Source organism: Bdellovibrio sp., from assembly GCF_036384735.1.
In the GTDB taxonomy this organism is placed as follows: Bacteria; Bdellovibrionota; Bdellovibrionia; order Bdellovibrionales; family Bdellovibrionaceae; genus Bdellovibrio.
Genome location: NZ_DASVLT010000038.1, coordinates 1 through 57671, shown reverse-complemented (window position 1 = coordinate 57671; position 57671 = coordinate 1). Strand labels below are relative to the sequence as shown.

The 57671-nt window shown below is 44.7% G+C and carries 55 protein-coding genes (1 of these 55 running past the window's edge); 34 read left to right on the top strand and 21 right to left on the bottom strand.

The window, feature by feature from the left end; translation table 11 throughout:
• Window positions 1-336, top strand: the 3' portion of a protein-coding gene (locus VF412_RS11305) for a peptidylprolyl isomerase (protein ID WP_331339350.1). The gene continues 378 nt to the left of window position 1, outside the view; the window shows 336 of its 714 coding nt (coding positions 379-714); its start codon lies off the left edge, out of view; the stop codon is at window positions 334-336.
• 56 nt (window positions 337-392) lie between these two features.
• Here VF412_RS11305 and trxA read toward each other — a convergent pair whose 3' ends face one another.
• Window positions 393-746, bottom strand: a complete 354-nt coding sequence (gene trxA, locus VF412_RS11300; protein WP_331339349.1) for a thioredoxin — start codon at window positions 744-746, stop codon at window positions 393-395.
• 62 nt (window positions 747-808) lie between these two features.
• Here trxA and VF412_RS11295 point away from each other — a divergent pair, with 62 nt between their 5' ends.
• The 5 genes from VF412_RS11295 to VF412_RS11275 all read left to right on the top strand — a co-directional run bounded on the left by VF412_RS11295 (window position 809) and on the right by VF412_RS11275 (window position 8589).
• Window positions 809-1285 (top strand): DUF3015 family protein, encoded by a 477-nt coding sequence (locus VF412_RS11295; protein ID WP_331339348.1) that lies wholly within the window; start codon window positions 809-811, stop codon window positions 1283-1285.
• Window positions 1275-3080: a DUF4105 domain-containing protein gene (locus VF412_RS11290; RefSeq protein ID WP_331339347.1), complete on the top strand. Its 1806-nt coding sequence runs from the start codon at window positions 1275-1277 to the stop codon at window positions 3078-3080. The genes VF412_RS11295 and VF412_RS11290 overlap by 11 nt, the downstream gene beginning before the upstream one ends.
• 125 nt (window positions 3081-3205) lie before the next feature.
• A complete protein-coding gene (locus VF412_RS11285) occupies window positions 3206-6055 on the top strand; it encodes a hypothetical protein (protein WP_331339346.1) in 2850 nt (949 codons plus the stop codon).
• 113 nt (window positions 6056-6168) lie between these two features.
• The gene (locus tag VF412_RS11280) at window positions 6169-7665 is read left to right on the top strand and encodes a DUF1254 domain-containing protein (RefSeq protein WP_331339345.1); all 1497 of its coding nucleotides are present in this window, start codon (window positions 6169-6171) and stop codon (window positions 7663-7665) included.
• Window positions 7666-7887: 222 nt separating this feature from the next.
• A complete protein-coding gene (locus VF412_RS11275) occupies window positions 7888-8589 on the top strand; it encodes a hypothetical protein (RefSeq protein ID WP_331339344.1) in 702 nt (233 codons plus the stop codon).
• Between the two features lie 54 nt (window positions 8590-8643).
• On the opposite strand, the gene VF412_RS11270 is transcribed toward VF412_RS11275, so the two are convergent.
• Together VF412_RS11270 and VF412_RS11265 are read right to left on the bottom strand one after the other, a co-directional pair.
• Window positions 8644-9396 (bottom strand): OmpA family protein, encoded by a 753-nt coding sequence (locus VF412_RS11270; RefSeq protein ID WP_331339343.1) that lies wholly within the window; start codon window positions 9394-9396, stop codon window positions 8644-8646.
• Window position 9397: 1 nt separating this feature from the next.
• Window positions 9398-10186 (bottom strand): flagellar motor protein, encoded by a 789-nt coding sequence (locus VF412_RS11265; protein WP_331339342.1) that lies wholly within the window; start codon window positions 10184-10186, stop codon window positions 9398-9400.
• A gap of 59 nt (window positions 10187-10245) precedes the next feature.
• Between VF412_RS11265 and VF412_RS11260 the strand changes: the two genes are divergently transcribed.
• The 5 genes from VF412_RS11260 (at window position 10246) to VF412_RS11240 (ending at window position 13759) form a co-directional block, all read left to right on the top strand.
• Window positions 10246-10827, top strand: coding sequence for a phosphatase PAP2 family protein (locus tag VF412_RS11260; protein WP_331339341.1), 582 nt, complete (start codon window positions 10246-10248; stop codon window positions 10825-10827).
• On the top strand, window positions 10824-11810 hold the full coding sequence (locus VF412_RS11255; RefSeq protein WP_331339340.1) for an NAD-dependent epimerase/dehydratase family protein: 987 nt from the start codon (window positions 10824-10826) through the stop codon (window positions 11808-11810). The genes VF412_RS11260 and VF412_RS11255 overlap by 4 nt, the downstream gene beginning before the upstream one ends.
• 1 nt (window position 11811) lies before the next feature.
• Window positions 11812-12645 (top strand): monofunctional biosynthetic peptidoglycan transglycosylase, encoded by an 834-nt coding sequence (gene mtgA, locus VF412_RS11250; protein WP_331339339.1) that lies wholly within the window; start codon window positions 11812-11814, stop codon window positions 12643-12645.
• A 107-nt stretch (window positions 12646-12752) separates the two neighbouring features.
• Window positions 12753-13436, top strand: coding sequence for a protein-glutamine glutaminase family protein (locus VF412_RS11245; protein ID WP_331339338.1), 684 nt, complete (start codon window positions 12753-12755; stop codon window positions 13434-13436).
• Complete coding sequence (locus VF412_RS11240) at window positions 13436-13759, top strand: hypothetical protein (RefSeq protein WP_331339337.1); 324 nt, start codon at window positions 13436-13438, stop codon at window positions 13757-13759. Before VF412_RS11245 ends, VF412_RS11240 begins: the two co-directional genes overlap by 1 nt.
• 1 nt (window position 13760) lies before the next feature.
• Here VF412_RS11240 and VF412_RS11235 read toward each other — a convergent pair whose 3' ends face one another.
• The 6 genes from VF412_RS11235 to lysC all read right to left on the bottom strand — a co-directional run bounded on the left by VF412_RS11235 (window position 13761) and on the right by lysC (window position 20481).
• Complete coding sequence (locus VF412_RS11235; protein ID WP_331339336.1) at window positions 13761-14558, bottom strand: ABC transporter permease; 798 nt, start codon at window positions 14556-14558, stop codon at window positions 13761-13763.
• Window positions 14551-15477 carry an ABC transporter ATP-binding protein gene (locus VF412_RS11230; RefSeq protein WP_331339335.1) on the bottom strand — a complete coding sequence of 309 codons (927 nt, stop codon included), beginning with the start codon at window positions 15475-15477 and terminating at the stop codon, window positions 14551-14553. The genes VF412_RS11235 and VF412_RS11230 overlap by 8 nt, the downstream gene beginning before the upstream one ends.
• Window positions 15477-17291 carry a translational GTPase TypA gene (typA, locus tag VF412_RS11225; RefSeq protein ID WP_331339334.1) on the bottom strand — a complete coding sequence of 605 codons (1815 nt, stop codon included), beginning with the start codon at window positions 17289-17291 and terminating at the stop codon, window positions 15477-15479. The genes VF412_RS11230 and typA overlap by 1 nt, the downstream gene beginning before the upstream one ends.
• Window positions 17292-17383: 92 nt before the next feature.
• The gene (dusB, locus tag VF412_RS11220) at window positions 17384-18397 is read right to left on the bottom strand and encodes a tRNA dihydrouridine synthase DusB (protein WP_331339333.1); all 1014 of its coding nucleotides are present in this window, start codon (window positions 18395-18397) and stop codon (window positions 17384-17386) included.
• A gap of 119 nt (window positions 18398-18516) precedes the next feature.
• Window positions 18517-19116 carry a nitroreductase family protein gene (locus VF412_RS11215; protein WP_331339332.1) on the bottom strand — a complete coding sequence of 200 codons (600 nt, stop codon included), beginning with the start codon at window positions 19114-19116 and terminating at the stop codon, window positions 18517-18519.
• A complete protein-coding gene (gene lysC, locus VF412_RS11210; protein WP_331339331.1) occupies window positions 19117-20481 on the bottom strand; it encodes a lysine-sensitive aspartokinase 3 in 1365 nt (454 codons plus the stop codon).
• A gap of 75 nt (window positions 20482-20556) precedes the next feature.
• Between lysC and VF412_RS11205 the strand changes: the two genes are divergently transcribed.
• Window positions 20557-21045 (top strand): hypothetical protein, encoded by a 489-nt coding sequence (locus VF412_RS11205; protein ID WP_331339330.1) that lies wholly within the window; start codon window positions 20557-20559, stop codon window positions 21043-21045.
• A 38-nt stretch (window positions 21046-21083) separates the two neighbouring features.
• On the opposite strand, the gene mltG is transcribed toward VF412_RS11205, so the two are convergent.
• From mltG to VF412_RS11180, 5 genes are read right to left on the bottom strand one after another with little or no spacing between them, the layout of a single operon-like run.
• On the bottom strand, window positions 21084-22172 hold the full coding sequence (gene mltG, locus VF412_RS11200; protein WP_331339329.1) for an endolytic transglycosylase MltG: 1089 nt from the start codon (window positions 22170-22172) through the stop codon (window positions 21084-21086).
• On the bottom strand, window positions 22172-23689 hold the full coding sequence (locus VF412_RS11195; RefSeq protein WP_331339328.1) for a succinylglutamate-semialdehyde dehydrogenase: 1518 nt from the start codon (window positions 23687-23689) through the stop codon (window positions 22172-22174). Before VF412_RS11195 ends, mltG begins: the two co-directional genes overlap by 1 nt.
• Before the next feature lie 5 nt (window positions 23690-23694).
• On the bottom strand, window positions 23695-24723 hold the full coding sequence (locus VF412_RS11190; protein WP_331339327.1) for an arginine N-succinyltransferase: 1029 nt from the start codon (window positions 24721-24723) through the stop codon (window positions 23695-23697).
• Window positions 24720-26063: a M20 family metallopeptidase gene (locus tag VF412_RS11185; protein ID WP_331339326.1), complete on the bottom strand. Its 1344-nt coding sequence runs from the start codon at window positions 26061-26063 to the stop codon at window positions 24720-24722. Before VF412_RS11185 ends, VF412_RS11190 begins: the two co-directional genes overlap by 4 nt.
• Entirely contained in the window at window positions 26064-27440 is a 1377-nt protein-coding gene (locus tag VF412_RS11180) for an aminotransferase class III-fold pyridoxal phosphate-dependent enzyme (RefSeq protein WP_331339325.1), read from the bottom strand.
• A gap of 139 nt (window positions 27441-27579) precedes the next feature.
• On the opposite strand from VF412_RS11180, the gene VF412_RS11175 reads away from it, so the two are divergent.
• The 17 genes from VF412_RS11175 (at window position 27580) to VF412_RS11095 (ending at window position 41358) form a co-directional block, all read left to right on the top strand.
• Complete coding sequence (locus VF412_RS11175; protein ID WP_331339324.1) at window positions 27580-28365, top strand: tetratricopeptide repeat protein; 786 nt, start codon at window positions 27580-27582, stop codon at window positions 28363-28365.
• 209 nt (window positions 28366-28574) lie between these two features.
• Window positions 28575-29294, top strand: coding sequence for an outer membrane protein assembly factor BamD (locus tag VF412_RS11170; protein WP_331339323.1), 720 nt, complete (start codon window positions 28575-28577; stop codon window positions 29292-29294).
• On the top strand, window positions 29294-30016 hold the full coding sequence (locus VF412_RS11165) for a tetratricopeptide repeat protein (RefSeq protein ID WP_331339322.1): 723 nt from the start codon (window positions 29294-29296) through the stop codon (window positions 30014-30016). The genes VF412_RS11170 and VF412_RS11165 overlap by 1 nt, the downstream gene beginning before the upstream one ends.
• A gap of 16 nt (window positions 30017-30032) precedes the next feature.
• Entirely contained in the window at window positions 30033-30551 is a 519-nt protein-coding gene (gene hpt, locus VF412_RS11160; protein WP_331339321.1) for a hypoxanthine phosphoribosyltransferase, read from the top strand.
• 479 nt (window positions 30552-31030) lie between these two features.
• Window positions 31031-31216 carry a Flp1 family type IVb pilin gene (locus tag VF412_RS11155; RefSeq protein WP_331339320.1) on the top strand — a complete coding sequence of 62 codons (186 nt, stop codon included), beginning with the start codon at window positions 31031-31033 and terminating at the stop codon, window positions 31214-31216.
• Between the two features lie 32 nt (window positions 31217-31248).
• Window positions 31249-31434, top strand: coding sequence for a hypothetical protein (locus VF412_RS11150; protein ID WP_331339319.1), 186 nt, complete (start codon window positions 31249-31251; stop codon window positions 31432-31434).
• Window positions 31431-31685: a hypothetical protein gene (locus tag VF412_RS11145; protein ID WP_331339318.1), complete on the top strand. Its 255-nt coding sequence runs from the start codon at window positions 31431-31433 to the stop codon at window positions 31683-31685. Before VF412_RS11150 ends, VF412_RS11145 begins: the two co-directional genes overlap by 4 nt.
• Window positions 31686-31694: 9 nt before the next feature.
• Entirely contained in the window at window positions 31695-32363 is a 669-nt protein-coding gene (locus tag VF412_RS11140; protein WP_331339317.1) for a hypothetical protein, read from the top strand.
• Window positions 32357-32869, top strand: a complete 513-nt coding sequence (locus VF412_RS11135; RefSeq protein WP_331339316.1) for a hypothetical protein — start codon at window positions 32357-32359, stop codon at window positions 32867-32869. The genes VF412_RS11140 and VF412_RS11135 overlap by 7 nt, the downstream gene beginning before the upstream one ends.
• Before the next feature lie 8 nt (window positions 32870-32877).
• On the top strand, window positions 32878-33798 hold the full coding sequence (gene cpaB, locus VF412_RS11130) for a Flp pilus assembly protein CpaB (protein WP_331339315.1): 921 nt from the start codon (window positions 32878-32880) through the stop codon (window positions 33796-33798).
• A 41-nt stretch (window positions 33799-33839) separates the two neighbouring features.
• Window positions 33840-35372, top strand: coding sequence for a type II secretion system protein GspD (locus VF412_RS11125; protein WP_331339314.1), 1533 nt, complete (start codon window positions 33840-33842; stop codon window positions 35370-35372).
• 102 nt (window positions 35373-35474) lie between these two features.
• Window positions 35475-37691 (top strand): ATPase, T2SS/T4P/T4SS family, encoded by a 2217-nt coding sequence (locus VF412_RS11120; protein ID WP_331339313.1) that lies wholly within the window; start codon window positions 35475-35477, stop codon window positions 37689-37691.
• A 3-nt stretch (window positions 37692-37694) separates the two neighbouring features.
• Window positions 37695-38570: a type II secretion system F family protein gene (locus tag VF412_RS11115; protein ID WP_331339312.1), complete on the top strand. Its 876-nt coding sequence runs from the start codon at window positions 37695-37697 to the stop codon at window positions 38568-38570.
• Window positions 38571-38601: 31 nt separating this feature from the next.
• Window positions 38602-40254, top strand: coding sequence for a DUF6531 domain-containing protein (locus VF412_RS11110; RefSeq protein ID WP_331339311.1), 1653 nt, complete (start codon window positions 38602-38604; stop codon window positions 40252-40254).
• A gap of 13 nt (window positions 40255-40267) precedes the next feature.
• Window positions 40268-40546: a hypothetical protein gene (locus VF412_RS11105; RefSeq protein WP_331339310.1), complete on the top strand. Its 279-nt coding sequence runs from the start codon at window positions 40268-40270 to the stop codon at window positions 40544-40546.
• Window positions 40547-40735: 189 nt separating this feature from the next.
• Complete coding sequence (locus VF412_RS11100) at window positions 40736-40921, top strand: hypothetical protein (protein WP_331339309.1); 186 nt, start codon at window positions 40736-40738, stop codon at window positions 40919-40921.
• Window positions 40922-41109: 188 nt separating this feature from the next.
• The gene (locus VF412_RS11095) at window positions 41110-41358 is read left to right on the top strand and encodes a hypothetical protein (RefSeq protein ID WP_331339308.1); all 249 of its coding nucleotides are present in this window, start codon (window positions 41110-41112) and stop codon (window positions 41356-41358) included.
• Between the two features lie 3 nt (window positions 41359-41361).
• Here VF412_RS11095 and VF412_RS11090 read toward each other — a convergent pair whose 3' ends face one another.
• The 3 genes from VF412_RS11090 to VF412_RS11080 are packed head-to-tail and all read right to left on the bottom strand — an operon-like array spanning window position 41362 to window position 43263.
• Window positions 41362-41622: a hypothetical protein gene (locus VF412_RS11090; RefSeq protein WP_331339307.1), complete on the bottom strand. Its 261-nt coding sequence runs from the start codon at window positions 41620-41622 to the stop codon at window positions 41362-41364.
• The gene (locus VF412_RS11085) at window positions 41609-42001 is read right to left on the bottom strand and encodes a response regulator (RefSeq protein ID WP_331339306.1); all 393 of its coding nucleotides are present in this window, start codon (window positions 41999-42001) and stop codon (window positions 41609-41611) included. Before VF412_RS11085 ends, VF412_RS11090 begins: the two co-directional genes overlap by 14 nt.
• Window positions 42002-42045: 44 nt before the next feature.
• Window positions 42046-43263, bottom strand: coding sequence for a hypothetical protein (locus VF412_RS11080; protein ID WP_331339305.1), 1218 nt, complete (start codon window positions 43261-43263; stop codon window positions 42046-42048).
• A gap of 77 nt (window positions 43264-43340) precedes the next feature.
• On the opposite strand from VF412_RS11080, the gene VF412_RS11075 reads away from it, so the two are divergent.
• On the top strand, window positions 43341-44939 hold the full coding sequence (locus VF412_RS11075) for a hypothetical protein (RefSeq protein ID WP_331339304.1): 1599 nt from the start codon (window positions 43341-43343) through the stop codon (window positions 44937-44939).
• A 102-nt stretch (window positions 44940-45041) separates the two neighbouring features.
• Here the strand turns inward: VF412_RS11075 and groL are convergent, their stop codons facing one another.
• The 4 genes from groL to VF412_RS11055 form a co-directional block, all read right to left on the bottom strand.
• The gene (groL, locus tag VF412_RS11070; RefSeq protein ID WP_331339303.1) at window positions 45042-46688 is read right to left on the bottom strand and encodes a chaperonin GroEL; all 1647 of its coding nucleotides are present in this window, start codon (window positions 46686-46688) and stop codon (window positions 45042-45044) included.
• Window positions 46689-46731: 43 nt separating this feature from the next.
• Window positions 46732-47019 (bottom strand): co-chaperone GroES, encoded by a 288-nt coding sequence (gene groES, locus VF412_RS11065; RefSeq protein WP_331339357.1) that lies wholly within the window; start codon window positions 47017-47019, stop codon window positions 46732-46734.
• A gap of 160 nt (window positions 47020-47179) precedes the next feature.
• Entirely contained in the window at window positions 47180-47737 is a 558-nt protein-coding gene (locus VF412_RS11060; protein WP_331339302.1) for a hypothetical protein, read from the bottom strand.
• A 117-nt stretch (window positions 47738-47854) separates the two neighbouring features.
• Window positions 47855-48433 carry a hypothetical protein gene (locus VF412_RS11055; protein ID WP_331339301.1) on the bottom strand — a complete coding sequence of 193 codons (579 nt, stop codon included), beginning with the start codon at window positions 48431-48433 and terminating at the stop codon, window positions 47855-47857.
• Between the two features lie 309 nt (window positions 48434-48742).
• Between VF412_RS11055 and VF412_RS11050 the strand changes: the two genes are divergently transcribed.
• From VF412_RS11050 to VF412_RS11035, 4 genes are all read left to right on the top strand, one after another.
• Entirely contained in the window at window positions 48743-49993 is a 1251-nt protein-coding gene (locus tag VF412_RS11050; RefSeq protein WP_331339300.1) for an efflux RND transporter periplasmic adaptor subunit, read from the top strand.
• A gap of 2 nt (window positions 49994-49995) precedes the next feature.
• Complete coding sequence (locus VF412_RS11045) at window positions 49996-53400, top strand: efflux RND transporter permease subunit (RefSeq protein WP_331339299.1); 3405 nt, start codon at window positions 49996-49998, stop codon at window positions 53398-53400.
• On the top strand, window positions 53397-56504 hold the full coding sequence (locus VF412_RS11040; protein WP_331339298.1) for an efflux RND transporter permease subunit: 3108 nt from the start codon (window positions 53397-53399) through the stop codon (window positions 56502-56504). Before VF412_RS11045 ends, VF412_RS11040 begins: the two co-directional genes overlap by 4 nt.
• The coding region (locus VF412_RS11035; protein ID WP_331339297.1) for an efflux transporter outer membrane subunit at window positions 56491-57671 on the top strand (1181 nt) is incomplete at its 3' end. The genes VF412_RS11040 and VF412_RS11035, both read left to right, overlap by 14 nt.

Here is a 57671-nt window from a genome sequence, read left to right as displayed (position 1 = left end):
CACCGCGTGATCAAAAACTTCATGATCCAAGGTGGTTGCCCACTTGGAACTGGAACTGGTGGCCCGGGTTACCGTTTCGAAGATGAATTCCCAGCTGGTGCTCCTAAGCACGACAAACCAGGCATCTTGTCTATGGCAAATGCGGGTCCTAACACGAACGGTTCGCAGTTCTTCGTAACGACAGTTCCAACTCCTTGGTTGGATGGTCGTCACACTGTGTTCGGTGAAGTTGTAGAAGGAATGGATGTTGTTCATTCTATCGAAAATTCTAAAACAGGTCCAATGGATCGCCCGGTTGAGCCGGTAGTTATCAAGCACATCGAAATCGTAAGATAATTTCTTTCGAGATGTGAAAACGAAAAACCCGCTCTTAGCAGCGGGTTTTTTTGTATCTAGCGTGGATTATCTTTACGAACTTGTTCCATATCAAGATCACGAGCTTTCTGAACAACCTCTTCCAAAACCTCTTCTGGGAAAGCACCCGGTTGTACAAAGACGATGTCCTGTTCTTTAATAACAGCGATTGTTGGAATCGAACGAACTTCAAACATTGCAGCAAGTTCTTGTTCGATATCAGTGTTGACCTTCACAAATTTGATGTCTGCGTGTTTGGCCGCAACGGACTCAAAGATCGGTGAAAATCTTTTGCATGGCCCGCACCACTCTGCCCAGAAATCGACGATCACAATTTGATTATTTTCGACCACTTCTTTCATTGTTTGTCGATTGACGTCCTGGACTGCCATGAACTCTCCTTGATGTTCATTTAGTCTTAAGCAAGCATTGAATAAATACAAGGAGGTTTCTCGTGAAAAAGGTTCTATGTGTATTGGTAGTTTTGTTCTCTGCTCAAGCTTTCGCCGGTGATGCTGGTTGCGGTCTTGGTAGCATGATCATCACTAAAAACTCTAAGCTTTTGCAATTGTTCGCTATGACTACGAACGGTACATTCCTAACTCAAGCATTTGGTATCACTTCCGGTACTTCAAACTGCTCTGCAAGCGGTATCGTTATGAATGACAAAGAAATCCAATACTTTGTTGAAGTAAATCAAGAAGAGCTTTCTCGTGAAATGGCTCAGGGCCATGGCGAAAAACTTTATACTTTGGCACAAATGAAAGGCTGCTGGGACGAGTCTGCTCAACAAGCTTTTGGTTCATTCGCACAAGGTTCATATTCTAAAATCTTGCCAGCAGCGAACACGTCTGCAGCTGACATGGTTAAAAACTTGAACTCTGAAATGGCGACACAAAAGGATCTAGCACAACAGTGCCATGGTTCTTAAGCTTCTAGGTTTTTTCATTCTGATAGCCCCACATCTTGCGTGGGGCTTTTCCTTAGCACGTACCGAGGACTATAAGAAACAAGCTCTGAAACAAGATCTTGCTCACTCGGCTCAATGGTTGCGCCTCGGGCATTACCGCAAAGGCGTTATACGTTCTTATTACTCTCCAATCCGTGGGAATTTTTTTATTTCTTCGGAAGGCGCAAAAGATCCTCAAGCGGAACTCAATGCGACGATTGATTTATTATTCTCTGCTGATGGCAAAGCCCAATGTCGGTATCTTGCTCGAACCGCTTGGTTAAAAAAAGTAGTCAATATCGCCACTGAAGATTTGATCGCCTGCCCCGAGCGTGACAAGTGGAAAGCAGATCTCGGCGCCAAAGAAGTTTATTTGATCTTTGCAGCAAGTGACCTCAGCAGTGCTGCATCTAGCTTTGGTCACACATTCTTGCGCTTTCACAATCCTAAAAACACCGGTCGTCTTGATTTGCTCGATTACGGCGTGAATTATGCCGCCGTCACTGGTGATGATACGGGCGCATTGTATGCACTGAAGGGTCTTTTCGGATCTTATCCTGGCGCTTACTCTATGCAGCCTTACCATCAGAAAATTCGCGAATACACAAACCTCGAAGGACGGGACCTTTGGGAATACAAAATGAATTTAAAACCCGAAGAGGTTGAATTCATGATTGATCATCTTCTAGAAATTGAAGGTGGCTATGCGCCCTATTATTTCGCAGACGAAAACTGTTCCGCTCAAATTCTTGAATTGATCGAAGTTGCGAAGCCTGATTTGGATTTAACATCCGAATTTCATGATATTGTCATTCCCCTTGATACCGTAAAGGTGATGGATCGCAAGTGGCTTCTTGACGGAGAAAAAGTCCGAAGTTCATTGCAAGCCGAGTGGCACGCTCGTTATTCTCATCTAAATTTTTCTCAGCGCAGTGCTTTAAAGGAAATCATCAAGGACAAATCTTTGAATGAGCCCACTTATCAGTCCCTAAATAAGAAAGAAAAAGCGACAAGCCTTGAAGCCGCATTAAGCTATTTGGCATTAACCGAATATCGAGAGCAAAAAGAAAAAAAGGACGAGAAATATCAGCTTTCTGTCGCTCGCGCTCAGTTGGGAAATATCACTGAACCAGTCAAGATTCCTCAGCCAAAGTCTCCTCTATCAAGTCCTGACACCTCCGCCGTTTATTGGGCTTATGGACAGGATGATAAAGTCGATTTTTATTCTTTCAAATGGCGACGCGGATTTCATGATTTGCTTTCCGATGACAGCGGTCTTGCGCCATTTTCACAATTGGATTTCTTTAGTTTTGATTTTCGTTATCGTCCAACAGAGCAAAATTTAGATCTTCATCAGTTTACATTCTTAAATATTATCACAACGTATCCCTGGACTGAATTTGAACATCCATTGAGCTGGAAAGTCGATGTTGGAACCGAGCCAAAACTTGCGCCTTACTTTAACGGCGGCATAGGTGCGGGCTTGGACTTGCCAATTCCGCAGGCTGCACGCTGGAATATGTTTTTGATCACAGAAAACAGCCATCTATTTGAAGAGGCAAGACCTCACTTCGGAGTAGAAGGCTTACTTGTAAATAAATGGACCGATCACTTCCGCACTCTGCTTGATGCGAAATATTTGTATTCGACTTCAGAAGGCAGATCCCTTGGGGATTTCTCTGCGGGAATTTCTTATTCCCTCTTCCAAACCGAGCTTCGATTGGAAGGGGAAATTCGCGATACCAAGGACAACTGGAAGATCTCTGTCATTTTCTAGACATCCCCGTGCCCGAAACAGGCATTGTCTCATTTAGAGACATGCCAAATCCAGCCAATAGCAGTTAAAGGGCACTAAGCTTGCTTCTCTTCATCATGAGACAGTTTCTGTCTTGAGGAGCAAGTATGAATTGGTTCAAGAAAATCCTAGTGTCCATCGCCTTGTTGAACACCGCGATCGGTCCTGCGTTTGCTGGAAACATGACAGACGCTGAAAAAGCTAAGATGACCCAGTACCGCGATTACTTGGAGCCACTCGGCTATCGTTTGGTTGTTGATGAAACGAACAAGAAGGCCGCTGTTTACGATAAGTCATCGAATCAACTGGCTATGGAAATCCCATTCGGTGATGAGGAAAATCTTCGCAAATTTTCTCCTAAATCTTTGAATAGAATGCTTTTAGATGAAATGGTGCGCGTGAAAGGTGCGGGTCAATCTGCATTTTCTCATTCGATGAAAAGTCTTCCGACAGAGTCTTTGATTTTCTTTGTCGCGATGGGTGCCGTGGTGGCTGGCCAACTTATTACAAACTACTCACAAAATCCAACTGCGATGAAGCAGCACATCGACCATCAACTTTCACCAATTGGTGTCTTTGGCTTCTTTGCGTTTATGGCCTCTCAGGGTCTGACTTCAAATGTTCTTGCGATGTACATGACCAACCCAAAATTCCATCACATGATTCCATATCTTGGAATGACGGTAGGCGCTTTCGTACAAAGCTACCTTTCCCAAGTGGCTTCTGATCCGAACGTCATGGCCTGCGGAAAGGTGATGATGGGTGGAAAAGTTTCTGCTCAAGATCAAGCGGCTGGTATCGATGCTGATCCTTGCTCTAAAGCTTACGAATATCTTGTGATTCACAAAAAAATCTGGGAGTTCGCTCCAGGCATGGTTTCTATGCTTGCATCTTCTGCACTTGCAGGGATGGCTCAATCTGTTGTGACTCGTGTTGTGCTCAAATTAACTGGCGTTGATATCGCCTTGTGGTTGATGCCTGGAACAATGGAACTTAAGGGCATCCGCCTTCTTGTTGTTAAAGGTTTACAAATTGGCGTATTTGTAGCGATCGATGCATGGCTGAATCGCAAAGTAACCTATGCGTGGAAGAATTTCTTCGACGGAGCGACATTCAATACAATGGGTGATGATCTTACTAAAGACGTCAATGCATTAAAGGCATCTCAATGGACTGCTTCCAACGTTGAATTAAAGAAAGACATCAAAAATTTCAGAACGAAAATGACGGAATGGCGCATGATGAACCTTTCGGATGTCTATGAGGCACATCAAGCCTGGTCGGAAAATCTTTTCCAACTTACAAGCATGTACAACTCTAGTTATGCTTTCTACAACGCTTTCGTAAATGAAGTGCGCAATGTTCGTTATGATCAATCTCCGTTTAAACCACTTCTTGCCTATTATCCACTGAATGGAGTTCCAGCAAAAGGCATGGAGGCAGGTCGCGAAGATCTTTATTTCCAAAGTCCTAAGATGGTTGAAAACTGGCAGGCTGATACTGTTGCCGATGTGGTTGCTTCGATGGATCAAATCATCAAAGACGGCAATTTTAAGTACATGAATCCGAACGAGAAAATTCAATTCAAAAAAATTCGCGATATGTTGGCTTCGGATGACCATATGGTAATGGGTCAGGGATTAGACTTGTTGAATACAACGATCGAACAATCTGTGCAAAATGTAGCCTCTACACAGTGGTACATCCGTGCCTTGCAAGATACAAAAACGAAACTGGGCAAACCAGATCCAATGCTAGAAAAAGGCCGCGGCTTCCTTGCGACTTATCAATCAGCTCCGACAACTTCTGAAAATTTCAAAGGTACTGCTTACTACAGACAGGTTGGCGTGTTTTTTACTCCAACAATGACTGATTATTTGATGATGCAAATGGTGTGTGGACCAAACGCGGAGGCAGGCGCGAAAGTTGTTAAGACTTCTCGCGGCTTCCCTTCTGTGTTCCTGCCGCCAATGTTGGGAAATCCTAAAGATGATTTCAGTAATTTGTGCGACACGGTCGGCATGCCACGTTCACGCGCTAAGAATATCTATTCTTGGGATGTCTTTGACCATAACAGAAAAAAATATACCGGCTTTTTAGATTATATCGTCCAAACCGCACGCCCAAATATCGTGGGTGATGCTAAAGAATCCGGATTCCCACAATGGTGGACAAAAACAACCGAGTCACAAATGCAAAAGGCGTTTGAAGAATTCGGCAAAGACTATGATTCGATCGTAGCTAACATGGTTCGCACAATTTATCGCCAAGACCGCCAGGCTTACGCAAATGTCTTCGAGAAAATGTGGGATAAACTTGGCAATAGCACTAAGAATTTCTTTGATAAGGAGTTCTGGGGACAGGTTCGCACTGACAAAGCGACATTCAACCGCGGACCAATTTCTAACGGCGCTATGAATGCGGCCTTCCAGGAAGAGCGCACATATCTATCATTATTGAGCGAACTTCTACAGCCAACTGCCTCTTATAAATTGGATCTTTCGACAATTTTGACGAAGGCGCCTACTCAAGATCCATTGAAAGCGGTAGAGCAAGAATTTGCGGTGTTGAATGGACTTATTCAACAAATCAAGATCGTGCAAATCGATGGTCATGAGGCGATTCAATCTCCATTGGAAAATTATCAACTTGATGAGCAGCTTCAAAAAATTCAAGTGTCTTTGAAAAATGTGGCGACATCTTTAGGTGTCGGAGATGCAAAGGATGGGGCTCTTGTAAAACTAAACGCTCAACAGCAAGAAATCGCAGTAGCTTGTCTTGAGAATCTTCAATCATTGGCTTCAGAAGTGATGATGTATGGAAGCATGGCTAATGCAGTTAGCTGGGATAAGATTCGCAACCTGAAACAGGCGAACATCCAGCAAAATAAATTCAATAACGAGATCCAGGCAAAGCTTGCAGCAATGAGAGGAATGACGATGCCAGGGAAGCCCTAGGTCTGGCCCATAAAAAACTTTGCGGTGATTATTGGCAGACTCAATCTGTTCTCCTTTTCTTCATCCCCATCTTTCTTGATCCTGTGAATGAATCTCTAGGATGGGGGTTTGAAATGTATTCGAGAATATTCTTTGTCTTCGCACTCAGTGCGCTCTTATTCGCGATCAATTCCTGCAAAAGCTCTCCGACAAAAACTGAAACCACTTCTTCCGCCACTTCAGTGACGGCTCCGACAGCAGAGGCCGGCGTACGCGAAGCCAGGATTTTGGCAGAGCAAGTTTATGCCTTTGGCTATCCCCTTGTGATTATGGATGTTACAAAAGACATGATGACTCATTCCGCGATGGCTACGGAAAGTGCGGCGCCCTTAAATCAATTTGTTCATAAAAAAACTTCTCCAGATGATTCAACTACAGATGTCGCTTCACCAAACGCTGATACCCTTTATAGTTCGGCATGGCTTGATCTTAGTAACGGACCGGTGGTGCTCAGTCTGCCCGATCTAGGCAATCGTTATTATCTTATGCAGATGATGAGCGCATGGACAGACGTCTTTGCAAATCCAGGATCTCGTACGACCGGAAATGGAAAAATAGATTTTGTAGTCACGGGCCCCAACTGGCACGGAACAGTTCCCGTAGGTCTTCAGCAAATTAAAGCGCCAACCAACGACGTATGGATCATAGGACGCACGCAAACTAATGGCCCAAGAGATTATGACAAAGTTCACGCTCTTCAACAGAAATATACTCTGATTCCGCTGAGCTCTTGGGGACAAACTTATGTTCCTCCAAGTGACGTTAGGGTTAAAGAAGGCGTCAATATGACTCAAACACCAGTAGATCAAGTCGAAGCTTTGTCCGGTTTGGACTTCTTTACTCGCATGGCAGAATCTATGAAACGCAATCCTCCCACAGACCAAGACGGTTTGATGCTCGAGAAAATGAAACGGATTGGCTTAGTGCCAGGTCGAAGTTTCGATGCGGCAAAACTGTCACCAGATTTACGTGCCGCCTTGAATGAGGGTGCAATTGCTGCTCTCAATAAAATCATCAATGCTGCAAAAAATCCGAAGAGCGAAAAAAGTGGCGGCTGGGCCTATAACTTCGACAGAGGTCGTTACGGCACGAACTATTCAAATCGCGCGACTGTAGCAAAAACAGAATTGGGTGCAAGTCTTCCCCAAGATACAACTTATGCGAGAGCTGCTTATGACTCAAGAGCAAGGCGCTTAAACGGAAAGAACAATTACGTCATTCATTTTGCGAAGGGAAAACTTCCTCCCGTCGAAGCTTTCTGGTCTGTGACGATGTATAACGATAAATTCGCTTTCGTAAAAAATCCCTTGAACAAATATGCTGTTGGTAGCAATGGCCCACTTGTTTTTAACAAAGACGGTTCATTAACTTTATTCGTGCAATATCAACCTCCGGCCAAACGATATCTTGCCAATTGGTTGCCCACACCTCAGGGGAATTTTGCTCTGACAGCTCGATTCTATTGGCCAAAAAAAGAAATTCTGAATCGCTCTTGGCGCATGCCTGGAGTTCAACAAATTGAGCAACCTCTTCCGCAGAAACAATTGTCTCAAAACGAGACATTCCCATAGTCCTACAATTGCGGCCTTTTGTTTGAAAAAGGCCCTTTTCTTTCATCTACTTAAAGAACTATATATCGCCTCAAGTTGAGACGGTGCCCAGAAGTGTCCTTGCTCTTGGGACTTTGACATCCTAAGGGCATAGGAATGAATTTATCCGCATCCTACGTAGCATTGCTTTTGCTTTTACCATATTTGAATCAATTTTACTTTTTTGACTAAGGAGAGAGAGTCATGAAAAAAGCATTTGTAATCGGTATGGTAGCTTTGGCGACAACAATGTCATTCTCGACATCTTACGCAGGTGTTTCAGGAGCAAAGTCAGTTCGCGAATCCCTTGTGGAGTATACAAAGCAAATTAAAGAAGCGGCTTTCGGTAAGGGTGCAACTGCAAAAGGTCTGAGTGCACAACAAGCTCAAGCAGCTCGCGACAAAATGATCAACGAGTTGAACCTTCCTTCTGGAAAAAACAATGCTTTGGCTATGTCTCTGATGTCAGATTCTGCAAAATCCGCAGAACGCTTGGACAGTTTGGCAACTGTGATCGCGGCTAAAAAAATGGCTGTAGAAATCTCTAAAACAGATGCCGCTGAAGGTAAATCTATCGATGCGGCGGCTTCCGCTTCTGCAAAATTACTTGCAAACGCTTCTTTGACGGGTGCTCGCAAGTCAGCAAAAGAACTGAATCCATCTGAATTGACAGACACAACTCAAGCTTTGACTAAACTTGAAAGCTTACCAGAAGGCATTTTGACAAGATTCTCTAAAGCCGAGCGCGATTCTTACACTCAAATCATCGAACGCCACGATCAATTGATCGAAACAGGTGCGAAATCAACTTCTGAAGAAGCGTTCGTGCAAGCGATCATGGACGTGAAAAAAGTTGATAAAACAAAAGCGATGGAAATCGTGCGCAAACTTAAAGAGTGCGTATAGTTCTTAGACTTCGACTTCTTTCCTAATTAAAAAGCCGGATGCAAATCCGGCTTTTTATATTTCCGCCTTCTTGTCGTCAGTGACTATCAGGATTTCAATTCTTCGATTCATTGCCTTATGCTCCTCAGTATCATTCGGAACCATGGGCTTTTGATCTCCGTAAGAAATCGATACGAATCGTTTTGGATCTAGCTTGTGATACTTTACGAAATATCGAACAACAGCGCTTGCGCGACCGCCCGCCAGCTCCCAGTTACTGGGAAATTGGGAGTCTTCAATCGGCGTATCATCCGTATGACCCTCAATGATCACACGCTTGTCATTTGATTTCAGAACTTCCGCAACTTTATCCAACGAAGGAAGCGCAGACATTTTCAGTTTGGCAGAACCCGGCTGAAAAAATGTCGAAGCAGTCAAGGCAACACGCACACCGACTGCATCATGATAAATGTCTTGAATGGCGGATTTCTTTTGCTCGCCCGTCATGGACTTATCCAAAGACCTTTCCACATAGTCAGCCGCCTCACGAGAGCCCCCTTTTTTAGGAAAGCTTCCTAGTGGCATCACAAGTTCAGCCAATGAATTTTCTATCGAATCACTGTTTTCGTCGCTGCCGCCTTTTCCCATCAAGTGAAAATTCAACTTGATCGAGTCTTCGAAATCTTTTTGTTTTTCAGAATTGGAGTTGGAAGTAGCGTACATCACAACAAAAAAAGCAAATAGCAGCGTAATGAAATCCGCATAGGACACCAACCACCGTTCGTGATTTTCGTGTTCTTCATGTTTGCGGTTTCTACGAATCTGCATATTATTTTTGTTCGCTTGTTAGAAAGGCATGAAGTTTCTGTTCCACAACGATCGGATTTGCTCCGCCGGCGATCATCAATCCGCCCTCAAGAATCAGTTGTTTTTCGCGGGTGATCTCGTGAACTTTTCTTTTGATCTTATTTCCCAGAGGCAAAAATAAGAGATTGGCAGAACTTACACCATACACAGTGGCAACGAAAGCGACTGCAATACCGGCACCCAGTTTGCTTGTATCAGTTAAATTCCCCATCACGTGAATCAAACCCAGAACCGCACCGATGATGCCGATCGTCGGTGCAAATCCACCGGCATCAGCCCACACTTTGGCGCCTGCAAGCAGTTCATCTTCTTCTGTCAGAATTTGAGTTTCATAAATATCACGGATTGTATTTTGATCGATGCCATCAACAACACTGCGAAGCACATTTTGCAAAAGCGGATCACTTACACGACCAATTCGTGGCTCAAGAGCCAGCAATGATTCTTTCTTTGCTAATCGCGAATAATCAACGATCTCGACAATGCGGTTTTTGATATGACTTTCTTCTGTCTTAAAAGCCGCCTTTGCCAATGCCAATCCGGTTTTTAAGTCCTTCTCAGAACTTGAAACCATCACAGCACCGATAGTGCCCGCAAGAACAATAATAAATGCCGTCAGCTGCATGAGTGAACTCATGTGCCCGCCTTCTAGAAGATTGCCTGCGATAATCCCACCGAAACCGACTAGAAGCCCTAACCATGTTGCTTTGTCCATGTACAAAATCATGCCACAGCGCTGAAGTGATGACACTTAGACCCGCCGAAGACCTAGACTTTCAGATGGCAACTTTTTAGAGTATGATCTTCGACATGCTCGACTATATTTTGAACCTCGATAAACGTCTTTTCATGCTGATCAATTCTCAATGGACGGCATCGTGGGCGGATTCTTTTTTTCCAAACATCACAGATCTTCATAAGACTCTGCCCTTCAAAATTATTGTCGTGCCTCTGATTTTAGCCGCCATTCTTTGGAGACGTGGATTTAAAAAAGGTTTAGTCATTATCTGTTTCTGCACCCTCAGCGTTCTTTTATCTGATGGCTTCGGCAACTACGCTTTGAAGAAGACCGTACGCCGTCCACGACCTGCCGAAACGCAGGGTTTGACGGTTCAGGTAAGAGCTCCATTCGGCGGCTACAGTTTTGTTTCCAATCACGCAACGAACATGTTTAGCTTCGCAGCATTCACATCAACAATATTTCCCGTCGTTGCAATTCCAACCTATACGATAGCCTTTCTTGTCAGTTACAGTCGTGTATACAGCGGGGTTCATTTTCCAACTGACGTCTTCTGCGGAGGATTGCTCGGAATTTGTTTTGGTCTTATGTTCGCTAGGCTCTGCGAAAAAGTTCTAGCACGTATGGATGAAAAAGAGGCTACGACATCATGAAAGTTCTTGTAACAGGCGCTAATGGATTTTTAGGCAGTTGGGTCACCCGCGCTCTCGTTAAAGAGGGGCACGAGGTTTATGCTCTGGTCCGTCCCAACAGCGACACCTCAGAGTTAAACGGCATCGATTGTAAATTCATTCACGGTGACGTGACCGACATTCTTTCTTTATTAGAGGCGTTCAAAGGCATTGACACCGTTTTCCACCTCGCTGGCGTCATTGCTTACAAAAAATCTGAACGTGCCTTAATGGAGAAGGTCAATGTTCAAGGAACATTAAATGTCGTGGAAGTATGCCGCGAATGCAAAGTGCGTCGCTTGGTTTATTTATCATCGGTCGTAGCAATTGGCAGCGCCTTGACTCAGGATCATGTCCTGAACGAAAGCTCTGAATTCAACGTTCATGATCTCAACCTTGGTTATTTCGAGACAAAACACAAAGCCGAACAGATCGTGAAAAAAGCCTGTGATCGCGGTGAAATCGACGCAGTTATTTTAAATCCTTCAACGATTTATGGATCTGGCGACGCAAAAAAAGGCAGCCGCAAAATGCAAGTCAAGGTTGCTCAGGGAAAATTCAAGTTCTATACATCTGGCGGAGTTAACGTCGTGGCGGTTGAAGACGTTGTTGCAGGAATTTTGAGTGCCTGGAAGAACGGTCGCAAAGGCGAGCGCTATATCTTGGCTGGCGAAAATATTCTGATCAAAGATCTTTTCACAATGATTGCGAAAGAGGCCGGGGTAAATCCTCCTCCACATCACTTGCCTGATCAAATCTTGCATGTTGTGGGTGCTGTCGGGGATTGTCTTGAATCTGTGGGAATGAAAGGTCCTTTAAGTCGCGAGAATGCTTGGACCGCAACGATGTATCACTGGTTTGATTCATCAAAAGCTCAAAAGGAATTGGGATTTACTCCTCGTCCTGCTCGTGAGGCCATTCATAATAGCGTTCAGTGGATGAAGGATCAGGGTTTACTTTCTTAATATGAAATGGGTGAGTCTTTTTTTCTTTGCTGTAGCCGCGATGATGTTGGCTGCCGCCATTGCACTATGGAATTGGCTGCCAACTCCACAGGAAATAAGAGGGTGCATGGTCACAACCATGTATCATGTGCATTTGTGTCCTGGCTCTGCCAACTATGTTCCTTTGAAGCAGATCTCCCCTTACCTTGCGAAGACCATCATCCTTACGGAAGATTCTAATTTTTATAACCATCACGGTTTTGATTGGGATTCGATTGAAAAGAATTTCCGCGAAGGTTGGGAGAAGGGCATGTATAAGAGAGGCGGCTCTACTATTTCTCAACAGCTCGCGAAAAATTTGTTTTTAAATCAAGATCGCACCTTCTTGCGCAAAGGTCTTGAGGCCATTATCACGGATCGCATCGAAAAGACTTTAACGAAGAAAGAAATCATCGAAAGGTACTTGAACGTCGTTGAGTTCGGTAAAGATATTTACGGCGTTAAAAGCGCTGCCGCTTACTATTTCAAGAAAACTCCGGCGGAACTCGACGTGGTCGAATGTGCATTCCTTGCGATGGTTCTGCCAAACCCTGCGAAATATTCTCGTTCTTACTTTAAAAAGGAACTGACTCCGTTTGCCCGCAAGCGCCTGGATCGCATCGTGAATGATCTATATCACTACGGACGCATCAACGAAGCTGAATACAATACGGCGATGGAGAAGATTCAAAACTTCCTAAGCCCCGTGCCTCCACCTCAGGAAATTCAATCTTCTGAAGAAGACACAATGACTCTTCAAGATTTAGAAAAGGCCGACGAAGAACAGCTTGAAGATAGCAACAGTATTCAAGAGTAAAACTTTCGTCTGTCAGTCGTTCCATAAAGTAAATTTCATTCGTTTTTTCCTTTTGTTCAGGACCTAGGTCTATTCAGTCTATTCCTGAGACACCGATGAATTCTTATATGATCACGAGAATTTTATTTTTAGCGTTGTTCGCACTCGCTGCAACGATGACCATTCCCGACGCTTTTGCTCCCGGCAAGGATGTAGATGTATCGGTTTTGAGTACGGCACAGGCAGATCGCTTATTCACTGAATTTAAATCTCATACCGAAATTCCTTTTAATTATCCTCCGGACGGTTGCTATGCTCGCGCGACTGCGATGTCTAAAATTGCTGAAGAAGAAAAGATCGAAATGGGCAAAGTTTGGGCCACCGGATATCTTCGTGTAAAAACAAAAAGCAAATATACGCCCACCATCGAATGGGGATATCATGTCGCCCCGGTTGTTTATGTTAGCGATGGCGGTAAACCAAAGTTAATGGTCTTCGATCCATCACTATTTGATAAGCCAGTCACAGTGGATGAGTGGACCGCGAAAATGAACGTAGATGGCAATCCAAAACCTCATCTCGACAAGATATATTACGGAGCTCGTTATCAATTTGGTCCTCTCGATACAGAACCGAAAAAGTACTCTTGGAATAAAGAGGATATTGAAACTTCAAAAGAAGTCATGGAAGAATACACTGAAACAGAAAAGAAACTTGAAGCTCTAGGCGAAGGCTTTAACGGTGGCGGATCTTTCTTTGGATCTGGCTCATCGGGTTCTAGTTCGGGCCAAACAGGACAAGGGGTTCGCTAATGAAAAAACTGATCTCTACTCTACTTGTTATCATGGGAGTGCAGGCTTTCGTCATGACTGCGAACGCAAAAATATTCAATGGCTTTAAAAGAAAACCAGCATCTGTTGTAAGTACAGAGTCTGGTCCCGTTACTCGTTATGTTGAAACGGAACATGCTTTCAAAATCATGATAGGCAAACATGCTGCTTTCTATACCTTCCCAAAAGATCAAAATGCGGCGGAATTAAAGGCTCTTCTTGATAATAGCAGAAAGACTAAGAAGTCTTTGAAGTTTACTTTCGATGCCGCCACTCTTGAAGTGATCAGCATCGAAATTCTATAGATTATTTTAGAAGTTTATGGCGAATGCGCACGAATGAAATGTTCATACAAATCCAGGTAGCCAGCAAAAGAACCAAAATATGTACGGAAATCCATAGAGGATTTCCGTCATGCAAAATTCCACGTACAGCCCCCACTGCATGAGTCAGCGGAAATAAATAAGCCACATAACGAAGAGTTGTCGGCAACTGCTCTAACGGAAAATAAGTTCCGCTGAGTAAACTCATTGGCACAATCAATCCCGAAGTTGAATAGATGAACGAATCATAGTTCCTAGCAATCGAAGTGAAGATCATGCCGATGCAAGAAAATAAGCATGACAATAAGAACAGCACCGGCAAAGCCAAAAGAATTTTAGGAGTGTCGATCAAACCAAAGAAGATCGCGACAACTGTCACTCCAAGAACTCCAAAGAATCCTTTGGAGGCAGCCCACAATAATTCACCGGCTACGATTTCTTCTGGTCCTACACGTGTCAGCATGATTGTCGCGTAAGTTCTTTGATGGGTCAGCTTTGTGTAGTTCCCGTAGGTTCCTTCAAAGAAGGCTACCAACATCGCTGTCGTACACAAAAGCGCTGGGAAGAAAAATTCAATATAAGACATTCCGCCCATGTTATTAACGAAGGCACCAAGACCGAAACCGATCGCGCCCAGGTAAATAACCGGCTCAAGGACGATCCAGAACAAAGATACAAGCCATGTCTTTTTGAAATACAAGAAGTTGCGCTGCCAAACCTTCAGGGCACCATCATTAAATTTAGGAATAGCGAAAAGCTCTTTCACTTTCATACTATTCATCCCTCAATTGGTGACCAGCAAGTTTTAAGAATACATCATTCAAGGTCGGCTTGCGAATATAGATTTTATCACTGGCAATCAAATCAACTACCTTACGGCCCTCTTGATTTTCTTTTACCAGTACTGAAACCGTGTCTTTGATAACTTGGTAAGCAAAACCCTCTGCACGCAAACGACCCAAATAGTAATTCAGATCCACAGGATTGGTATCGAACTCGACAACTTCCTTGCCGATCAGCTCGCGAATTAAATCTTTCGGTTTGCCGATGGTAAGAATTTTGCCGTTATCTATGATCGCTACACGATCACACATTTGCTCTGCTTCCTCCATGTAATGAGTTGTCAGAATCAAAGTGCTTTTTTCAGATTTCAAATGCTTAAAGAAATCCCAAATCCAAATGCGCGCCTGTGGATCAAGACCTGTTGTCGGTTCGTCTAAGAAAATAACCTCTGGAGAATTAATCAAACCACGGGCAATCGCCAAACGACGTTTCATACCACCGCTGAGAGTTTCCACCGAACGATCTTGGTATTCTTCGAGCTTCATTAAGCGAAGCAATGCTTGCGCACGCAAATCGGCCTCGGCCATCGGAATATTGTGATAGCTGGCATAGACTAAAAGGTTTTCTAAAACTGTGAAGTCGGGATCGAGACCGTCGTCCTGAGGGACGACGCCGATTCTAGATTTGATTTCGCGGTAGTTCTTTTTAACGTTCAAACCAAGAACGTAAAGCTCCCCGCTGGTGACGAGGGCTGAGCAATACATCATCTTCATTGTTGTTGTTTTGCCAGCCCCGTTTGGACCTAAAAGTCCGAAACATTCGCCCTTGTAGATTTCCAGATTTATTCCGTCGACAGCAATTTTGTCTTCGTACTTCTTCGTTAAATCTTTGATCTCAATGGCGACGTTTGTACTCATTATTCCTTCGCTGCTCTTGCACGTGCTGTTGGGCTTAGCTCGCGGCAACGAAGACGGATGTTCTTCGGTGTTACCTCGATAAGCTCAGAATCCTTGATCCACTCCATCGCTTTTTCCAATGTCATAGGACGCACTGGAACTAGACGGATAGCTTCATCAGAACCTGAAGCACGTACGTTCGTCAATTTTTTCTCACGAGTGATGTTTACTTCTAGATCATTATCTTTGGCGTGCTCACCAACAATCATACCCTCGTAAACTTCCTGACCGTGTGTCACGTACATGATACCGCGTTCTTGAAGATTCCAGATAGCATATGCTGTCGCTTGACCTTTACGGTCAGAAATCATCGCACCATTCATACGGTGTTCGATTTCGCCTTTGTATTGATCCCAGCCGTCAAATTGAGTATTCAAAAGACCCGTACCGCGAGTGTCTGTTAGGAACTCTGAACGGTAACCGATCAAACCACGTGAAGGGATACGGAACTCAAGACGAGTACGACCAGATCCTTTTTGAACCATGTTCGTCATCACACCTTTACGTTTACCCAATTTCTCGGTTACAGCACCGACGAAAGAGTCTTCGATATCGATAACCGCGATCTCCATTGGCTCCATACGCTGACCGTTTTCTTGTTTGAAGATAACTGTCGGTTTAGAAACTAGAAGCTCGAAGTTTTCACGGCGCATTTGTTCGATCAATACACCCAATTGCAACTCACCACGACCAACAACTTTGAATGAATCCGTGTTGTCAGTTTTCTCTACGCGGATCGCAACGTTGTACAACAACTCACGCTCAAGACGCTCAAGGATCTTACGAGAAGTAACGTTCTTACCTTCCATACCTGCGAAAGGACCGTTATTTACCGAGAAGATCATGCCCACTGTCGGCTCATCGACACGGATACGTGGCAATGGACGAGGATCCGTTGCAGAAGTGATAGTATCACCGATAGTGAAGTCTTCCATACCCGCGATAACTACGATGTCACCCGCGCCAACTTCTTGAGCTGGAACTTGCGAGTTTACTTTGTACTGATACAAAGCGGAAACTTTCACTTTCTTCTGACCGTTGGCTTGAATACACATAACTTCGTCGCCAACTTTGATTTGACCCGCACGCATACGACCGATCGCCAAACGACCTACGTAATCATTGTAAGAGATATTAGAAACCATAACTTGCAATGGAGCGTTTTCATCGATTTTTGGAGGAGGAACTAGGTTAACGATAGCATCGTAAAGAACTTCCAATGAACCCGTGTTAACCGCTGGATCCAAAGTCGCCATACCTTCACGCGCAATTGCGTATACAGTGTGGAAGTCACATTGTTCTTCAGAAGCCTCGAGGTCGATGAACAAATCGAAAAGTTCGTTGTGTACTTCTTGAATACGAGCGTCTGAACGATCGATCTTGTTGATACAAACGATAACTTTCAAATTTTGCTCTAGAGCTTTTTTCAATACGAAACGTGTTTGCGGAAGTGGACCTTCAGAAGCATCGCAAAGAAGGATACAACCATCAACCATGTTCAAGATACGCTCAACTTCACCACCGAAGTCACTATGTCCCGGCGTATCTACGATATTAACTTTGATATCTTTGTAAACGAATGAAGCATTTTTCGCAGCGATAGTGATACCACGCTCTTTTTCAAGATCCATGGAGTCCATCAAGCGGTCATCAACGTGTTCGTTTTCACGGAATGTACCGGCTTGTTTAATCAAGTGGTCTACCAGAGTTGTTTTACCGTGGTCGACGTGCGCGATAATCGCGATATTTCTAATTTTCTTTGGATCTTGAATCATATTTACCCTTCTTAAAATTCAATCTTCAAAACTTAAAACAAAACTAATTTAAAAACACATCAAAATTGCGTCAGCCTTTTCGCCGACAGCGGTTACCCGTGTCCGCCCATCAAGAACTCTTCTGACGAAGTATCTTCTTGATCAACATTTCCAATTCCAGCGAAAAACTCGTTCGCTAAATTCATAATCTCTTCGTTGGATTTTGATTGGAAAAGATTCTTCCTGAATTGTGAGGCTCCAGGATACCCTGTTGAGAACCAAGCTGCAAACTTTCTGAGCTGGATACCAGTCACGTGCTCATCACAATGCGCAACAACCTCACTTTTAAGGCTGTCGAAAAGGCTTACGTAATCTCTTTTCACATCTTTGATCGGCTCGCCCCGCCATAAGGAGAGCGCATCCATAAAAATAAACGGATTCTTAAGGCATCCACGGCCAATCATCACGGCATCACAACCAGATTGTTCCATTCTGAGGATCGCTTGTTTAGGTGTGAGAATGTCTCCATTTCCAATGATAGGAAGCTTTGCTTTAGACTTTACGTCGGCAATAAAATCCCAATCAGCCAACCCAGAGTATGCTTGCGCACGAGTGCGACCATGAATCGCCACCCAAGAAATTCCTTCGTTGTAAGCGATGTTGCAAACTTCAACCGCGTTACGACTGTTCGCATCCCAACCCGTACGAATTTTGATGGTCACCGGAATTTTCACAGCTCCTTTGACCGCCGCTAAAACTTTTTGTAACGCTACGGGATCTTTCAACATCGCAGAGCCTGCGCCCTTTTTCACAACTTTCGGGACAGGACAGCCGAAGTTCAAATCGACGAAGTCACAACCATCCGCTTCTGCTACCTGAGCAGCGCGACCTAAAATTTCTGGTTCCTCGCCAAACAATTGAATGCCGATAGGCCTTTGCACCTCATCGAAACTCATAAGCTTCATTGTTCTTTCAGATTTGTATTCGATGCCATTTGCGCTCACAAGTTCTGTGACCACAACACTCGCATCGAGCTTTTTCATGAAAGTACGGAAAGCGTGATCCGTGATCCCGGCCATGGGTGCCAGGACAAACGGGTTTGTCTTGATTGCTTCAACTGGATTCATAAGGGCAGCGGTATATCAAATCCCCTTATAAAAAGGTACTGTTGTTTTGAAAAACTGACGTTATTTCATAGGCTTAGATAAATTAAAACGAACCTATTCGATCTGGGGACATTCGGGGGCTATTTAAGCCAAGTCACTCGACCTTCTAGTTGGCGCGGAGCCTTTGGAGGAGTGTGATCGGGATAACCCAAAACCAGGGCGCAAAGAAGTTCCAGCTCACCTTTTTTGTATTCGGAAAGCTGATCGACGCCCAAGAATTTATCAACGTCCTCTTTGATTTCCAGTGGAGCACCCATCGTGCAGCAACCAAGGCCTTCCACTACACACGCCAAATTCATATTTTCCACAGCCATATACACAGAACCAATGCTGGTATGATAGCGCTCTTCCGAATCATTGTGTGAGTATGCGAAAATAATCACTGGCGCATCACCCAGTGTGAAGAAAAATCTTTCAGTGAATTGATACAGCGACGGCTTCAAGCGCTGAGCAAGAATGTCTTTGATCCCTAACCAGGATTTCTGCGAGTACTTCAAATACTCGCGACGTTTTTCACCGGTCACAACAAAGAAGCGCCAGTTTTGACGATTCTTCCCCGACGGCGCCTGCATACCAGCAGCTAGAATTCTTTCAATAACTTCGCGCGGAACTTCATCCGCCTTGAATTTGCGAATGGATTTACGCGATTCGAGTAATTGATAGAATTCTTCTTTTTGCATTTAGGCCTCGACGAATTTTTTGTGCAGACGTTGAATTGCTTGTGTGCTTTGATCTTCGCTGACAAGGAAGCAGAAGTTGTGCTTGCTTGCCCCCAAACAAATCATGCGCACATTAATGTCTGAAATTGTCTCGAAAATTTGCTTTGCAAGTCCCGGAGTATGATTGATGTTGTTTCCAATCAAAGAAATCAATGTCAAATTTTCTTCCACTTGCACGTCAGCGATTTCAGAAAGATCTGCGATCAATTTCTTATTGACCAATGTCGAATCATCTAATGTCACACTGACAGAAATTTCTGAAGTTGTAATCGCGTCGATGCTGACTTTGTGGTCATTGAAGATTTTGAAAATCTGAAACAAGAAACCATGAGCGTGTAACATCTCTGGAGTTGAAAGAGTCACAAGAATTTGCTTTTTGCGCATGGCCATCGCACGAATCAGCGGATGATCTTCAACCTCCTTACGAATCCACGTTCCCTTTGCGTCTGCATCGAAACTTGACCCTACAAACACCGGAATATTTTTACGAATTGCAGGCAAAAGAGTCGCCGGATGCAGCACCTTCGCGCCGAAAGTCGCAAGCTCAGACGCTTCTTTGAAAGAGATTTCGTCGATGGGCTTTGCTGCAGGACAAATGCGTGGATCTGTTGTTGCAATTCCTGCAACGTCTGTCCAAATTTCTAGAACATCCGCCGCAACACCCTCAGCCAAAATCGCTGCAGAGTAGTCACTACCACCGCGGCCCAAAGTTGTTGTCATACCTTCTTCAGTGCTGCCGATGTAGCCTTGAGTAACAACGACAGTTTTGTAGTCACGCAAAAAGCCCAATTTTTTTTGCGATAAACTTTCAACTTCTTTTGTCAGCGGTCTGGCTTTACCGAAAGAATCATCCGTGCGCAAAACTTCACGCACATCAAACCACATCGCCTTTTTATCCGAGTTATGTCTTTTAAGAACCTGCGCCATGGCTTCAGTACAAAGCACAGAGGACATTCTTTCGCCCAAGCTCATTAAAGTATCCATGGCTTTTACCGAGCAATCTTTCAAAAGGTTAATGCCTTTTGCGATCGACCCCATCTCTTCAAAAAGAGTTTCGAGTCTTTGCATGGACTCTGTTGGTAGATGAAGGTCGGCTGCAATCTTCACATGACGAGAGTGAATCTTAGAAAGAATCTTTTCAGCTTCAGCCCATGGTTGGCTTTCCGAAGCCTTGCCAAGTGCGATCAAATCATTTGTTGTGCCAGATGTCGCAGATACTACAACCAAGCTTGCCCCACGGCCGAAAGCGACTTCAGAACTGCGGAGCATGCATTCAGCGTCTCCCATGGAAGTTCCACCAAACTTAGAAACAATGAGCTTTGCCACTTTGACTCCTTCGTCGACCCGGCCATCTTATCTTTTCTTGTTTTTACTTCAATGAGTTTGTGGCAGAATTTTTCAATGACTTCTAAGAACGATACAGCCTTCAGCCAAAAAGAACTTATCCTGATGATCGTCCTGGCAGCCGTCGCCATGGCTATAACCACGGTTGCGGTCGTTCCATCTTTGCGCATGAAGGTGAAATCGGCATTTTCCCTCGAGGATCGTGAAATTCTTGCGAAAGTCTCTGGCAGAATTTCGTCCTCAGGTCCTAGAGTTACAGTTCTAAAAATTAAAAACAAAGAGGGTCTAAGCCTTGAGGTTTATGATATGGATGGGACTGAAGGGATGACTTTGATCACCAAAATCCCTTTGGCAGAAAGTCGCGACGGCTATTTCGCCTTACAAGGGAATGCAACAAATCTGGCTTTGACTGACGTCGATAGCGACGGAGCCATGGAAATCGTCGCTCCTACTTATGACGATCAAATGGTGCCACGACTGAATATCTTTAAATACAATCCGGATACGAAAAATTTTGATCGCGTCAGCGCTCCGGAAAATAAATAAGTAGAAATTAAAAAGGCTCCTTAAGGAGCCTTTTCTTTTTATTTTTGAGTCGTCGGCAAAGTCTGCTGGCGATTCTTTAACTCACGCCAGGAGTGCCCTTCGCGAGCCTTGGCGTTCAACTGAAAATCGCGAACCGCTTTTTGATGAGCTTTATAATCTTCCGAGAAGATATGTGTCCCATCGTTTTTACTTACAAAGAATAGGTAATTCGTATGCGCTGGTCTCATTGCCGCCAGCAAGGCCTCACGACCGGGATTTGCAATTGGCGTTGGTGGCAACCCATCGATCACATAAGTGTTGTAACGAGTCGGCGTTAGCAAATCAGCCTTGGTAATATTGATCACGATCTTTCCGGATTTTTCCGCTTTTCCATAAATGATTGTCGGATCCGTCTGCAATTTCATTTTACGATTCAAGCGGTTGTGGAAGATTGAAGCGATCAATGGACGCTCTTCAGGGGCTCCCGTTTCCTTTTCAATGATACTCGCTAAAGTCACAATCTGATGGCGAGTCATGCCTTGAATTTCCGATTGCGGAGACACTTCGTTATACACGTACAAAAATCTCTTCACCATATTCGATATCAAAGTTTTTGTGTCTGTGTATTTCGTTAGCATGTAGGTTTCTGGGAAAAGGTAACCTTCTAGAGATTCCTCTTTCTCTCCTAGCAAAGACTGAATAAATTGCGGATCGTGAACCAAGGCCATGAATTCAGAGGCTTTGCCGAACCTTTCCTTTTCATAAAGATCCGCTATTTCGTATGTGCTTAATCCTTCACTGACTGTGAAAGCGCGAGCAATACTTTTCCCGGATACGAAAACCTGTAAGATTTCTTCCGGCAACATATTCGTGCGAAGAAGGTACTCGCCCACTTTCACTTTTGAACTTTCTTTTTTAAGGCGCGCGTACAGCGAGAAAAAAGAGGCATTGCGCACGAGGCCCTTGCTTTCCAAATCTTTTGCTATTGTGTTGAGGGCCTTGCCTGGCTCGATCTCGTACACGACGTCCTGAGCTGTATTGCTAGGACGAGTGTGAGTAAAATCATAGGCCAAGTAGCCGACTCCGGCTGCTAAAGCAGTCAACAAGGCAACGACGGATAGAACTAAAACAAGGACTGTTTTCTTCATTATTTCATTTCCAAATTCATACCCGGAAGAGCTTTCGTCGCGTCAAACGGAGTTGGATCTTCCAAACTTGCCACAGGCACCGTGCAATATTGAATTGCAAAGTGAGCAGAAGGGCGGTCATTTCCAGATTTGCCCATACCGCCGAATGGCAAGCGAGAGCTTGCACCGTTCGTCGTACGGTTCCAGTTTAAGATACCCACGCGAGCTTTGAACTGTGCTTGCTCGTAAAGATCTTTATTTTTAGAGAACAACGCCATTGCCAAGCCATAGCCTGTTGAATTCACAATGTTCATTACTTCATCGAAGTTGTCGTTCTGATAAATAGCCACGTTTGGTCCAAAGATTTCGCTTTTTTGATAAACCGAATTTGGATCAAACTTTTTCACCAAGTGAATTGAAGGTGTCACATAGTAACCTTTGTGTTTTAAATCCAAAGATTTACCACGCATCAAGCTTTCACAATTCTCGCGATTCGCGATTTCTTGGAAACGCACATACTTTTCCACAGCAGCTTCGTTGATCAACGTCCCCATGAATGGATTTTCTGACCAGTGACCAATCGAAAGTTTTTTCGCCGCTTGATAGAATCTTTCTGTAAATTCGTCAGCAACTTTTGGATGAACAATGATACGGCTTGTGCCCGAGCAGCGTTGACCTGAAGTCATGTATGCGCCCACCAAGCTTTCATAGATCGCCTTGTCCATATCGGCGTCATCCCACACGATCGTCGCGTTCTTACCGCCCATTTCTAGAGCGAGAATTTTCCAATAGTGTGTCAAAGTCTCTTGCTTAATTTTAAGACCTACTTCGTAAGAACCTGTAAACAAGATACCATCCACAAGCTCATGAGCGACCAAGCGACCGCCGGCAGCACCATCCCCTTGTACCAGGTTGAATACACCTGGAGGAAATTTTGCTTTTTCAAAAAGTTCAGCCATGAATTGCCCAACCGCCGGAGTTTGCTCTGAAGGCTTAAAGACAATCGTGTTTCCAGAAATCAAAGCCGGAACAATATGGCCGTTCGGCAAATGCGCCGGGAAGTTGAACGGACCTACAACAGCCATGACACCGCGAGATCTGTGACGAATCACTCCATCCACTGACGGCAAAGCGTTTGAAATTCTTTCCTCTGCCACAAGCTTCAAAGAATAATTCAAAGTGATGTCGATTTTATTTCCCAAAGCTTTCGCTTCGGACATTCCATCCCATAGCGGTTTGCCTGTATCACGGCAAATCAATTGGGCCATTTGATCCACATGAGAGTCATACATCTCTTTCAAACGCATCAAATAAGATTTTCTTTCATCCACCGTCAGTTGCGCCCATGCCGGATATGCTTTCTTTGCCGCAGAAACAGCTTCATCGATGTGATCGTGCTTGAATGGAACTGTCATCACCAGATCGTTTAAATCTGCCGGGCTGATATCTTTAAAATCACCGTCACCTTTTGTGACAGGAACGAATTTGCCGTTGATAAAATCACCTTTGTAACTCACTGGAAAAATGGTGGTGCTCATAAAAACTACTTTCCTCTGTTGTAGTAAAAGGGTGCTAAATAAACTTCATCGCCAACTTCAAGACCCAAAATATTTCGAGCCTTTGGAGAGACCGCCACTTCGCCGTCTCTTAAATCCACGGAACAAAGAGTCGCAAGGAACTCTTCCCCCGTGGTTGCAACAAGCATTTGATCTTTGAACGAAGCATCTTTGAATTCTGTAACCTTGGCACGCTTACCGTGTTTCACAGGAAGAATTTCATTCAAACGTGCCCCATAGTGGGGACCACCGTCGAAGGGATCCACTTCATCAAGATAATGAAAGCCGATGCTTTCAAGCAAATGCTGAGCAGGTTTCGTTGCTTCACCCACACGACCCAAAACCAAACGAGCTTTGGAGTCTAGAAGAGCCAAATAGATATCCTCTTGCGGGAAAAGACTTTCGATAAATTCCTTGTGCGATTGTGACAATAAATCCGCTTCTTGATATGGAAGGCCCGTGAATCTGCGACCTAAAGCCTCCCAAAACTCGCTGCGCCCCTCATCTGTCAATGGAGGAGTCAATTCGCACAAGATACGATCTTCGAAACGGTCAGGGTGCAAGGCCATATATAAAAAACGGCATAAGCTGATCTGCTTACCCAGCTTTTCGGGACGTCTGCGGTAGGCTTTATCGACAAGAAGTCCTCCGATTTCTGTTGGGCCGTCAAAGTCCAGCTGAAAGCGCAAAACTTGATGAATAAATCCAATTCCCAAATCTTGAGAAAAGTGATCACGTTTTAAAACTTTAAACGCTGTATGAGGAACATCGTCGTTGCCGTGCTTAGCGATGACAAGAGAGCTTCCCACGATCAGCTTTTCTTCGAGGTCTTCCACCACGAAAAGATATTCAGCTTGATGCTTTTCCAATTTGCCCGCGAACGATTGCTCGCTGCGATCAATTTTTGCACTTAGAACTTTTTTATCACCTGGAAGATTGAGCAAATTGAATTGTTTTGCCAGATCAAACAGTTGATTTAAGTCGTCGTGCCGTACAGAGCGTATAATGAAACTCATAGGCAGAACCTTTCGATAATTCTTTTATAAAACTCCACAGCCTTCTCGAGATCCGCGATGGCCACGTGTTCTTGTGGCGTATGCACGTTGTTTTCCCTTTTTCCGGGACCGAAACATACACATTCCACACCTATGCGCGAGAAGATGCTGGCTTCATTTGTCGAAGACTGAGTGATGGGTTTGTCACTTAATCCCAAATTGCGAAGCTCATCCAAACATCCCTTCACCAAAATAGAATTCATTTCGGTCCGATAGGGTTTTTTATAGTCATTCACACGGAAAGTGGCGCCATTTTTTTCGCAGACGATACGAAGCTCATCCATCCACTTTTCATACACCTCGTGAGTAATGACCGGCGGAATACGACAAGTTCCAGAGATCTGAATATCGTCTTCGTTCGTACGAATCAGGCCGATGTTCAAAGTCGGCGTGCTTGGATGGAAATCATTGTCTTTGTAAGACAAAAATTCCAGCTCCATCACTTTGATCGCACGATAAATATTCGCAATTTTCCTTGAAATCGGATCTTTCACGAAAGAATCGATATCAATTTCTAAAAACGAGTTGCTTGGAACCGTGTTGAAGTTGATGCCGCCATCTATTTCCATGACGTTGACCGAATCTGGAAGCATCATCAAGTACTCGAGCATTTTAATGATTGCACTTTCACCCAAGTGAGGTGTTGAAGAGTGCGCTGCTTTTCCACGGAAAAGCTTTGATTGTGTCGAAGTACTCTCGCGCAAATTGTGTTCTTGGCGGTAAGTCACCTCTTCATCAGAAAAAGGAATGCGGATTTCAACACTCGCAAAACCTTTTGCCGCTGTGATAAGCTGCAAGTCGCTAGGCTCGCCAATTAAAGCCATTTTTGCAGCCACTTTGTTTTTGCGAATCAACTTCAAGGCTCCTTGCATTCCTGTTTCTTCGCCGAATGTGCCGACAAGAACAGGGTGAAGCTTCCACTGACGTTGACCAAAAGAAGCGAGTGCCCACAGCTTACACAAGAAATCTAACTTTACATCCGCCGCACCAAGTCCGTGAATTTTTCCATCAATGATATGCGCATCAAAGGGATTGCTCCCTGTATGAGTCCACAAAGAAAAAGGACCGGGATCGACGGTGTCTAAATGATTTTGTAAAAGAAATTCTGCCGCCGGCCTGTCTTGTGTTGGACGAGCGATGACGTTGATTTGCTCAAGGTCACCGACGATTTCCTCTTGCTCTTCAACAACAAGACCTTTTTGACGACAGAAAGCCGCCGCCCACCGAGCAAGATCTTTATTGCCGTGAGTGGGCGTACTGTCTATGGAAATAAACTGGCGGCAGGCTTCAATGAAATCCAACTACACCCCTTCAAGAAGAGTTTTCTCGATCGTTTTTAAAGCGATGTCGATGTCAGCATCTTGGATGATCGCTGGGATCAGGAAGCGCGCGCGCACTGGATCTTTACCGCAAGGGAATGCGATCACACCGTTCGCGTAAAGTTTATTCAGGAAAGAATTCACACTTTCTTTTTTGCCATCGTGCGGAGTAAACGCCACCATCAAGCCCATACCACCAGCATCAGACGCCAAACCTTTGCATGAGCCTTCGTTCAATGCATTCAAGCCGTTAATGAAACGCTTGTGGATTTGTTGAATGCGACCATTCGCACCCAAGAAACCTTCAGACAACATATCAAGCATCTCAGAACCCGCAGCCAAACAAGGAGTTGAACCTGAAAAAGTTCCCGCGATCAAACCCGGCTTTGGATTGAACTCTTCAGTGTAAAGAGTCATACCCACTTGCGCAGTCTTAGCGATAGTGCAGATGTCTACGTATTGACCGATATCCAAAGTTTCAAATGCAAAGTATTCACCTGTGCGAGTGAAAGTTTGAACTTCATCAACCCATACCGCGATGTTTTTAGATTTTACGAAGTCAAGAAGAGGTAAGAAGAACTCGCGCGGAGCGGCCTGATAACCACCTTCACCCAACATCGGCTCAAAACCGAAAACAGAGATATTGCCCTCATGTTTTGCGACGTGTTCTTTCATCGCAGCCAAAGATTTCTCGCCAGATTTTGGATCACGCTTATCATAGAAAGGAATGCGCAATACTTCGTGGTATTCTGGCAAACCTTGTTTGTAAGCTGGATTGTCAGTCACTTCCGCCATCATCGTTGAGCGACCTGCGAACGCATCTTTAAAGCCCATAACCATTCTTGCCGGGGAATTTTTTTGACGAGAAAGCTTCAACGCATTTTCATTCGCCATCGTTCCGCAAGTTGCAAGCCAGCCGTATTTAATGCGGCTTTTGCGAGACGCAATCTTCACCATTTTTTCTGTAAACAAACGATATTCATTGTTGGGTTGAAGATTCCCTTGAATCAAAATATCAGAAAGAGCACCGCGAACAGCAGCAGTCAAAACACGTGGGTTTGCGTGACCCATCAAGTGAATACCGATACCGTTGATCAAATCTAATTTTACGCTGCCATCTTCAAGCTCTACATAAGGGCCACGTCCCGCACCTGTGCCGATGTAGGGATAGTGCAAAGGACGACCACGGAATAAACCTGCCGCATCTACTTTTGCTTTGCCGGCATCTTTGAATGCATCTTGTGGAGCGTGAATGCCCGTGAGCTGAGAGTTGATTTTAGTCACTTCTCCGACAAGTTCTTGAATCAATGATTTTACTTTTTCAGATTGCTGAATTTGATGGCCTACAAGAGAGCTCATAATACCTTTCGTGAGGTCGGTGAAATGAACCAGACCCCTTCTGTTATTTGAAATGCCCGTCCAGTTTACTCTCGGGCCAGGACTAAGACAAGACACCTGGTAGACACGAAGGGACTTTTATCTATAAACTTTTAAGACTATGACGAAGCGACTCATCGTGTTCTTTTTTACTCTGATTTTGCCCACTCTAGCGTGGACTCAAAATGACTCTTTCGCTGATTTGTTTAAACAGGGAACTCAGCACTACACCGCGAAAGAATATGATAAAGCAGCTGACGCATTCACTAAGGCTGTCGAAAAAGATCCACACAATGCAACAGCGCTCACTAACTTGGCTTTAGCCCAGTTTCAGCTCGGGAAAAAGGCCCTCTCAGTTGGCCTTCTGCGCAAAGCTTTGGAAGCCGATCCCGAGCTTTCCACAGCTAAAGCTGGACTAAAGTATGTCCTCTCACAAATGGAGATTCACGACGTTCCTCATCAATTGGAAACCTATGAAAGTGTTCGTTCAAAATTACTCGCTCCAGTTCCGCTTCTTGCCTATTTAATTCTAACGGCACTGTTGTTATTCACTGCGGGATGGACGTTGATTTCTTACGCTGGTCGCAGAAGAAATGCGTTAGCTGAAGAAAAAGCTCCGCCGGCGATTCCTGTGGTGGGCTTGCTTTTCACGGTGGGCTTTTTAATTTCATTATCGCTTCTGGTTTTGAAACTTTATGACTCAGCTATTGTGCGAGCGACGATTATTGAAGATCGCGTTTCATTGCAAACCGCACCGGGTGAAAACCAAGCCGCAATTTTAGATCTCAGCGGCGGCATGGAAGTTGTTGTGAAGACTGTTGATAAAGATTGGTCCCAAGTAACTTATCCAGGTGCACTAACGGGTTGGGTAAAATCGTCTTCATTAGTGGTCACTTCGGGACAATAAATCTTCACTTTTCATGGTCGTAGGGTGCACGAAAATGCTGCACCCACTCTCAAACTTTCAGCTCTTTGCCTGTTTCAAAGCTCAATAGCTAATTTCTACAGCGCCACCTTTAGAAAAAAGACGCTAATTCGCTGATATTCCCCGCAATAATTGACAGTGGGTCCTGGACCAAAATATGATCGAGGTCTATGTTGAAAACGCTCCGAGTCATGACACTTATTTGCGCAAGCTCGCTTTTCTTGGCGGCATGCTCTTCCGTGGAGAAAAACTCCAACACTCCTGAAGGTTCTTTTGCGATTGCTGAAGAATTCGATAAGGGCGAACGTTATGAAGAGGCGATTCGTCGCTACACCGAAGTGAAAAATAAATTCCCGTACAGCAACTACGCGACTAAATCAGAACTTGCGATCGCAGACGTTTACTACAAACAGGAATCTTACGCTGAAGCCCAAGTGGCCTATCAGATGTTTAAAGATTTGCATCCGACTTCTCCGCAAGCGGATTACGTACAATTTCGCTTAGGTATGAGCTACTTCATGCAATTGCCTGCGACGATCGATCGTGATTTATCTCTGGCGAATGACACAATCCTTAATCTTAGTGATTTGATTAAGAAATATCCGAACTCGCAGTACATAGCGGAAGCGAAAGAAAAGCGCTCTGCAACGATCAAAATGCTGGCCGAGAAGGAAGAATACATCGCAGATTTCTATTTTAAACGTGAGATCTATGATAGCGCCTTGGGTCGCTATGAAGGTCTTTACAAAAACTATTCTGGTTTGGGTTTCGATAAGAAATCTCTCTCAAGAATCGTGATTTGTGCGAAGAAAATTGACGACACTCCGAAAGCACAAAAATATTTGAAAATTTTGGCTTCCGATTTTCCTGGTACTAGCGAGCTGAAAGATGCGGAAAAGGAGATGAAGTAATGCACTCTCTTCAAGACGACATGCTTTCAGAAGCGCGTGGGTATTTCATCAACGGTAATTACAAAATGGCTGAGCCTATTTTGAATCAAATGCTGTTGCAGAACACTCGCAACCCGGAAGTTTATCAAATGCTAGCGACGATCTTTTACGATAAAGGTCAGTTCAGCAAAGCGATCAAAACCTTCCGTCGCGCTCTTGAGATTGATCCGACTTACACTGACGCCAGTGTCGGTCTTTCTATCATCTTGAATGACTTGGGCAAGTACGACGAAGGCAAACAAGTATTCTTAGATGCTCAAGATCAACTCGAGAAGAAATCCGGCAAACAAGACCCATTTGTAGATGAAAAACTTGCTTCCAAGCATGAAGAGTTGGCTGATTTGTACTATCAATACAAACGCTACAACGAAGCTCTGGAACAATTGTTAAAAGCCCAAAAACTTTCTAGCAGAAAAGCAGAGATCACAATGCGTATTGCAGAAGTGAACGTGCAATTAGGCCAAAGCGAACGCGCAATCAAGGATCTTAAATCTTTGATTCGTGAGTATCCGCACCTAATTCCAGCTCGCCTAAAGCTTGGGGCTATCTACTACAATTCAAACAATATTGCTGAAGCCACCGAACAGTGGGAGAATATCCTCATTCGTGATCCACAACATCCCGAAGCGCTTCGTTACCTAAAGATGGCACAAGCAGCAGGCATTACATCGATCGACTTGTAGAAGTAGAGGCAGAACAATGAGACAGCTAAAAGACGAAATGGTTCCTTTCCTTACCGCTGACGAAATCAAAGAGATGGTCAGTGAACTTGCACGCCAAATCGAGGCGGACTACGACGGGAAAGAAGTTATCTTCATCTGTCCATTGCGCGGCTCTATGCACATCACTGCGGATTTAATGAGACAAGTAGATCTTCCTCAGCAAGTGGATTTCGTTCACGTGCAAGCGGTTGAACGCGGCGGTGCGATCAAGATCGTTAAAGACATTTCTACAAACATCGCTGGCAAACACGTTTTGATTGTTGAAGAAATCATCGATACAGGCCGCACTTTGAGCTTCCTAAGAAGCCGCCTGTTCGCGTCTGCTCCGGCATCACTTAAAATTGTGACTTTGCTTGATAAACCGGCTCGTCGTGAATTGCCTATCAAAGCTGACTACATCGGTAAGACTATTGATGATCGCTATGTAGTTGGTTACGGAATGGATTCCGAAGAAATCGGAAGAAATTATCCTGATATCTATACTTTGAAAAACTAGTCGGTTTGGTTAGAGCTTTTTTTGTATCGGTCAGATGCGAGACGCGAAAGTGCAGTCAGCTGGCCTTTACGAAAAAGCTCTAAGAAACGACGACGTTTACTACGAATAGTACCACGACACAAAATACATATAGAAAAACCAGCTGCTTCGGCATTGTTGATGGCTCCTGCTTTTGTAAGGTAGGCCCTCTTATCTATTAGGTCAAACAATTGTGAGCTTTTCTTCGAGCTTATTTTCAGTTCACACTGGACCTGGTCTTTTAAGCCCTACGTCGAGTGTCGATCAAAAATTCGACAGGTGTAACTCCCCGAAATTATCGATGTAAATTAGTTGATCAAATTGCGTGAATTTCAACGCATGATTTTTTCGCCCTTTTTTCTCATCCTGAGACACCTTAGGTTCACATTCCACTCTTGCAACCCTTAAGAGAATCCCCGTTTGAGCCGATAAATAATTATGAACTATAAGGGGGAACATCCATGAAGAAGTTTAAGAACTTTTCTAAAAGTCTTTTGAAGAGCAAAGCGGGTCAAGGTGCGACTGAGTACATCCTATTGTTGGTTGTCGTAGTAAGCCTCGTGATCATCTTCAAAGACAAAATCAAATCAGCTGTGACTGATAAAGTGAGCTCTTTGAGCAGCGATATCACGTCATTCGGCCAATAGTTTTCTCTTTAACTTAAACGACCGAGGTCTTCATGACCGTTGAGTACGTCTTATTGATGGTAGCGGCGATTTTTATCGGGCTGAAACTTTTTGTTTCAGCTCCGACGAAAGCGTTTATCAATTCTGGTCCTCGTTTAGGGGCTCGGGTTGAACGTCAATTGGAAACCGGCGGTAACTTTCAACCTGGCGGAAGTCGCAACACGTGGGGGGCCAATTGAAAAATTCGCTTCGCAATCAACGCGGTCAATTCGTCATCGAAAGTGTTTTGTTGATTATTGTACTGATGGGAGTTTTCACGGCTTCTGTGAAGGCCCTTCAGGACAACAAGTTTATGGCAAAGATCGTAGAAGAACCATGGGGTCGGATTCAAGGGATGTTGGAATGTGGCGTGTGGGGAACTCCCACAAAAGTCTGCAAGAACATGGCTTCGAGCAGTGCCCGGACAATCTCTTTGGACCCGCGTAAGTAAGAAGGCGAAATGAAAGTTGCAGAAGAACGCAAAAGCTTAATTAGAAATTCGCAGGGTATGATCTCTGCTGATTTTCTTTTCTCAATCACCTTGTGTGTTGGGATTAGCATTGTCTTTTTTGCGATGACTTTCACGTTAGCGATGTCTGAAGTTGTTCAGTACATCACGTTCTCTACAGCTCGTGCTCATGCTGCGGCTCACATTGATCCTGATAAACAGCTTGAGATGGGCAATAATAAATTTAAAGCTTTAGTGAATACGCCAGTATTTAAATCATTGTTCGCAACACCAAACGGTGCGTGGTTCCTTGTCGGAACAACACAACAAGGTGCTGCAGGAGCTCCTGATATTCGTAACGGACTTTCAGGATCTGATTTCTCTGAAACTTACGGAATCACTCCTGACAACTCGGCGTTGCCATACACTGGCGTGCAAATCACTTTCACACCAAGAATTTTGAATATTAAGATTCCTTTCTTGGGCAACACAGCCTCGGATACAGACACTGGCTTCAGTGCAAAATTGAACGCTCTTATCTTCAGAGAGCCCTCACAGTCTGAATGTCTCGATCAAATGAAGAAACGTTATGACGCCTTTGTGCAGTTGAACTCCGGTTACACCATGGGTAGCGGCACAACTTCCAGAAGTTATTATCCCATGGAGGACAACGGATGTTGATGCGTAAAAAGAAACCTTCATTGAACAACGAAAAAGGGATGGCGATCTTTGAAATGATCCCCATCTTGTTCGTTATTATTTTGCTATTTAATTTCTCGCTAGGGTTCTTCGGAGCTATTCATACGGGCATCGTAAATTCAATCGGCGCGCGCAACAATGCGTTTGCGACATTCAACCACCGCGCGAATTTGGTGTATTTCCGTAACGTGACTCCTGCAAGTGCTTCTTACTCGCCGGCAGAGATTCACTATGAACAAAAGGGTTGTCGCATTCATGCGGTGGCTGACTATGGTAGCGGAAGTCCCGACTTCTTAGCGACGAAACGCTATCTTAATTATTTTGATACCACGAGCATTGCGTTGGACGAGGCAAGCAAGTCTCAACATAACACTGACGTCAACGCGATTACCGATTCTTCTAGAAACGAAAAAACAAGTGTGAACCCCATTTGGATTAAAACATCATACGGCATCTGCTTGAACGCAAAATGCACTGGGCCGAGTTAGGAAACGATATGGGATCAAACGATACGCGAAATTTATGGCTATCAATTGGCGCGGGGGTGTTCGCAACATTCCTGCTGTATAGCTATTCGCAAGAGAAAAAAGCAGAGTATGACAAGCGCTTCGGCTCTACCAAACGCGTGGTTGTTGCGAAAGAGGATATCTCTGAAATGCAAACCATCTACGACACTATGGTTGAAACTAAAGAACTTCCTGCAGACTTCATTCAACCAGATGCCATTACAGTTCCTGATGAAATCATTGGTAACGTAGCAGCAGTACCTATTCGTAAAGGACAAATGGTTGTGAAAAACAACCTTCTGACTCCAGGTCCTGACACAGGGATTGCTTTGCAAGTGGCGCCAAGTAAACGTGCTGTGACAATTCCGGTGGATGAAGTCCGTGCCGTTGCGAAATTGATTCGTCCTGGCGATCGTGTTGACATCTATGCAGCTGTCGATAGCGGTAAAGGTGTAAATCAAAAACGTGAAGTGTTCACGATGATGAGTGACGTTGTGGTTCTTGCAACAGGCGTGAGTGTGGTGAACAACATTCCTCGCATGTTCGAACTGGATTCAACTGGTAAAAACTTAAATCAGATCGCACTGACTGGTGATACGAAATATACGACAATCACAATTGAGGCGACTCCGAAAGAGGCGCAAGACTTGATTTATATTCTTTCGACAGCGCCAGGCAACTTGTTCTTTGCTTTAAGAAATCCTAGTGACAGAGCGGTTCCACCACGTATGGCAACATCGTCGGCTGAATCCGTACTTGGCAAGCCTGTTGTTTCGATGGATGGCCCGGCTCCAGCTTCTGTGGCGCCTCCGGTAATTCTGCCGCAACAGCAAAGACCTGCGATGCCGACGCATCAAGTTCCGACTCAACAGCGTCAGCAGACTCGTCCAGGTGGTTTCCATACTTTGTAATTCGTTTTGTTTTTGGGGTTTTGGTTGGTTAAGGGGGAATTATGAAATTACAACTTCTCATGCTGAGCATGCTTCTTAGCTTGGGTGGACAATGGGTGCACGCGGATGATGACCTCACGGCTGATCCCTCGTTGCCTTCATCTGAGGATGGCAGTAGTGCCTATCGCTCGCGTAAATTCATTAGCTTAACTCTCGGAATTGAACATGACGAGAAGCTGCCTCCCATTCCCGAAAATGTGGAATTCAAAGGTGATTTCCGCAGAATCGTAAGTGCTGCCTATGCCAAAGACCTTAACACAATCCGCTTCACCCCTAAGGCGGAAGGTTTTGCGACTTTGACAATTCATGATAGGAAAAATGGCAAGATCGTTGCGGAATATCGTATCGATATCAAAAAATCAAAACTTGATAAAGTCGTGCGCGAGATGCGTGCACTTCTTGGTGATATCGAAGGTATCAATATCAAGATCGTGAACAATAGAGTTGTTGTCGATGGTCAGATTCTTCTTCCGAAAGACTTAGCGCGCATCTATAACGTTGTTCAACAATTCGGTGATCAAGCATCTTCCCTTGTGACTTTGTCCCCCCTTGCACAAAAGAAGATTGCTGAGTTCATCATGCGTGACATCAACAATCCAGAAATCGAAGTTCGTGCTGTAAATGACAAAATCATTCTTCAAGGTTGGGCAAGCAGTGATGATGAAAAGGCTCGTGCTGAAATCATCGCGAAAACATATCTTCCAGACATCGTCATCGAAGCGGCGGAAGAAAAAGGCGTAATCAAAAAGCGTAAACCTGCCAATGACGGTGTTATCAACCTTATCCAGGTGAAAGAATCCGCGCCGAAGCCACCTCCAAAAATGATTCAACTGGTTGTGCACTATGTGGAATTGAATAAGGACTATTCTAAGGCCTTCAAATTCCAATTCACGCCAGAGCTGGGTGATAACTCGCAAATGACCGTATCAAGTGGTGGCACAAGCACCGCTGGTGGTATCGTTGCATCTATCACAGGTACTGTTTCAAACTTGCTTCCAAAATTGAACTGGGCAAAACAACACGGTCACGCTCGTATTCTTGAAAGTACAAGCTTGATTGTAGAGGATGGCAAGAAAGGTGAGATCAAACAAATCACTAACGAACCCTACGCTGTAATCGGCCAGAACGGCACACAAGGTACTGCCTTCGCAGAGGTGGGTATCGTATCGACGATCACTCCGACACTGACTGGCGAGAAATCAGGAAGTGTACACATGGATATGGCATTTAAAGTCAGCAGTATGATCGGCAGCACCTCAGCAGGTGCGCCAATCACTAGCAGCAATGAAATGACGAGTGCGATCATCGTGCGCGATAGGCAAAGCGCGGCAGTTGGTGGTTTGATCCGTAACTCTTCAACAACGGGCTATAACCGTCCGAATGGATCGTATAAGAATCCAATCATTACTTTGTATGCTTCCAAAGAGTTTTCAAAAGACCAAAGTCAATTTGTGGTATTTGTGACTCCAGTGGTGAAAACCTCTGCGAGTGCTGGTGCTGAGCAAATCAAGAAGAAATTCCGTCTAAGAGATTAGTTTATTAAGACCCTGGTCCTGAAAAACTAGGGTCCCTCGCACTAGCCCTAAGAACCGTATAAAAAAAGTACGTTTAGCCGATAAGGAAGATGGAGGTCCGCATTGGCTATAAATCCTAACTGTAATCTTATTGCTGTAGTTGGTGGTAAAGGAGGCGTCGGTAAGAGCGTCTTCGCTGCTAACTTTGCCTGCGCCCTGATGACAGAGCTTCGTGCTCAAGTCCTTCTCATCGATGCTGACTCGAAAAGCGTCGGTGACCAGAACGTGATCATGGGCTTGAAGCCCGTTAAAACTCTGAAAGAACTTGCTAACTTTCAAGGTTCATTAAACTCACAACCGATGAACACTCTTGTGACGATGCATACGTCAGGCCTTGCTTATCTTGGTGCTGTTCGCGGCCCCGAAGAAAGCATGAACATTTCTCCCGACATGTTGGGCAAGCTTGTCGAGTTTTTCAGTCGTGCATTTAAATTTATCGTCGTCGACGTTGGTAACGATTTGGGACCTGCTCAAATGGCTGTTCTGCAAGAAGCTACCGCGATCATGATCGTGACAACACCTGAAGTGTTAGTTGTGACTCAGACTCAACGTCTTGTGAACGAACTTTTGTCTGCGACTTTCCCGAAAGACATGTTCCAACTTGTCATCAATAAGGCGTCACCGACAGGTCTTTCTCCACAAGCGATTTCAAATCAATTGCAACTGCCTTTCTTAGGGATCGTTCCGCAAGATGAAGCCACATCGATGATGGCGCTTCAAAAATACACTCCATTTGTGATCTCGTCGCCAAAAGCTCCTGTGACGGCGGCCTACTTTGACGTGGCAAGAAAGCTAACCGGCGGTGTTTTACAAAGACTAAAAACATTGTCTCGTCCAAAGCCAACAGCTCCTGCCGCTTCGACAGATAGTGGAGCGAATGCTCCCGCTGGAATGTCAGGTATGGACCCCCGCACGATGCTTAAGATTCGTGTGCACAATGAATTGATCCGCACGGTAGACCTCAAAAAACTTTTGATGGATACCAAAGATGAAAATAAAGAAAAAGAAATTCGTGAGAAAACAAAACGCGAAATTACGGTGATCGTTGATAAAGAAGCTCCGGATGTAGCTCGTGAAGAACGGTCTAAAATCATCAAAGAGGTTTTAGAAGAAGCTTTGGGCCTTGGTCCTTTGGAAGACCTCCTTGCAGAGCCTTCCGTTTCCGAGATCATGGTTAACGGCTACAAGAAAATCTTCGTCGAACGCAGTGGTAAAGTTCAACTCAGCCCTGTGACATTCACATCGAATGATCATCTTCGCCGCATTATCGAACGTATCGTGACTCCACTAGGTCGTCAGATCAACGATTCGACACCATACGTGGATGCCCGTTTAAAAGACGGTTCCCGTGTGAACGCCGTGATTGAACCATTGGCGATCGATGGCCCTGCTCTGACAATTCGTAAATTTAAAAAAGGTGGTATCACTCCGGAAAAATACATGGAGTACGGAAGTATCACTAAGAACATGATCGACTTCCTTCGCATCTGTGCAGAAAACGGTTTGAATATCGTTATCTCTGGCGGTACCGGTTCAGGTAAGACATCTTTGCTGAACATGTTGTCATCGTTCATTCCTTCTAACGAGCGTGTGATCACCGTCGAGGACGCGGCCGAGCTGCAACTTCAACAGGAACACGTTGTGCGTCTGGAAACTCGTCCTGCCTCGATGGAAGGGACGAACTCTGTAACAATTCGTGACTTGATTAAGAACGCCCTGCGTATGCGTCCCGATCGCATCATCGTCGGTGAGTGCCGTGACGGCGCCGCTCTTGATATGTTGCAAGCGATGAATACAGGCCATGACGGTTCAATGACTACAACACATGCGAACAGTCCACGTGAGTGTATTGCTCGCCTTGAAACTCTTTGTATGATGTCAGGAATGGACCTTCCTGTTCGCGCGATCCGAGAACAGATCTCAGGTGCGGTGAATTTGATTGTGCAGATTTCTCGTCTGTCAGACGGTTCTCGTAAAGTGTTGAGCATTACAGAAGTCGCCGGCATGCAAGGGGACGTCGTGACTTTGGCGGAAATTTTCCGCTTCAAAGAAACGGGTTACGACAAGAATCGTAAAATTCAAGGTGTCTTTCAGGCAACTGGTACGATTCCTAGCTTTATTCAAAAACTAAGCGATAAAGGTGTTGTGATTCCACGCGAGATCTTTGCCAATGATCCAGCGGCAGGAAATCCACCTGCTGCGAAACCAGCAGGTCCTGCACCAAACATCGCGGCTCCAAAAATGCCAGGGGTCATTCCTCCGGCGAAGAAGACTGGATAGAGTATGCATTTTCTATTTAACGAATGGATCATGATTCCTCTTTTTGGTATTTGCGTCTTCATCATTATTTTGATGTGGGCAGAGAAAGGCGTTGCGTGGCTTCACAAGCGCAGCCTGGGTCAACGAGAAGAAGTGATTAAGATTCTTCGTTTGATGGGTTCTGAAGTCGATGAAAAGCGCATCACCATTATGATTTTGTTGATGAGCTTTGGTGTCGGCGCTTTAGCATTCCTATTATGCTGGCCGAGTGTTTTGATGGGAATCTTCTTTGGTTGCTCACTCACGATCGCGGGATGGCAATTGCCTTTGCTTCTTGTGCGGACAATCTATGAACGTCGTTGCTCGACATTCACAGATCAAATGGTCGATGGCCTAACAATCATGGCCAACGGTATTAAAGCCGGATCAAATCCACAGGAATCGATGAAGCGTGTGGTAGAGATCATGGGAAATCCTATCAGTCAGGAATTCGCGCAAGTTCTTTATCAAATGCAAGTTGGTGACAGTTTCGAGAGCGCCTTGAACGATTTAGGAAATCGCATTCCCCGTCCCGATGTTCAGATGTTCGTGACGGCGATCAATATCTTAAAAGAGACCGGCGGTAACTTGGCAGAGACTTTCCAGACCATCGTCATAGTCATTCGCGAAAGACAAAAGGTCGAGAAAAAAATTCAAGCTCTGACTGCGCAAGGCCTTATGCAAGGGATTATCGTGACTATGATCCCGTTTGTTTTGATGGCCGTATTCCTTATGATCGATCCGAATTTCATCAAGCCTATGTTTACCACAACCTTAGGTCTAGTGTTGCTGTTTGTGATGCTATGTCTGCAAGTTATCGGTGGCGTAGTCATTAAAAAGCTTGTTACCATTAAAGTGTAGTTTGTCAGTTTCAAGGATGAGGTAGAAACAAATGAAGAAAACTCTCTTGGCAATTGCCGTTCTTTTTTCTGCGCAAGCCCACGCGCTTGTCGACATGAAAAACGCCAATTACTCCAATACCTGGATTGATATGGATGTTCCAGGAAGCGGATACGATCTTAAAATCGTAAGAACTTACAACTCTCGTTCACTCTTCAACGGCATGTTCGGTTTCGGTTGGTGCTCTGACTTCGAAACGACAATGGAAGTAACTGCTGAAGGTAACTTGAAAGTGAAAGAGTGCGGTGGCGGTTTGGAAGTCACGTTCTCTCCACGCGAAGTAAGTCGTGCAGATGTTGATAAGACAATCAACTCGATCATCACTAAGATGAGAGCTGAAAGGAAAGTCGGCGTAACTGAGGCCTACCTCAATACTTTAAAAACTCAATTGGTTGAAGACGATAATACTCGTTCTGAACTAGCAGCGAAGTACGGATTAACTCCTCCAGTTCGCGAAGGAACCAAGTTCTATGCGAACGGCCGCGAGGTTGAGCATTTTGTTTTCAATAAAACTTACTACACTCGCAACCTTCCAGATGGCAGCGCTCAACGCTTCAGCCCTCAAGGCAAGCTGACACATATCTATGACAAGAACGGTAACTACTTGAAATTCACGTATGACAAAGACGTGATCGCGCAAATCGAAGACAACAATGGTCGTCGATTGACATTCAAGTACTACCAAAATAAAAAAGTTAAATCGATCACAGGTCCAAATGGTTTGATGGCTGACTATAAGTTCGCAAATCTTGACGACTTGGCTTCTGTGAAAAATGCTTGGTTGAAGACTTATACTTACGAGTACGATGATCTTCACAACCTTACCAAAGCAACTTGGCCAGATAAGACTTTCGTGGCTTTGAAATACGATAAGAAAAACGACTGGGTTATCGGTTTCGCAGATCGCGATAAGTGTGTGGAATCATACAAATATGAGTTCGCAACAAACGATCCAAAAAATCACTACTGGTCGACGGTTAAAAAAGTGTGCGGCAAAGAAACAGTTGCTGATAATAAGTATGAATTCTGGCATGCACAACGCCCTGACGGTCAATACTATTTGCAACGTGTAGCTACGACAGTAAATGGTAACGTGACTGATATCACTTACCATGAAGTATTCGGCAAACCGACATCAATTCGCCGCAATACAGATCGTATCTCTTATGAATATTATCCAGATGGTCTTGTAAAAACAAAGGCAACAGCAGCAATGCGTATGTCTTATGATTACGATCCAAAGGTTAAGAAGGTAAGTGAAGTAACTACTGTATTCTTCAATGCGAAGGGTGCAAAAGTGGCTACGAAACAAACTCAATTTAAATACGACGCTAAAGGAAATCTTGCATTCGCTCAGAATAGCGATGGTCAAAAGATCTCTATGACGTATGATAATCGCGGCCGCATCGCTACGATCACAGATCAGGCGAAAAAAGTGGTTAAGATCGAATACGAAGAGCGTTATGGTAAACCATCAATCGTAACTCGTCCGGGTCTTGGTACTATTCAGGTCTCTTACAAAACGAATGGAGAGATCAACAAAGTGGATAGCAAAGAGGGTCCTTCAGTGGCAATGCAAGTGGCCAGCACTTTCAACAACTTGCTAGATATTATCGCTCCAGCAACAGCTGAGCTTTATCTATAAGGAAGGTGGATTTATGAAGAAGATTTTAGTTCTAACGACAATCTTGGTTTCTTTAAGTTCAGCTTTCTCTGCATTCGCACAAGACGATTCTAAACGCACTGTGAACCCAGGCGACGATCCAAATGAAGCAATGGTTTCACAAGGCGCTGCGGTGGCATCAGTAGGTGAGTGTAAGGAATGTTTGGCTCGCTTGAAACACATGCGCATGCAAGACGCCACAACGGCTCAGCCAAGATCTGGTTCTTCAGGGTCACCTGACTCTTCTAAAGGAAACGGCGCTATCGGCAACTAAGCTGTATAGTCAGTTTGCATACGAAGGACACAAAAGGGCTCGGAACAATCCGGGCCTTTTTTATTTAGAGCCCCTGCCCCCTAAGTCATTGATAAGACAAGTGAGACGTCTCAGTCTGAGACATACTTCATGGCACAACCGCTGCAATAGACTCCTTATGAAGATTTATATCTATCAAAGGAGTCCCCCATGAAGATCGCGAAAATTTTAATGGCTGCTTTCGTCCTAGCTTCTGCTTCTGCGTCAATCGCGGAACCAAAATGCGCACATAAGGATAACGGTTCTCTTTTCGCTTCTACAAATCCAAAGCAACGTGCAAAACAATCTGCACCTGCAACATCTAGTTCTAGCTCTGCGAACGGCGCTATCAACTAGAACAATTTAGAAATTGCCCCCTAGGAGAGTAGCTTCCCCCCTGGCTGCTCTCCTTCCCCTTTTGTCAAAAGCGTAGGCACGCGCGGAACGAAAAGGGCGCGTGACGGCATGTGCTCTCTCATTCTGAGAAGCGCTTCTTCTAAGTCGTTGATTCTTCGTCAACGCAATCTCACTATGATTCGAAAATCATGGCACAACCGATGCAATACCCTCTTGTGTACAACGAACTTTTAGACAAAGAGGTTACAATGACAATCACTAAAGCAATCATCACAGCAGCAATCCTAACAATCGCTTCTACTTCTTTTGCTGGTTCGAAATGCACTCACATGATGACAAGCCAAGGCAACAGCCTCTTTGCAAATACGACGGCACCTTCCTCGATCCAAGCCCAAGGAACTCAAGCAGCTACTTCGAATAATCAAGCTATTAAATAATTTCTAACGAACGGCCTTTTCCGAAGCGCCTTCTTGGAATCCATCAACGGTGCTCACAACACCGTCTTTCACATGATGGCCTAGATTTCTAAGTGCCATCGCACCACCTGCTGCGGCACTTTGAACCCACTGAGAAACAGTCGAGTGTTGAAGCCATCTGAATGAATAGCTTTCGATTGAAGCTCCACCCACTTTCACCTGCATCAAAACAATAAGAAGACATGTAAAAGCGAATGTTTTAAGAACGAACTTAAGTTCTTCCATGGGTTGATTCCCCTTGCTGTGGCAACACTTTGGAAATTGTTTTTAAAATTTGATCTTTGGTAAATGGCTTCGTCAGGTACTCGTCAAAGCCAGCTTCTTTGGCTTTTTCAATCAACGCATCGTTATCGATCGTCGAACAGCCAATGATTTTAATGTCCGGAGCAAGCTCCTTTAGAATTTTTGCTGTTTCAATGCCATTGCGTTGAGGCATCACCATATCAAGAAAGACAAGATCGGGCAGAGTGGCTTGAACGAGCTTCACGGCTTCGTCGCCGTTCTCAGCTTCACCCACACAAACGCCACCCGCAGAGCTTACAATATTTTTTATAAGTTCTCGAAGGAAGGCGGCATCATCTACAACAGCAAAACGTATCTTCATACGCCTTTAGTATATGGATTTCGCTGCACTTTGATGAGTGTATTTTAATGACCCCAACGATAGCCTAGGTTGAACATGTACATCGTATTCGTCACGCTGACGTTTATTGGAGTATTTCCCGTCTGTGGGTCTGGCAAAGAAGCAGGGCCGCTGAAAAGATTTCTTTCAGAGGAAACCCCCATGTTCCAAGTCATCTGACTGTAACGCGAAAACTTCCATTCGCCGCCTAGATCAAATCCAATGCGCGTGTTTTCGTCACTTGAACCAGAGCTGACATCAACAGCCGTCGCCGATTCGTTATGAGCCAATCTTGGGAAGAATGTCCCACCCACCGTCCATGCATAAGAAAGCGAGGTCGGGAATCGAGCCTTTAAGCCCACACCCAGACCCGACGAATGCAAACGCGGGTGCTTCTGGCTATCCTCAGAAACCTTATATTGATCATCGCTATACAAAACCGAAAATTCCAAAGAGTTCGCTTTTCTAGATACTCCAAAAAACTTACGGAAGTTCAATGCTAGATCTAAATTTTCATATTTTGCAGAGACTTTAGAATGATTCGCATCATCGACATCCGCACCAAAAGAAAATAAAATCTGTCCAGAAACACCAATCAACGGAGTCAACCACACACCCGCCTTGATTTTCATGGCTTCAAAAAAGGCATTGTAGTTACGGAACGAGTAGTCTGACTTGGAGTCGTTATAAGCCACTACCGGAGCAAACTCAATTTCAACTTTATTGTTACGAATGTCGTCTGGGTGTATTTTCTGAGCATAGTAATCATAAACTTTGTCAGCACTACTGTTAAAGAGAGATTCTGCCTGTTCTCCGATTGTTGGTTCTTCCAACTGTGTGTCCTCGACGGTCGCTTGTTCCTCTTTTTTTGCAAGTTCTAGATTCTGTGAAAGGACCTTTGCATCAGCAACTTGTTTTTCGGCAGCAGCTTTATCTGCGGCTAATTTTTCAGCCGCAGCTTTGTCTGCTTCAAGCTTTGCCTTTGCCGCTGCTTCTTTGGCTTTTTCATCAGCCAGTTGTTTCGGCGTCAGAACACGCACTTTGATACCGTCAGAATCAGTGACTGGCTTTTCATCATCATTTTCTTCAGTTTCTTCCACGGCAGTCGGCAGACGGTTCTTCTTTTTCGTCGGGCGAATCTCGTAACGACCTGTAGAGAAACCCTCCAGACTAGACTGCGCATGCACTAGCGAGCTGCTCATCAAAAGAACTAACGAAAGCAAAAAGAATTTGATCAATTTCATGCAAATTATTTCGGCTCACGGTCTGAATTACTTGATGTCAAATTGACGAGTTTTCGAGAGACAGGCAGAATAAAAATATGAAATCATTCTTTCTTAGTTTCGCCATCGTGATGATCAGCTTTTTCACTGTCTTTCATCCTGCTAGCGCCCAGACGAATGCCCAGAACACATACGTCAGTGCCATTGACCAAGATCTGGCGATTAAATCCATCGTTCTTGTTCCAGCAACTGATAATGTTGGTGGAATTTATGCGAAACCTATCGATGAAGAGCTTCATAAAGTTTTGAACGATGATAAACAGTGGTCACTCACAGAATTTCCAAAAGGCTTGCAAATAAAATCCGAACTTCTTGATGAACACCCCGAGGATGTAAAAAAAATTCTTCAGGCAGGAAAATCAGAAGCCGCTTTAACAACAAAATTAATTAAAGGCCCTCGAGGCATTTCTATCACAATGACTTTGTATGTTGGTCGCGATGGTTTGCCTTTATTGCAGGAAAGCCTTACTGATTACAAAGGTTTTGAAATCTCTGACATCAACAATCAAGTCAGAAAACTTTTTGAAAATATAAAATCCCGCATGCCTTTCCGTGCGACAATTCTTAGCCGCCGCGGCCAACAAGTGACTTTGAATTTAGGAAGCAACTATGGCTTAAAACCCGACAGCCGCGTGTCTGTTGTTCAGATCATCAAAGTGAATCGTCATCCAAAATTGAAATTCATGATTAGCACGGAAAAAGAAGTTCTGGGTCGTGTGAAACTTTTCAAGGTAGAGCCTTATCTAAGTTTCGGCTACATCGAACTTGAAAAAGAACCCGGTGTGATCGCGGTAGGTTCGAAGGTTATGCCCGACGAATTTGTGAAGTATGCGACTCCGGTCGTAACTCCAAGTGGAAAAGTTTTAGCAGATATCACCCAACGCCCGGATAAGGATGTCGCATTCGGCGATGAACCTAAAGAGTGGACGCCGGAATCCAATCCTCAATTCGGCAAAGTAGAGCTGATGGGTGGTTTTTCCTCCTACACGCAAAACGTAAAATTGACTTCTGCGGGTTCAATCAGCGGTAGCAACAATTTGGCGCCGAATATTTTGATCCGTGGCGAGATGTGGCTGAATCCCGAGTGGTTTATCGGCGTGGGACTTCGTCAATCAGTGTTTTCGATCGATAATGGCTACACAGGTTCCTCCCCAGGGAAGTTAAATATGTCTATGAGCCAATACGGCGTCAATGGCGGCTATAATTTCCTTCTGACTGATGATTTCTTTGGACCAAAAATTCAAATCGCAGCTGGCTATACTGTGACTGACTTTAGAATCGACGACAGCACTCCAACGGCCTTCACTTCGATGAAATACAGCGGCTTTCTGATTAGCCTTGCAGGACAATTCCCGATCTCAGATCAGTTGCCGATCGATTTGGGTGGTAAGTTTGATCTGTATGTGAATCCAACTTTGAGTGAAAATATCTCCAGTGGCGGATCATCTTCAAACACGATTAACGCATTTAGCTTCTTCGCAGACTACCGAATGAAAACGCGTTTCAAAGTAAAAGGTGAGTTGCTATTTGAAAATTATAACTCCGACTTCAGCGGCACAGGCCAACGCACGGATCCTGCAACCAGCACAAGCCACAAAATGACAACCCTCATGGGCGGCGTAGAATACTCATTCTAAAAGGTACGCCGTACCTTTTTGCGATGCTTTGTATAAAAAAAGCCCGGCTTATCACCGGGCTTTTTAAGTTTGGAATTATTTTTCCAGACGAGGGGACACGAATTACATCATGTCGCCCATGCCACCCATGCCGCCCATACCTGGAGCGCCACCTGGCATTGCTGGAGCATCTTTCTTAGGAGCTTCAGCAATCATAGTTTCAGTAGTAAGCATCAAAGAAGCTACAGAAGCAGCGTTCGTCAAAGCACAACGTACAACTTTAACTGGATCGATAACACCGTCTTTGATCAAGTCAGTGTATTCGTCAGAGTAAGCGTTGAAACCCCATGAAACAGATTTGTTTTGAAGGATACGATCCAAAACGATCGCGCCATCCAAACCAGCGTTTGCAGAGATTTGACGGATAGGCTCTTCACAAGCACGTTTGATGATAGTTGCACCAAACTGTTGGTCTTCTTGGAATTTAGATTTATCAACTTTTTGAGAAGCACGAAGCAAAGCAGTACCACCACCCGCAACGATACCTTCTTCAACAGCTGCGCGAGTCGCGTTCAAAGCATCTTCTACGCGGTGTTTTTTCTCTTTCATCTCAACTTCAGAAGGAGCACCAACGTGGATAACAGCTACGCCGCCAGCCAATTTAGCCAAACGCTCTTTCAATTTTTCTTTATCATAGTCAGATGAAGTTTCTTCGATTTGAGCTTTGATAGCAGAAACACGTGCAGTGATGTCAGCTTTTTTACCAGCGCCATCGATAACTGTTGTGTTGTCTTTGTCTACAACGATACGTTTCGCAACACCAAGGTCAGCGATCGTAGCTTGCTCAAGCTTGCGACCGATGTCTTCAGAGATCACTTTCGCGCCAGTCAAGATCGCGATGTCTTCAAGCATAGCTTTACGACGATCACCGAAGCCAGGAGCTTTAACAGCACAGATGTGAAGAGTGCCGCGCAATTTATTAACAACCAAAGTTGCTAGTGCTTCACCGTCAACGTCTTCAGCGATGATCAACAGTTGACGACCTTGCTTAGCAACGCCTTCAAGAATACCGATCATATCTTTCATTGAAGAGATTTTTTTGTCATAAACAAGAACGTAAGCGTTCTCTAGAACTGCTTCCATTCTTTCTGCGTTAGTTACGAAGTATGGAGACAAGTAACCACGATCGAATTGCATACCTTCAACAACTGTCACTTCAGTTTTAGCTGTTTTAGATTCTTCGATAGTGATAACGCCTTCTTTACCAACTTTATCCATAGCGTCTGCAAGCATTTGACCGATTTCTTTATCGTTGTTTGCAGAGATCGCACCAACTTGAGCAACTTCGTTTGAACCTTTAACAGGTTTCGCCATTGCTTTAAGTTCGTCGATGATGATTTCAACCGCTTTGTCGATACCACGCTTGATAGACATTGGGTTGTGACCTGCAGAAACTAGTTTAGCACCTTCGCGATAGATCGCTTGAGCCAAAACAGTTGCAGTTGTTGTACCGTCACCAGCTTCATCATTAGTTTTGGAAGCAACTTCCTTAACCATTTGAGCGCCCATGTTTTCGAATTTGTTTTCCAATTCGATTTCTTTAGCAACAGTGACACCGTCTTTAGTGATCAATGGAGAGCCGAAAGATTTATCGATAACAACGTTACGACCTTTAGGTCCCAAAGTTACTTTTACTGCGTTCGCAAGAGTGTTCACACCTTTCAAGATGTGTGCGCGAGCGTCTTCTGAGAATGTTAATACTTTAGACATGATTTACTCCGTTTAGTTTCTTTAAATTAAAAAAGAGAGCGAACTAGTTGAATACACCCAAGATGTCTTCTTCGCGCATCATCAAGTATTCTGCGCCTTCAAGTTTCAACTCTGTGCCTGCGTATTTAGAGAAAAGCACTTTGTCGCCAACTTTCACTTCAAGAGGAAGAACTTTTCCGTCTTCAGTGATACGACCCTTACCAGTCGCGATGATTTCACCTTTTTGTGGTTTTTCTTTCGCTGTATCAGGGATGAAAAGACCGCCAGCAGTTTTTTCTTCTTCCGCCATTCTGCGAACAAGAATTCTGTCATGAAGTGGGCGAACGCCAATTTCGTTCTTAGCCATAGAGATTCCTCCGTTAGTTTTTAAAATTAACGAAGACAATATGAATCGGCTATGAGAGGAGTCAAGGTCGGGAGTCCCAAATTTCTGTAATTTGAACTCCGAAAATATAGACGCATGTTGTTAAGATGCGGGGATGTCTTAAGAATTATTTTACTGGGTCCTTAGCCAAGTTATTTGCGCTCGCCGGAAGATCCGCAGCGTGTGCTCCGAATACTGAGTTCGCATAAGCCGTCATTAATTCTGCGACTTCATCAGGGGACAACTTGCCGGCCACCTCTTGGAATGCGGCCTTTTTGTTTTGAATCTTAGTCAAATAGCCAACGAAATAGTCCGTCACTGTGAGGTCATTGGCAACATCAAGATCGTACTGTTCTTCGCGAAGATCTCTTTCCAATTTCTCGAGGGCCAAATCACGAGAAGCAACGGCTTCAAGACCGTGAGCACGCGCCATATTAGGATCAGTTCCCACAGCCACAGTGCGATTTTTGCGAACATCGATTTGAGTTTTAATGGAAGCCACTTTGCCTTGAGCTTCCGCCACCATTTCATGCTTCCACTCGCGGTAGCTTTTCACGTGAGACGCGGATACCACCGGCTTTTGTGTTACGGTTTGAGCCACAATAGAAGACTGAGCATGTGCCTTTAATGTAAAAGTCGTCATCGCCATAAAAGCGATTAAAGGCATGTGTTTAGCGAGTTTCATCAGAGTCCTCCAACAGACGTTCAACCATCCGGAAGGAGTATTACAAGTCCTGTGCCCGCCTGAAGATGACTCAAATGCAATATATTAGGTTTAAAAGGGGTTTAAGGCCCAATTGTGTCAGTATGAGCCGCTTTTTTGCTGACAGAAAGGAACGTCGAAGTTCCCCGAGATTTCGGTGCGGTTCACGTTACCAGCCTGGAATTTCCCACTGACCGAGCCCTTGATGTGGCCATTGGCGATACTATCAATCGTAATCGTTCCCTCGCTCGCCACCATATTATTGCGACTGCTGCCAGCCTGAGTGAGATCGGAAAAGATCAATGTCGGAATCAAGTTGAACGGGTCCGATGGGTCAATCGAGATCGATCCAACTTGGTTTTGTGTGTACAAGCGAACTTGAAAAGTGGAACCGAAATATTCTCCACAAGGGTTTGCAATATCTTGATTCCAAAGATTCACCTGAAGATAACTTTGGCCATTACGCTTAAACAGGAAAGCCTTGCCAGTCGCGAATTTCCACGCTCTTCCATTAATCGCTCCGTCCGCATCATTGCTATATATAGGCTTCGACGCCACCGGAGGAACAGCCCCTTGATCACTGACTTTATTGGAATAGTTCGATGCCGAACACGCTACTAGTAACGGCCAAAAAAGCAGGGATATAAGACATTTAGAAACGCACTTAGAGTATTTCATCTAGGCAAAATCCTATCTAATGCGACGTCCGCGTACAAGTTGAATTATAAAGTGAACTTCCCTTTGGTTTAGGATCAATCCCGTCCCCAGCGAGTGCAAGCTGTAATCGTGCACTAACAAAATCAAAACACTTCACCAAAATCAGTAGACAGTTGAAGCAATGTGGAAACGTTGAAAGAACTTATTTGATTGTCAGCACTGGAATGCGGCCACTCTATGACTTTCTCCAAGGGACATATCCCAAGGACGCACGAGTTTTTATCATTGAGTCAGGTACCTCGATCACTCTTAACAAGAATCGAGACATCAATGCCTAAGCAAAATGAACGCGAAGAAATTCCTTCGCCGCAAAGTCCTGTGCCTGAAGAAAGCAAGCCACGTAAACGCAGCTGGTTTATGATCAGCTTAATCACGATTTTATGTGTCGGTGTCGCCTATCTCTTGATCAAGCCTTTCATCACACCGAAAAAAGATGCGCCGAAGGGTCCGCGCGCGGTTCCCATCGAAGCCGATATTGCTCGCAGAGGAAGTATTAAGGTTTACGTGCGTGCGCTGGGCACCGTGATACCGTTGCACTCGGTGACGGTCGTCAGCCAGGTGCAAGGTCAAATCACCGCCGTGAATTTCCGCGAAGGACAGTTCGTTAAAAAAGGGGATTCGCTGATTGAAATTGATCCTCGTCCTTTTCAAGCGGCCGTTTTGCAAGCCCAAGGGCAATTGGATAGGGATCGTTCTTTGGCAAGACAAGCAGAGATCAATCTGAAACGCTATACACAAGCCTATGCCGCTCATGCAATTTCCCAACAACAATTCAGCGATCAACAACAATTAGTGGCTCAGACAAAAGCAACGGTGAAATCAGATGAAGGAGTTTTAGAAAATGCTCAAGTAAATCTTGCCTATACACATATCACTTCACCACTTGATGGGCAGATGGGTTTGCGTTTGGTTGATCCAGGAAATTTCGTACAAACAGGTGGAACTCAGCTTGCGGTGATCGCACAAATTGAACCTATTACCGTCATCTTCAGCGTTGCAGAAGATAATCTTTGGCAGATCCAGGAACAGATTAAACAAAAGCAACAGATGACCGCTGAAGTTTATGATCGCAGCTTGAAAAAACTCATCGCAACCGGAACATTCCTTGCGATGGATAATCAAATTGATCCAAATACAGGAACCGTGCGCATTCGCGCGATTTTCGACAACAAAGAGCATTCTTTATTTCCCAACCAATTCGTAAATACAAAACTTCTTGTCACAACAAAAGAAGGCGTGATCTTAGTTCCCACTGCCGCAATTCAAATCGGACCGCAGGGCTCTTACGTCTATGCCATTCAACAGGACGGCACAGCCAAAATACAAAAAATTAAAGTTGAAATTACAGAGGGAGACCACGCCTCTGTCCAAGGTTTGAACGACGGTCAAGCCATCGCTATCAGTGGATTTGATAAACTCTCGGAAGGAGTTCACGTTCAAATCCGCAACAAACCTCAGCAGCAGGTTCCTCGTCCATCAACAACTCCGGGGACAACCACCAGTCCTATCACGAGGAACTAAAGATGAATCCCTCAAGACCATTTATTCTGCGCCCAGTAGCTACGACGCTATTCATGGCAGCAATTCTGCTGGCAGGTCTTGTGGGATTTCAACAATTGCCAGTCTCTGCGTTGCCAGAAGTTGATTACCCAACAATTCAAGTCGTCACGTTCTATCCCGGAGCCAACGCAGAAGTAACAGCTTCGGCCATCACCGCCCCCCTTGAAAGACAGTTTGGTCAAATGCCAGGACTTGCACAAATGAGCTCGAACAGTTCCGCGGGAAGTTCAGTCATTGTCTTGCAATTTACTTTAGACTTAAATCTCGACGTGGCCGAACAGGAGGTCCAGGCAGCCATCAATGCAGCACAAACTTATTTGCCTGTAGATTTGCCAACTCCACCGATTTATTCCAAAACGAATCCCGCGGATACTCCGATCCTCACTTTAGCTTTGACGTCCGATACAATGCAGCTATCGAAGATTCAGGATATTGCCGACACCCGCCTTGCTCAAAAGATCTCGCAAGTCAGTGGCGTGGGCCTCGTCTCTATCAGTGGGGGACAGAAGCCGGCTTTACGAATTCAGGCAAATCCTACGGCGCTTTCTTCTTATGGTCTTAACTTTGAAGATCTTCGCACCACTTTACAACAAAACAGTGTGAATCTAGCAAAGGGTAGTTTCGACGGCCCAAGGCAAGCTTTCCAAATCGACGCCAATGACCAGCTTCTAGATAGCACGGGCTATAAAAACGTGATCATTGCTTATCAAAATGGAGCTCCAATTTATTTATCGGATGTCGCACATGTGGATGATGGCGTGGAAAACTCACGACAAGCGGCGTGGATGAATGAAACTCCGGCTGTGATCGTGAATGTGCAACGTCAGCCTGGTGCAAACATTATTCAGGTTGTGGATAAAATTAAAAAACTTTTGCCGTCATTAACGAACACTCTTCCTTCGGCGATTAAAATTTCTGTTTTGTCTGACAGAACCGTTACGATTCGCGCTTCGGTGAAAGACGTCGAGTTCGAATTAATGCTAACGATTGTTCTAGTAGTGTGCGTCGTCTTTGTCTTTCTTCGGGACCTGCGGGCGACCATCATCCCGAGTGTCGCAGTCCCCCTGTCGCTGATTGGCACCTTAATGATCATGTATTTGATGGGTTATAGTTTGAATAACCTAACATTGATGGCACTGACGATTTCTACGGGATTTGTCGTGGATGACGCTATCGTGATGATTGAAAATATTGTTCGATACATCGAGGAAGGGGATTCTCCGCTAGATGCTGCTTTAAAAGGGTCCGAGCAAATCGGCTTTACGATCGTGTCTTTGACTGTCTCCTTGATTGCGGTTTTGATCCCGCTTCTTTTCATGGGCGACATCGTTGGTCGTCTTTTTCGCGAATTCGCAGTGACCTTAAGTGTGACGATTTTAATTTCTGCAATTGTCTCGTTAACATTAACACCGATGATGTGCGCGCTTTTTTTAAAAGCAAAAAGTGACGAAGAAGAAAAGCCCAGCCGGTTTTTTATTGCAACCGAAAAAATGTGGGACAAGGTTTTAAATAGTTACGATCGAAGTCTTCACTGGGTCCTACACCATCAGACCGCGACGTTGTGGGTCGCTTTGAGCACATTGGTACTCACGGTCTGCTTATACATCATCGTGCCGAAAGGATTCTTTCCGACTCAAGATACAGGAATTATTCAAGGGATCTCCGAGGCACGCTCGGGAATCTCATTTCCAGCAATGTCCTCACTGCAACAACAGCTTGCTAAGATTGTAATAGAAGATCCTGCAGTCGAAAGTGTGTCTTCCTTCATTGGTATTGACGGAACCAATCAGCTCGTTAGCACCGGGCGCATTCAAATCAATTTAAAGCCCTATGATGATCGTGGCATTACAGCGACACAAGTTATCGAAAGGCTGAAACCGAAATTGGAAAAGATCTCTGACATTCACTTGTACATGCAACCCGTGCAAGATCTCACTGTTGAAAATCGCCTAAGTAAAACTCAGTATCAATTTACTCTTTCAAGTCCTAATAGTCAGGAACTTCGCACGTGGACTCAAGAATTCATGAAGCGCCTTGGAAAGCTTCCTGATTTACAAGACATCGCGACAGATCTGGCTAATGAAGGGCCCGCTGTGAATTTGGTGATTGATCGCGAAACGGCCTCGCGCATTGGGGTCTCTGCCGCAGCCATCGATCAAACTTTGTACGATGCCTTTGGTCAACGTCAGATTCTAACTCTGTATACTCAGTCGAATCAGTATCACGTCATCTTGGAAGCTCTTCCTAATTTTCAAGAAAATCCAAATAAGCTTAATGATATTTACGTGAGATCTTCTGCTCCGACATCTTCTGGAGGCTCTTCAAGTTCACTGGCTACTGGCAACAGTGGGGCGTCCTCAAGTTCTTCGAGTATCGGGGCCTTAGCTGCCACTTCAGGATTAACCTCAAGCACCCTTTCATCTTCGACGAAGGCATTTCATCCCAATGCAATTGCAACGGCGCTCACCTTACCCAAAGTCGCCGAAAGTGGATCGATTCCACTCAGCGCTATTGCTCACTTTGAACCGAGAACAGCGCCAATGTCGATCAATCACTTAGGTCAATTTCCCATGGCGACAATTTCGTTCAATCTTTCCCCCGACGGATCTTTGGGGTCCGCTATCTCTGATATTGAGAAAGTCCTTAAAAACATTCACTTCCCATTAAGTCTTCAGGCAAGCTTCCAAGGAGCGGCAGAGGCATTCCGCTCGTCCTTAAGAAACGAACCTATCCTAATCGCAGCAGCCTTGATTGTCGTCTATATCGTCCTTGGAATTTTATATGAAAGCTTCATACATCCCATCACAATTCTTTCGACTCTGCCATCAGCAGGTATCGGCGCGTGCGTTGCCTTGTTGCTGACCGGATCCGAACTCAATGTGGTTTCCATCATTGGCATCATCTTGCTCATTGGCATTGTGAAGAAAAACGGCATCATGATGGTCGACTTTGCTATGGAGGCAGAACGAAAGGACAACAAGAAGCCGGAAGAGGCCATTGTGCAGGCCTGCCTTCTTCGTTTTAGACCGATCATGATGACAACGATGGCGGCCTTATTCGCAGGTCTACCGTTAGCATTCGGCACAGGTATTGGCTCTGAACTGCGCAGACCCTTAGGTATCTCTATGGTCGGCGGTCTGTTGCTTAGCCAAGTTCTGACTTTGTACACGACACCTGTGATTTATCTTTTCTTTGATCGTCTACTTTTGAAATTCAAACCAAAAAAATCCAACCTAGAGATCGAAGAAGAACAAGGGAATCCAGCGCAAGAAATTCATTCAACAATTCAAGAATCTGAAGCCGGATTTCAAAAAAATTCTGAGCAGAAGAAAACGCCAAATCGCCCTTCTGAATCGGAGTCGCCATGAACTTATCAGCGCCTTTTATTCGCAGACCTGTCGCAACCACTTTATTAACAGTGGGCATTGTTCTATCTGGCGCCGTTGCTTTAAACCTTTTGCCCGTGGCCCCACTGCCACAAATTGATTTTCCAACAATTGCTGTCGGCGCCGCTTTGCCTGGGGCAAGTCCCGAAATCATGGCCTCGTCTGTAGCGACTCCTTTAGAAAGGCAATTCGGTCATATAGCCGGTGTGACTGAAATGACTTCGACAAGTTCTTTAGGAACGACCACTATTATTTTGCAGTTTGATTTAAATCGCGACATCAACGGTGCGGCTCGGGACGTTCAAGCAGCCATCAATGCCGCCCGTACAAACTTGCCAGCAAATCTTCCCTCTAATCCAAATTACCGCAAAGTGAATCCCGCTGATGCGCCGATTCTGATTTTGGCGTTAACTTCAGATACGATGAATCGCGGACAATTGTACGATGCAGCCTCAACAGTTATCCAGCAGCGCATTTCACAAATCGAAGGTGTCGGCCAAGTTCTTATCGGGGGAAGCTCTTTGCCTTCGGTGCGCGTGACTGTCCAGCCAACACAGCTTAACAACTTAGGTTTGGGTCTTCCCGACGTTGCGGCTGTCTTAAGAGCACAAAATGCAAATCTACCGAAGGGACAATTAGCCGACAGCGAAAAAATGTACGATATCTATGCGAACGATCAACTTTTAAAGGCACAACAATATAAGCCTCTCATCGTGGGATATAAAAATGGTTCTGCCATTAGACTGTCTGACATCGCCACTGTCGAAGACGGAGTCCAAGATATTCGTTCTGCCGGTTATATGGACGGGCACCCCGCTGTTGCTTTGATTATTTTCCGGGCCCCTAACGCAAATATCATTGATACAGTAGATCGCATTCGCACAGCATTACCGTCTCTTGAAGCGTCGGTTTCTTCGGCAATTAATTTTACTGTGGTTCTTGATCGCACAACGACTATCCGAGCCTCTGTAAAAGATGTAGAACGAACCTTAATCATTTCAATTCTGCTCGTGATTTTGGTTGTCTTCGCATTTTTGCGAGACGCACGCGCAACAATGATTCCAAGTGTTGCCGTACCGGCATCTCTTATCGGCACTCTCGGTGTGATGTACTTGCTAGGGTATAGCTTGAATAATCTGACCCTGATGGCTTTAACTATCTCTACGGGATTTGTCGTGGACGATGCCATTGTCGTGATCGAAAATATTTCACGCTATCTTGAAGAGGGAGAAACTCCCTGGAAAGCAGCTCTTAAAGGCGCCAGCGAAATTGGCTTTACGGTTTTATCGATGAGCATCTCGTTAGTTTCAGTTTTCATTCCTATACTTTTAATGGGAGGAATTGTCGGGCGTCTTTTTCGGGAGTTTGCGATGACTCTTTCCATAGCAATTTTGGTTTCATTGATCATTTCGTTAACTGCAACGCCGATGATGTGCGCAAGAATTTTAAAAAGTAAAAAAGATCAGAAGCGCAGTAAGCTCTATATAAAAAGCGAAAAGATCTTTGAAGGCATGCTGACGTTTTACGAAAAAACCTTAACGGTGGTATTACGTCATGAATATTGGGCGTTATCCGTCTTACTTCTAACTGTCGTGGCCACGGGAGTTCTATTCTTCTATATACCCAAAGGATTTTTTCCACAGCAAGACAACGGGACGCTCATCGGTGGTGTGCAGGGGTCCCAGGACATTTCATTTCAAACGATGAACAAGGTGATTCTTGAGTTTGCGAATATCGTGAAGAAAGATCCTGCTGTCCTGCATGCAGTTACTTTTACCGGAGGCACAGGTTCTACGAACGGTGGGTTTATCTATGTCGCCCTTAAGCCTTTAGAGGACCGCAACAATGTTTCATCATCTGATGTTCTGAATCGCTTGCGTGGCCCACTGATGACAGTGCCTGGCGCTTCTGCTTTCTTACAAGCGGGACAAGACGTACGCATCGGCGGCCGTCAAAGCAATGCACAGTTTCAATACACGATTCAAAGCGACAGTGTTCAGGATCTTGAAAAATGGGGACCTGTCTTACTTAATGGCATGAAGGGCATTCCGGGATTGACTGACGTCAACTCAGATCAACAAAACAAGGGACTGAAAGCTTTGATAGAGTACGATCGCCCTACAGCAGCACGCCTCGGGATCAATGCTCAGCTGATCGATACCAGTCTTTATAATTCATTTGGGCAGGCGCAAGTTTCAAAAATGTATACAGCTCAAAATCAATATTTCGTGGTCATGAATGTGGCTCCAGAATATTGGCAATCACCGGAGTCCCTGGAAGACACTTACATTAAAACATCCGCGGGCAATATCGTACCGCTGCGAGCGCTTGGACATCATACGATCACAACAGCGCCACTCACAGTAAATCATCAAGGGCTTTTCCCCGCGGTAACGATTTCCTTCAATCTTGCTAACGGCATGGCTTTAGGAACCGCCTCTGATGCAATAGAGAAGTTAAAGATCAGCTTAGGCATGCCACAGTCTATCCGCGGTATGTTTGCTGGAACTCTGCAAGCCTTTAAAGATTCTCTTTCAACAGAGCCACTCTTGATCGTCACGGCTCTGCTGGCTGTTTATATCGTCCTTGGGATGCTTTATGAAAGTTTTGTTCACCCCATCACAATCCTATCAACACTTCCTTCTGCCGGCGTCGGAGGAGTTTTAATTTTAATGCTCTTCAAATTGGACCTCAGCGTGGTGGCATTGATTGGAATTTTATTACTGATTGGTATCGTGAAAAAAAATGCGATCTTAATGATCGACTTCGCAATTTCCGCCGAACGCAATGAAGGAAAAAATTCTCGAGATGCGATTTATGAAGCATGCTTATTACGATTTCGTCCTATTTTGATGACAACACTGGCAGCACTTTTAGGTGCCGTGCCCCTGGCTTTCGGAACAGGCATGGGCTCTGAACTGCGCAGGCCTTTAGGTGTTACAATCATTGGTGGATTGATCTTTAGTCAGATTCAAACGTTATATACCACGCCGATTGTTTATCTTTTATTGGATAAACTGAGTCCGAAATCAAAAAAGAAAAAACAACCGTCTTTAGAATCGGAGAATCAACATGAAAGAAAATAATTTTTCTTCTTTTAGATTCTTATGTTTATGGTGCTTACTTCTTAATGCTTGTGTTACGGGCCCTAAATACGAAAGACCTTCTATCGAAACACCAAAGGCTTTCAAAGAGACAAATACCGAATGGAAGCAAGCTGATCCTAAGGACGCATTAAACAAGGGTAAGTGGTGGGAGCTCTTCAACGACCCACAACTTAATCAACTTGAAGAGCAAGTGAATACATCGAACCAAAACGTCGCTGCAGCTATCGCAAATCTTCGCCAAGCGAAGGCATTAATTAAAGCAGCTCGTGCCCAATACTATCCAACATTAAGTATAGCTCCCAGCGTGACAAAATCTAAAGGCGCTTCGTCGGGAAATCCAAATGGAACAAATGAAACGACGACACTCTTTACTTTGCCACTTGAAGCATCGTGGGTTCCTGATCTTTGGGGAAAGGTTCAAAGCGCCGTCAAACAAAGTATCGCCAACGCTCAGCTAAATGCCGCAGATTTAGAAAATATGCGCTTATCTCAACAAGCAGAACTTGCCACCACTTACTATGAGCTGCGCGCCCAAGACGAGTTGATTCGACTTTTTGATTCGACGGTAGGCGCTTATGAAGGAAGTTTGAAATTAAATCAGGTTTTACTAAGAACCGGTATCGGCTCGGACGAGACTGTCGTTCAGGCAGAGACACAATTAAAGACGATCATTGCACAATCAACGAATTTAAAAATCGCACGGTCTCAGTATGAACATGCCATTGCACTTTTAATTGGGAAACCGGCAGGAAATTTAATTATTGAACCTACACAGTTGAAAGAAAATCCTCCAACTGTTCCTATCACTGTCCCGTCTACTCTGCTAGAAAGACGACCTGATATCGCTGCCGCAGAACGTGGAATGGCTGCTGCTAATGCAGCCATAGGCATTTCTACAGCTGCTTATTATCCTCAACTCAGTCTTTCTGCGGCGGCCGGGTATAATGCGACTTCTTTGAAAGATCTTGTGAACACACCAAATTTTTTCTGGTCACTTGGAGCAACTTTAAGTGAAACGATATTCGATGGCGGAGCACGATCGGCCCAAGTTGAACAATACAAAGCGGCTTATGATTCTTCCGTTGCGAATTATCGCCAGACTGTTTTGACAGCGTTTCAACAGGTGGAAGACTCTCTTGCAAGCCT

What these genes read in the sequence shown, in the direction of transcription:
- trxA (WP_331339349.1), bottom strand. Translation starts at nt 746, where the DNA reads ATGGCAGTCCAGGACGTCAATCGACAAACAATGAAAGAAGTGGTCGAA.
- VF412_RS11290 (WP_331339347.1), top strand. Translation starts at nt 1,275, where the DNA reads ATGGTTCTTAAGCTTCTAGGTTTTTTCATTCTGATAGCCCCACATCTT.
- VF412_RS11285 (WP_331339346.1), top strand. Translation starts at nt 3,206, where the DNA reads ATGAATTGGTTCAAGAAAATCCTAGTGTCCATCGCCTTGTTGAACACC.
- VF412_RS11280 (WP_331339345.1), top strand. Translation starts at nt 6,169, where the DNA reads ATGTATTCGAGAATATTCTTTGTCTTCGCACTCAGTGCGCTCTTATTC.
- VF412_RS11275 (WP_331339344.1), top strand. Translation starts at nt 7,888, where the DNA reads ATGAAAAAAGCATTTGTAATCGGTATGGTAGCTTTGGCGACAACAATG.
- VF412_RS11270 (WP_331339343.1), bottom strand. Translation starts at nt 9,396, where the DNA reads ATGCAGATTCGTAGAAACCGCAAACATGAAGAACACGAAAATCACGAA.
- VF412_RS11260 (WP_331339341.1), top strand. Translation starts at nt 10,246, where the DNA reads ATGCTCGACTATATTTTGAACCTCGATAAACGTCTTTTCATGCTGATC.
- VF412_RS11255 (WP_331339340.1), top strand. Translation starts at nt 10,824, where the DNA reads ATGAAAGTTCTTGTAACAGGCGCTAATGGATTTTTAGGCAGTTGGGTC.
- mtgA (WP_331339339.1), top strand. Translation starts at nt 11,812, where the DNA reads ATGAAATGGGTGAGTCTTTTTTTCTTTGCTGTAGCCGCGATGATGTTG.
- VF412_RS11245 (WP_331339338.1), top strand. Translation starts at nt 12,753, where the DNA reads ATGATCACGAGAATTTTATTTTTAGCGTTGTTCGCACTCGCTGCAACG.
- VF412_RS11240 (WP_331339337.1), top strand. Translation starts at nt 13,436, where the DNA reads ATGAAAAAACTGATCTCTACTCTACTTGTTATCATGGGAGTGCAGGCT.
- VF412_RS11235 (WP_331339336.1), bottom strand. Translation starts at nt 14,558, where the DNA reads ATGAATAGTATGAAAGTGAAAGAGCTTTTCGCTATTCCTAAATTTAAT.
- VF412_RS11230 (WP_331339335.1), bottom strand. Translation starts at nt 15,477, where the DNA reads ATGAGTACAAACGTCGCCATTGAGATCAAAGATTTAACGAAGAAGTAC.
- typA (WP_331339334.1), bottom strand. Translation starts at nt 17,291, where the DNA reads ATGATTCAAGATCCAAAGAAAATTAGAAATATCGCGATTATCGCGCAC.
- dusB (WP_331339333.1), bottom strand. Translation starts at nt 18,397, where the DNA reads ATGAATCCAGTTGAAGCAATCAAGACAAACCCGTTTGTCCTGGCACCC.
- VF412_RS11215 (WP_331339332.1), bottom strand. Translation starts at nt 19,116, where the DNA reads ATGCAAAAAGAAGAATTCTATCAATTACTCGAATCGCGTAAATCCATT.
- VF412_RS11205 (WP_331339330.1), top strand. Translation starts at nt 20,557, where the DNA reads ATGACTTCTAAGAACGATACAGCCTTCAGCCAAAAAGAACTTATCCTG.
- mltG (WP_331339329.1), bottom strand. Translation starts at nt 22,172, where the DNA reads ATGAAGAAAACAGTCCTTGTTTTAGTTCTATCCGTCGTTGCCTTGTTG.
- VF412_RS11195 (WP_331339328.1), bottom strand. Translation starts at nt 23,689, where the DNA reads ATGAGCACCACCATTTTTCCAGTGAGTTACAAAGGTGATTTTATCAAC.
- VF412_RS11190 (WP_331339327.1), bottom strand. Translation starts at nt 24,723, where the DNA reads ATGAGTTTCATTATACGCTCTGTACGGCACGACGACTTAAATCAACTG.
- VF412_RS11180 (WP_331339325.1), bottom strand. Translation starts at nt 27,440, where the DNA reads ATGAGCTCTCTTGTAGGCCATCAAATTCAGCAATCTGAAAAAGTAAAA.
- VF412_RS11175 (WP_331339324.1), top strand. Translation starts at nt 27,580, where the DNA reads ATGACGAAGCGACTCATCGTGTTCTTTTTTACTCTGATTTTGCCCACT.
- VF412_RS11170 (WP_331339323.1), top strand. Translation starts at nt 28,575, where the DNA reads ATGACACTTATTTGCGCAAGCTCGCTTTTCTTGGCGGCATGCTCTTCC.
- VF412_RS11165 (WP_331339322.1), top strand. Translation starts at nt 29,294, where the DNA reads ATGCACTCTCTTCAAGACGACATGCTTTCAGAAGCGCGTGGGTATTTC.
- hpt (WP_331339321.1), top strand. Translation starts at nt 30,033, where the DNA reads ATGAGACAGCTAAAAGACGAAATGGTTCCTTTCCTTACCGCTGACGAA.
- VF412_RS11155 (WP_331339320.1), top strand. Translation starts at nt 31,031, where the DNA reads ATGAAGAAGTTTAAGAACTTTTCTAAAAGTCTTTTGAAGAGCAAAGCG.
- VF412_RS11150 (WP_331339319.1), top strand. Translation starts at nt 31,249, where the DNA reads ATGACCGTTGAGTACGTCTTATTGATGGTAGCGGCGATTTTTATCGGG.
- VF412_RS11140 (WP_331339317.1), top strand. Translation starts at nt 31,695, where the DNA reads ATGAAAGTTGCAGAAGAACGCAAAAGCTTAATTAGAAATTCGCAGGGT.
- VF412_RS11135 (WP_331339316.1), top strand. Translation starts at nt 32,357, where the DNA reads ATGTTGATGCGTAAAAAGAAACCTTCATTGAACAACGAAAAAGGGATG.
- cpaB (WP_331339315.1), top strand. Translation starts at nt 32,878, where the DNA reads ATGGGATCAAACGATACGCGAAATTTATGGCTATCAATTGGCGCGGGG.
- VF412_RS11125 (WP_331339314.1), top strand. Translation starts at nt 33,840, where the DNA reads ATGAAATTACAACTTCTCATGCTGAGCATGCTTCTTAGCTTGGGTGGA.
- VF412_RS11115 (WP_331339312.1), top strand. Translation starts at nt 37,695, where the DNA reads ATGCATTTTCTATTTAACGAATGGATCATGATTCCTCTTTTTGGTATT.
- VF412_RS11110 (WP_331339311.1), top strand. Translation starts at nt 38,602, where the DNA reads ATGAAGAAAACTCTCTTGGCAATTGCCGTTCTTTTTTCTGCGCAAGCC.
- VF412_RS11105 (WP_331339310.1), top strand. Translation starts at nt 40,268, where the DNA reads ATGAAGAAGATTTTAGTTCTAACGACAATCTTGGTTTCTTTAAGTTCA.
- VF412_RS11100 (WP_331339309.1), top strand. Translation starts at nt 40,736, where the DNA reads ATGAAGATCGCGAAAATTTTAATGGCTGCTTTCGTCCTAGCTTCTGCT.
- VF412_RS11095 (WP_331339308.1), top strand. Translation starts at nt 41,110, where the DNA reads ATGGCACAACCGATGCAATACCCTCTTGTGTACAACGAACTTTTAGAC.
- VF412_RS11090 (WP_331339307.1), bottom strand. Translation starts at nt 41,622, where the DNA reads ATGGAAGAACTTAAGTTCGTTCTTAAAACATTCGCTTTTACATGTCTT.
- VF412_RS11085 (WP_331339306.1), bottom strand. Translation starts at nt 42,001, where the DNA reads ATGAAGATACGTTTTGCTGTTGTAGATGATGCCGCCTTCCTTCGAGAA.
- VF412_RS11080 (WP_331339305.1), bottom strand. Translation starts at nt 43,263, where the DNA reads ATGAAATTGATCAAATTCTTTTTGCTTTCGTTAGTTCTTTTGATGAGC.
- VF412_RS11075 (WP_331339304.1), top strand. Translation starts at nt 43,341, where the DNA reads ATGAAATCATTCTTTCTTAGTTTCGCCATCGTGATGATCAGCTTTTTC.
- groL (WP_331339303.1), bottom strand. Translation starts at nt 46,688, where the DNA reads ATGTCTAAAGTATTAACATTCTCAGAAGACGCTCGCGCACACATCTTG.
- VF412_RS11060 (WP_331339302.1), bottom strand. Translation starts at nt 47,737, where the DNA reads ATGAAACTCGCTAAACACATGCCTTTAATCGCTTTTATGGCGATGACG.
- VF412_RS11055 (WP_331339301.1), bottom strand. Translation starts at nt 48,433, where the DNA reads ATGAAATACTCTAAGTGCGTTTCTAAATGTCTTATATCCCTGCTTTTT.
- VF412_RS11050 (WP_331339300.1), top strand. Translation starts at nt 48,743, where the DNA reads ATGCCTAAGCAAAATGAACGCGAAGAAATTCCTTCGCCGCAAAGTCCT.
- VF412_RS11045 (WP_331339299.1), top strand. Translation starts at nt 49,996, where the DNA reads ATGAATCCCTCAAGACCATTTATTCTGCGCCCAGTAGCTACGACGCTA.
- VF412_RS11040 (WP_331339298.1), top strand. Translation starts at nt 53,397, where the DNA reads ATGAACTTATCAGCGCCTTTTATTCGCAGACCTGTCGCAACCACTTTA.